We start from the raw sequence: 57,554 nt of genomic DNA, 5'->3' as shown, positions 1-57,554 counted from the left end.
CACCGACCTGCGCATGGTCGAGCGCGTGACCGGTCGGCTGACCTACGGGCGCGTCGCGCTCGCGGGAGCCCTCTCCGGCGCCTGGTTCGGTTTCTTCGTCGGGTTGCTGCTCACGTTCTTCGCCGGTTCCGCCGCCAACGGGGTGCTGTTCGTCGGCATCGCGCTGGGTGCCGGTTTCGGCCTCCTCTTCTCCGTCCTGTCGTACGCCTTCACGGGCGGCCGGCGCGACTTCACGTCGTCGTCGCAGATCGTGGCGGCGTCGTACGCGATCCTGTGCGCGCCGGAGATGGCCACCGACGCGCGGACGTTGCTGGCGCAGTCACCCGGGGGCCTCGGCGTCCGGCGACCGGGCGGGTCCGCCTGGGGCACGCCGCCTGCAGGCCCGCCCGCCGCCGGCCCACCGGCCGGTCCGGTCGGCGGCCCCGCTGCCGGTCCGGCCGCCGGGCAGTGGGGCGGTGCCGGGCCGGACCGTGGCGCCGGCGCCACCCCCGGCGCAGGCGAGACCTCGGGTGGCGAGAGCGCCGAGCCGGGCACGCAGCCCGGCCCCGCGGAGCCCGCCGAGCCGGCGCCGCCGCGCACGCCGGACCCGCGCTGGACCACGCCGACGGGCGAGCCCCGGTACGGCGCGATGCGCCCGCCGGAGGACCAGAAGCCGGACGCCTAGAGGCTCCGGCCGCGGGAGTCCGCTCCGAGAACGCCATCAGGTCATGCTTCCCGCCCGGAAGCATGACCCGATCGCGTTCTGGAGGCGGACGCGAAGGCGCCCAGGTGCCCGAACCGCACCACACCTTTACACCCCGTCCGTCCCGCGCCTGCGGGACTGCCAGGTTCCTCCGTCACCATGGAGAGCATGAGCGCCCCCGCCCCTCGTCCGCCTGCCGCACAGGGCCCCGTGTCGGTTGTCTTCGTGCACGGCATGCGCACCTCGTCGGCGATCTGGGACCGGCAGCTGGCGCACGTCCGGTCCGCGGGCCACGAGGCCGTCGCCGTCGACCTCCCGGCCCACGGCGCCCGGCACGCGCAGCGATTCAGCATGGACGGCGCCTTCGAGGCGCTGGACGACGCCGTCGCCTCCCTCGCGTCGAGCGCACCCGTAGCGGTGGTCGGCCTGAGCCTCGGCGGGTACACGTCCCTGGCCTGGGCCGCGCGGCGCACGCCCCACACCGACCGCCTCGCCGGCGTGGTCGTGGCCGGCTGCACGTCCGACCCGAAGGGCAAGCCCGTCGCGCTGTACCGCGAGCTCGCGCGGCACGCGGTGGCGAGCCGTCAGGCGGCAGGCCGCGCGGGTCGCCTCGCGGCACGGTGGGGCACGACGGCGCTCCAGTCCGCCCGGCCGCCGTTCCTCGCCCAGGCCCGCCGCGGCCCGGGGGCCGTCATGACCGTCGGCGGCGGGGCCGACCTCCGCGCGCTGGCGGTGGCACCTGGCCAGTCCGCGGAGACGTACCGGCCGGGCTGGGACGTGGTCACGGACGCGCTCACGCACCTGGCGGGACGGTCGTCGGTGGCCAACCTGCGCGCGCTGGAGGTCCCGGTGTGGATCGTCAACGGCGCACGCGACACGATGCGCCTGGAGGAGCAGCGCCACCTGGCCGCCGCCCGTGACGCCGCGCTCGTGGTGGTCCAGGGCGCCGGGCACGACGTCAACAGCGACGCACCGGACGCGTTCAACCGGGTGCTGACCCGAGCGCTCGCAGACTTCACCCGCCGCTGAGCGGACGCCGCCCGGCGTGTTGCTCGGGGCAAATTCATTGGACACGCCCGAGATGACAGACTGACACCATGAGCGACCCTCGCACCCCCCACACCGCCGACGGCCACGTACCCGCTGATCAGGACCTCGAGAGCCGCGGCTCCACCCGGTCCCAGCGGCCGGAGTCCCAGGCGTTCAAGGACTTCATCACTTCCGGCTGGGCGCCGCGTGCGGACCTCGGCATCACCCCCTTGCGCGAGGTGCCGTTCACGGCGGTCCGGCGCGCCCGGCTCTCGGAGCGGCTGCCCGGCGCCCGGCTGGTGATCCCCGCCGGCCCGCTCAAGACCCGGTCGAACGACACCGACTACCGGTTCCGGCCGCACTCGGCCTTCGCGCACCTCACGGGCCTCGGCACGGACCAGGAGCCGGACGCCGTCCTCGTGCTGCATCCGGTCGGCACGGGCGCGGGTGACCCTGGGGCCGACGGCGTCCCCAGCTCTCACCACGCCGTGCTCTACGTGCGTCCGCTCGCCCCGCGCGACACCGAGGAGTTCTACGCCGACTCGCGCTACGGCGAGTTCTGGGTCGGCGCGCGCCCCTCCCTGGACGACGTCGAGACGCTCACGGGCATCGAGGCCCGGCACATCGACGAGCTGCGGGACGCGCTCGCCAAGGACCTGGGCGACGGCGGCGTGCAGCTCCTTGTCGTCACCGGCTCCGACGAGGGTGTCGAGACGCTGGTCGAGGCGCTGCGGGCCGAGACCTCCACGGGCACCGAGGCCGAGGTGACGGACCTGACCGACACGACCGAGAGGTCGCCCTCGCCCCGCGAGGACCTTGCTTCGCTGCGGAACCTCGCGGGGGCCCCGGGGACGTCGTCGGCCCCTCTGACCGACGCGAGCCTCGTGGAGGCCGCCTCCGAGCTGCGGCTCGTCAAGGACGAGCTGGAGGTCGAGCGCATGCGCGAGGCCGTGGCCCGGACGATCGAGGGCTTCGAGGCGGTGGTGCGGGTGCTGCCGAAGGCGGTGGCGCACCGGCGGGGCGAGCGCGTGGTCGAGACCACGTTCGACGGCCACGCGCGGCTCGAGGGCAACGCGGTGGGCTACGAGACCATCGCGGCGTCGGGCGAGCACGCCACGACGCTGCACTGGATCACCAACGACGGCGAGCTCCGCGAGGGCGAGCTGCTGCTGCTCGACGCCGGCGTGGAGGTCGAGTCGCTGTACACGGCGGACGTCACGCGCACCCTCCCGGTGAACGGCGAGTTCGACGAGGTCCAGCGCCGCATCTACGAGGCTGTTCTCGACGCGGCCGACGCCGCGTTCGCCGTGGCCGTGCCGGGCACGAAGTTCCGCGACGTCCACGCCGCCGCCATGGAGGTCATCGCCGCGCGCCTGGAGGAGTGGGGCCTGCTGCCCGTGCCCGCCGCCGAGTCGCTGACCCCGGAGGGCCAGCAGCACCGCCGGTGGATGGTGCACGGTACGTCCCACCACCTGGGCCTCGACGTGCACGACTGCGCGCAGGCGCGTCGCGAGCTCTACCTCGACGGGGTGCTGGAGCCGGGCATGGTCTTCACGATCGAGCCGGGCCTGTACTTCAAGGCGGACGACCTCGCCGTGCCGGGGGAGTACCGGGGCATCGGCGTGCGGATCGAGGACGACGTGCTCGTGACCGAGGACGGCAACGAGAACCTGTCGGCGGCGCTGCCCCGGCGTCCCGACGACGTCGAGGCCTGGATGGCGTCGCTGCGCGGCTGAGGCTCGCGGCTCTCTAGACTGAGCCGGTGATCGACCTCCACACCCACTCCACGGCGTCGGACGGCACGGACGCGCCGGACCAGGTGATGGAGGCCGCGGCCGCCGCGGGCCTCTCCACGGTCGCGCTGACCGACCACGACACGACGTCGGGCTGGCCTGCCGCCACCGCGGCGGCCCTGCGGCTCGGCGTGGCGCTCGTGCGCGGCGCGGAGATCTCCGCGCTGTCGAGCGACACCGCCACGCCGGGCCGCGGCGTCAGCGTGCACCTGCTGTCGTACCTGCACGACCCGGACCACCCGGCCCTGCTCGCCGAGCTCACCCGCACGCGCGCGGACCGCGAGACCCGCGCCCAGCGCATGGTGGAGCTGCTCGCCGAGGACTTCCCGATCACCTGGGAGGACGTGCTCGCCCAGACGGAGCCGGGCACCACCATCGGCAGGCCGCACCTCGCCGACGCCCTCGTGGCGTCGGGTCGAGTGCGCGACCGCGACGAGGCCTTCGCGACCGTGCTGCGCCCCGGGACCCGCTACTACGTAGGCCACTACGCCCCGGCGGCCGTCGCTGCCGTGCGGGCTGTCCGGGCCGCGGGCGGCGTGCCCGTCTTCGCGCACCCGGGTGCCGACGCGCGGGGCCGGATCGTCCCGGACAGCACCATCGAGGAGCTCGCCCAGGCCGGGCTGGCCGGCCTCGAGGTGGACCACCGCGACCACACGCCGGAGATGCGTCGCCACCTCCGCGGCCTCGCGGAGGCCCTCGGTCTTCTCGTCACCGGGTCGAGCGACTACCACGGCACCGGCAAGACGAACCGCATCGGCGAGAACACGACGGCGCCCGACGTGCTCGAGGCCATCGAGGCCCAGGGCGCGCTGGAGGTGGTCCGGTGAGCCAGTACTTCGACGTCGTCCTGTTCACCGAGGTCTTCGTGACGCTGTTCGTCATCATGGACCCGCCCGGCACCGTGCCGGTCTTCCTCGGGCTCACGAGCGCGATGGGGGCCAAGCAGCGCAACCGCGCGGCGCGTCAGGCGATCCTTGTGGCGTTCGGCGTGATCGTCGTGTTCGCGGTGTTCGGGCAGCAGGTGCTGCACTACATGGGGATCACGCTGCCGGCGCTCCAGGCGTCCGGCGGCCTCCTGCTGCTCGTCGTCGCGATGGAGCTGCTGACCGGCAAGATGGAGGAGCCGGAGCCGTCCGGGAACAAGAGCGTCAACGTGGCGCTGGTGCCGCTCGGCACGCCGCTCCTCGCGGGACCGGGCGCGATCGTGGCGACCATGGTGTTCGTGCAGCAGCGTGTGGGCTCGGACGAGACCCTCGTGGGGCACTGGCTCGCGATTGCCGCCGCCATCGTCGCCGTGCACCTTGCCCTGTGGCTGGCCATGCGGTTCGCGAACGTCATCCACCGCGTCCTGCGCGACTCCGGCGTCACGCTCGTCACCCGCATCGCGGGCCTGCTCCTCGCCGCGATCGCCGTGCAGATGATCGCGACCGCTGTGACGGAGTTCGTCCGCGCGGCCTGAGCGGCGGCCTGAGCGGCCGCTCGTCAGAGGTCGATCGTCTCCAGGCGTACCCGGACCGGCGCGTCCGCGGTGAGCTTCTCCGCCGTGCGCACCGCCTTCTTCATCGGCAGCACGTAGGCCTTCTGCTCGTCGCTGGGGAACACGGACGTGGTCCACGACGTGGAGCCGACGGTCACCCTGACCCGGATCGAGCCGAACCCGCGCGGCGGCAGCGGCAGGCTCGCCAGGTCGTCGGACAGGTCCTCCGGGACGGTGACGAACCACCAGGAGTCGCTGCGTGCCTGCCATTGCCACAGTGGAGCGGTGAAGTCGAGCTGCACCTCAGCAGGGTACGACGAAGCCCGGGTCGCGCCGTGGCGCGACCCGGGCTCAGGTGCGGTCAGTCCTCGGTCGTGGAGGACTGAGTCTGCGGTTCCGCTCCGCGCGGGTCCTTGCTTCGCTGCGGCCCCACGCTGCGCTGCACCTCCGCCTCAGTCCTCGGTCGTGGAGGACTGAGTCTGCGGTTCCGCTCCGCGCGGGTCCTTGCTTCGCTGCGGCCCCACGCTGCGCTGCACCTCCGCCTCAGTCCTCGGTCGTGGAGGACTGAGTCTGCGGTTCCGCTCCGCGCGGGTCCTTGCTTCGCTGCGGCCCCACGCTGCGCTGCACCTCCGCCTCAGTCCTCGGCGGGGGCCTGGCCCTCGCCGGCCGGACGGCCGCTGCGCGTGCGCCGGCGGTTCCGGGAACGCTTGCGCGCACCCTCGCTGTCCGACGTCGGCTGCCCGCCCTCGGCGCCTGCCTCACCCTGGTCGTTGCTCACCGGGGCGGACCTACCGCCCGTGGAGGCGGCGCCCGAGGCGCGCTCGCTCGCGTGAGCCGGCCGGCCGCCGTCGGACCGGGGGCCGCGACCGCCTGCCGGGCGCTGCGGCGGGCCGGACTTGCTCGTCCGCTTGCCGGTCTCGCCCAGGTCCTCCAGGACCTCGGCGTCCAGGCCCGCGAGGTGCTGCGCCGAGCGCGGCAGCCGGCCCTTGGTCCCCGCGGGGATGTTCAGGTCGGAGAAGAGGTGCGGCGACGTCGAGTAGGTCTCGACCGGGGCTGCGAGGCCGAGGTCGAGGGTCTTGTCGATGAGGGACCAGCGAGGCAGGTCGTCCCAGTCGACGAACGTGACGGCCGTACCCGAGTTCCCCGCGCGGCCCGTGCGGCCGATCCGGTGGAGGTAGGTGCGCTCGTCCTCGGGGCACTGGTAGTTCACCACGTGCGTGACGTCGTCGACGTCGATGCCGCGGGCCGCCACGTCCGTGGCGACCAGCACGTCGATCTTGGCGTTGCGGAACGCGCGCAGCGCCTGCTCGCGGGCGCCCTGGCCGAGGTCGCCGTGGATGGCGCCGGCCGCGAAGCCGCGGTCGCGCAGGTCGTCGGAGACCTTCGCGGCCGTGCGCTTGGTGCGCGCGAACACGATGGTGCGCCCGCGGCCCTCCGCCTGGAGCAGGCGGGCCAGCACCTCGACCTTGTCGAGCGCGTGGGCGCGGTAGACGAACTGCGTGGTGTTCTTGACGGTCGCGCCCTGGTCGTCCGGCTCGGCGGCGCGGATGTGCGTGGGCTGCTTCATGTAGCGGCGGGCCATGCTCACCACGGCGCCCGGCATGGTGGCGCTGAAGAGCATGGTGTGCCGCTGGGCAGGGGTCTGCGCGAGGATCTTCTCGACGTCCGGCAGGAAGCCGAGGTCGAGCATCTCGTCCGCCTCGTCCAGCACGACGGTGCCGGCGCGGAGCAGGGTGAGGTGGCCCTGGTTGAGCATGTCGATCATGCGGCCCGGCGTGCCGACGACGACGTCGACCCCGGAGCGCAGCGCCTCGATCTGCGGCTCGTAGGCACGGCCGCCGTAGACCTGCACGATGCGGACGTTGCGCTTCGACGAGGCAGTGGCCAGGTCGGACGCGACCTGGACGGCGAGCTCGCGCGTGGGCACGACGACGACGGCCTGCGGCTTGCCGGCTCCGACGAGCTGGTCGTAGCCGGGCTCGCCGGGCGCGACGACACGGTGCAGCAGCGGGACGCCGAAGCCCAGCGTCTTGCCGGTACCCGTCTTTGCCTGGCCGATGATGTCGTGACCCGACATCGCGACCGGCAGCGTCATCGCCTGGATCGGGAAGGGGTGGGTGATGCCCGCCTCGGCGAGGGCCTCGACGATCTCGGGGCGGACCCCGAAGTCGGCGAAGCTGACGTCGCGGGCCTGGATGGTGGAGGACGTGACGGAGCTCTCCGCCGGGTCCGTGGTGGCCGCGGTCGCGGCCGATGTGTCTGTGGTAGTCACTGGCGCCTTCATCTCTCGTCGGCGCGGCGGGCCCTGGGTCAAGGCCTGGCACTTGCGCCGTGGGTGTGGCAGCCGATCGTGGAATCTCGTCGCGCGCCGGGCTCCTGGTGGAGCCCCTGCAGCGCGTCCTGCGGGGCGGCCGGGCGGGCCGGAGCACAGGCTCTGGGGTCTGAACGTGACGACCGGGCAACCGATGTACGCGCTCATGGTACGCACACGATGTTTCGAAACGGTTATCGTGCGCGTCACTCCTGCGGCGTGCCGTACGACACGCCGCCCTCCGCGGGAGGACCCGCCCACACAGGACGAGCCGGGGCCAACTTGGGCGGACCGGCATGGTTCGCCCAGCCGGATCCCGTCAGCGTGCCTATCCTGGCGACGTGAGCCACCTTGTGCTGGACCCAGTCCCTGACGACGTGGCGGAGATCCTCGGGCTCGCCGCCTACACGGACCTCGGGGCTTTCGCGCTGGTGGGCGGGCAGGCTTCGGTGGCGCCGGAGGTGGAGGTGCGGCAGCGTCTCGCGGGTCTCGCGGTCGGGGTGCTGCGCCGCCAGCGTGCCGCCCTCGACCTCGCCGCCCGCTACGGCTCGGAGGAGCAGGCCACGCTCAGCCGCTTCCAGGGCCTGCTCGACGACTTCGACGCACGCACCACCCACCTGAACTGGTGGGAGGCCGTGGTCAAGGCCTATGTGGGCCACGCCGTGGCGGGCGACCTGTGCCGCACGGCGGCCCTCGGCCTGACCGGGCCGGTCCGCGACGAGGTGGTCGCGGTGCTCGACGGCGCCGAGCTGGACCGCGGGCTGGCCGAGCTGCTCGCCGAGGGAACGGCGAACGACCCCGTTCTCGCCTCGCGGCTCGCCCTCTGGGGGCGCCGTGTCGTGGGGGAGGCGCTGGGCGTGGCCCAGCGGGTCCTGCGGGAGGACGAGCGCCTGCTCGCCCTCGTCGCCGCAGCCGGCGGGGTGCCCGCCGCGGACGCCCAGTCGTGGGTGTTCGCCCGGCTCACCGCCGAGCACACCCGCCGGATGGACCGGCTGGGGCTGACGGCCTGACGGTCGTGAGACCGCCGGGCCGTCAGAGGCGCTCTCAGAGCGAGCCGAACCCGACCTTGCGCTGCTCCTCCGTGCCGATCTCGACATAGCCGATCGTCGAGCTCGGCACGATCACGCGGCGGCCGCGGGAGTCGGTGAGCTCGAGCGCACTGCCGGCGAGCGCCTTCTGGACGGCGGACGCGACAGCGTCCGGGGTCAGGTCGGTCTCGATGACGAGCTCCCGCGGCAGGTTCTGCACACCGATGGTGACTTCCACGTTCTCTCCTTCGCGTGCGGCGTGCGGTACAAGACCGCTCCAGCCGATCGACTGCCCTGCGCCGGGGACCCCGGCGTGACGATCCTAGCCACCGGCTCTGCCCGGAGCTGGCGGTTTCGCCGTCAGCCGATCCGCAGGGCGTCGATCTGGCCCAACTGGCCCGAAACGGCCGTTATCGCGACGTTCAGGATGGGGCATGGCACGATGGACGGCGTGGAGCATCGCGTGACGACCCCGGACCGTGCGGCCCGGCCGTCCGGTGCCGGCGCCGCCGTCGGGGCGACCGGAGGGGCGGTGCGAGCTGCCCGGCACCGGGCCCGGCTGCGTCCTGAGGGGTCCGCGGTCGCCCTCGTCCTGTGTCTCGGGGCGGGCATGCTGGGCGGGATCGTCGCCACCGCGTCGCAGGAGCCGGAGGCGTCCCGGGAGGCCGTCGCGGGGATGGTCGACCAGCACCTCAGTGCCGAGGCCGCAGCGGTGGTCCGCGACGTCGTGGCCGCGGCAGAGCGGGGGACCGGTCGCGTGCCGCCCCCTGCTCCCCAGGTCGGCCAGGTTCTGACGAGCGACGACGACGGGTTCGAGGCCGACGCCGCGGGGGTACGGCCGGCACCGACCGTCTCACCCGCTCCGGAGGCGCCGACGGCCGTCGTCCCCAAGATCGCGGTGCCGGCTCCCGAGCCGACGCCGTCGGCGGCTCCCGTCCCGGACCCGGGTTCGGGCCTCACGGGGACCACCGTCGAGCCGGCGCTCTCCGGCGAGCTCGTCATCGCCGCCGGCGGCACGGAGCCGCCCGGCCCGGGCAAGGTGTGGACCGTGCGCGTCGAGGTCGAGAAGGGCCTGCCCGTGGACGTCGGGGTGTTCGCGGACGCCGTGCTCGCCACGCTCAACGACCCGCGCGGCTGGTCCCAGGTGGACGGTGTGACGTTCGCCCGTACCGACGGCGACGCCCCCGACGCCCGGGTGGTGCTCACGAGCCCCGCCACGACCGACACGCTCTGCGCCCCCCTCGACACCGGCGGTCACCTCTCGTGCGGCATGGGGAACGCGGCGGTGCTCAACTTCGGCCGGTGGGTGAACGGGGCCGAGGCGTTCGGCGACGACGTCGTGACCTACCGCCAGTACCTCGTGAACCACGAGGTGGGGCACGTGCTGGGCCATCACCACGCCCAGTGCCCGGCCCCGGGCGCTCTCGCGCCGGTGATGGTGCAGCAGACGCTCTCGACCGGCGGCTGCCTGCCGAACGGCTGGCCGCGGCCGTAGGGGCGCGCCCGTAGGTCTGGGTGGGACGAACCGGACCTTCCTGGCCCGACGGCGCGCGTCGGCAGGGAGTGTGGGTGGCTCGTGATCGAATCATCCGCGTGACGACCACCTCCAGCCTCCGCCTGGTGCCGCCCGGGCCCAGCCCGGAGGGCACGGGCCTCGTGTCGCTCGACGAGACGCAGGCGGCTGCCGTGGAGGCGGCGCTCACGCACCGGGCGACCCTCGTGGCGGGAGCCCCCGGAACGGGGCGCACCACGGTGGCGACCGCCGTCGCCGTGCGGGCCCTCGACGAAGGGGCTCGCCCCGACCGCGTGCTGGTCCTCGCCGCGTCCCGCCGGGCGGCCGCGCGGCTCCGGGACCAGGTCGCGTCGGCCGCGGGGCGGACGGTCAGCGCGCCGATGGTCCGTACGGCGGCCTCGGCCGCCTTCTCGGTGCTGCACTCGCGGGCCGCTGCGCTCGGCGACCCGCCGCCCACCCTCGTGTCCGGGCCTGAGCAGGACCTCGTCCTCGCCGAGCTGCTGGCGGGGCACGTCGCCGGGGAGGGTGCTCCGCTCGTCCTCCCCCCGGGTCTCCCGGAGGAGTCGCTGGGTCTGCGCGGGCTCCGGCAGGAGCTGCGTGACCTGCTCATGCGTGCGGCGGAACGCGGTCTGGGCCCCGTGGAGCTCGACGAGCTCGGCCGCCGGCACGACCGCCCCGAGTGGGTCATGGCCGCACAGCTCTACGAGGAGTACCTCGACGTCACGGCGCTGCGCCTCGGCACGCCGGACGCCGGCGCGCGCTACGACCCCGCTGTCGTGGTGGACGAGGCCGCCCACGCGCTCCAGGGCTGGGAGGCGGAGGTGCCGGGCGTCCCGCGGCCCACCTGGGACCTGGTCGTGGTGGACGACTACCAGGAGGCCACCGCGGCCACCGCGCGGCTGCTCCACGTGCTGCACGCCGACGGCGCCCGCCTGGTGCTCATCGGCGACCCCGACAGCGCGGTGCAGGGCTTCCGCGGTGCCTCGCCGGGCCTCGTGGGAAGGGCATCCGCGCCCGCGCGCCCCGGCGCCTTCGGCGCGTTCGACGCTCATCCGGTGGTGCTCGGCACGGCCTGGCGCCAGGGGCCCGGGCTTCGCGAGGTCACGCGCGCCGTGACGGCCCGCATCCCGGTCCTCGCCAGCGTCCTGCACCGCAGGGCGCAGGCCCGCCCGGCGCCGGAGGGCGGCGTCCTGCCGGACGGTGTCGTGCTGGACGGCGTGGTGCCGGACGGCGTGGTGCCGGACGGCGTCCCGCCGGACGGCGTCGTGCCGGGCGGCGTGGCGGTGCCGGTGCCCGGCGACGTGCCCCCGGTCCAGGTGGCCGTCCTGTCCGGGGCGGCGCAGGAGGCGGCGTGGATCGCGCGCGAGCTGCGTGCCGAGCACCTGCTGCGAGGCACGCCGTGGGAGCGGATGGCGGTGGTCGCCCGCAGCGGCACGCGGCTGGCGGCCCTGCGCCGGGAGCTCGCGTCCGCCTCGGTACCGGTGGCCCTCCTGGGCTCCGACCTCCCGCTGCGCGACGAGCCCGCCGTGGCGCCCCTGCTCGCGGCGGTGCGGGTGTGCGCCGGTGCCCCGCGCGGCAGCCTGGACGCGCTGCTGGCCGGTGAGCTCGGTGAGGAGGAGCAGCCCCTCGACCCTGACACGGCGGCCCTGCTGCTCACGTCCCCGGTGGGCGGGCTCGACGCCGTCGCGCTCCGGCGGCTGCGCCGGGCCCTGCGCGCGGAGGAGCTGTCCGGTGGTGGCGGGCGCACCTCGGACGCGCTGATCGTGGAGGTGCTCGGCGACCCGGCGCGCGCGGCGACGCTCCCGTCCCCGGTGCACCGGGGGCCGGTCGCCGTGGCCCGCGTGCTGGCCGCCGGCCGGGAGGCGGCGGCGGAGCCGGGCGCGACGGCGCAGACCGTTCTCTGGGCCGTGTGGGCGGCGTCCGGCCTGGCCGAGCGCTGGCGGGCGGCGGCCCTCGCGGGCGGTCCTGCCGGTCTCCGCGCCGACCGGGACCTGGACTCGGTGCTGGCGCTGTTCCGCGCGGCGGAGACGTTCGTGGACCGCATGCCCGGCGCTCCGGTGGCCGCGTTCGTGGACTACCTCGACTCCCAGGACCTGCCGGCCGACTCCCTCGCGGCGTCGGCCGCGGGCTCGGGCGCCGTCGCGGCCCTCACACCGCCTGGGGCGGCGGGGCGGGAGTGGGACGTCGTCGTCGTGGCGGGCGTCCAGGACGGCGTGTGGCCCGACCTGCGGCTCCGTGACTCGCTCCTGGGCTCGCAGGCGCTCGTCGAGCTGCTGGCCGGCCGCACCACACAGGCCCACGGCGTGGGCGCGGAAGCACGCCGGCAGGTTCTCGCGGACGAGCTCCGCGCGTTCGCCGTCGCCACGTCCCGCGCGCGCCGCCGCCTCATCGTCACGGCCGTCGAGGACACGGAGGAGTCGCCGAGCGTCTTCTGCGACCTGGTCTCCCCTCGCTCTGATGATGGTGAGGGCCCCGACCCGCGCCGGGTCCCCGTGGGGCCTCCGCTGGACCTGCGCGGCGTCGTTGCGGCGGCTCGCGCCGAGCTGGTGTCCGCGGTGGCCCGGCACGGGCGAACGGCCGCAGGCCCCGCACCGGAGGGGACCTGCGGCGACACGTCGGCCGAGACCGTTCCGGAGTCGGGCGAGGCCGCCGCCGTGCTGCTCGCCGACCTCGCCGCGGCAGGGGTCGCCGAGGCCGATCCGAGGAGCTGGTACGGCGTCGCCGGGGTGTCGAGCGGCGACCCGCTGTGGGGCCCCGACGACCTCGTGACGGTGTCGCCGTCGAAGGTCGACACCGTGACCACCTGCGCGCTGCGCTGGGCCTTCGAGTCCGCCGGCGGGACGGCACCGGACGCGACGCACCAGACGCTCGGCACCCTCGTGCACTCGATCGCCCAGAGCCTCCCGAAGGGCTCCCTCACGGAGCTGAAGCGCGAGCTCGACCGGCGCTGGCCCGAGCTGGCGCTGCCCGAGGGCTGGCCGGCCCGCCAGCTCCGCCGTCGGGCCGACCGGATGGTCGAGCGCCTTGCCGAGTACCTGGCGACGTCGGGCGAGCCGCTGCTCGTAGAGGCCGACTTCGACCTGACCGTGGGGCGGGCCCGGCTCCGGGGCCAGCTCGACCGCGTCGAGGACGCGGGCGACGGTACGGTCCGCGTGGTCGACCTGAAGACCGGCCGCACCGCCCCGAGCGAGAAGAAGACGGCCGACAACCCGCAGCTCGGGGCCTACCAGCTCGCCGTCGAGGAGGGTGCGCTCGACCTGCCGGACGGCGCAGCCAGCCGGGGCGCGAGCCTCGTCTTCGTCGGCACGGACACCAAGGGGCCCACGGTCCGGGACCAGCCGGGACTCGTCCCGGACCCCGACGGCGGCAGCTGGGCGCGCGACGTGGTCGAGGGCGCCGCCGACACGATGGCCGCCGCCCGGTTCGAGGCGCGGCCCAACGATCTGTGCAGCATGTGCGCGGTGCGCCGCTCGTGCCCGCTGCAGCCCGAGGGACGGAAGGTGGTGGAGTGATGCCGCAGGACGGCGCGTTCGAGCTGGACCTGCCGGGACTGGGCGGGCTCGGCCTGCCCGGCGACGGCACGGCGGGGGACGCCGCAGCGCGCGAGCAGCTGCTGTACACCCAGAGCCTCGCCCTGGGCGAGGAGCCGGACCCGGGCGCGCCGTCGGGCAACGACGCGGCGGGGGAGCCCGGCCGCGAGCGGCTCTCCGCACGGGCGATCGCCCGCCTGCTCGGCCGGCCCGAGCCCACCGACGAGCAGACGGAGGTCATCGAGGCGCCGCTCGAGCCGTCGCTCGTGGTCGCGGGCGCCGGGTCGGGCAAGACGGAGACCATGGCGGCCCGCGTCGTGTGGCTCATCGCCAACAAGCTGGTGTCGCCGGAGCAGGTGCTGGGCCTCACGTTCACGCGCAAGGCCGCCGGCGAGCTCGGCGTCCGGGTGCAGACCCGGCTGGCCCAGCTCAACCGGGCGCTCGGGGAGTCGGCCGGGGAGGCGCTCGCCGGCCTCGATCTCGACCGGCCCACCATCGCCACTTACAACGCGTACGCCGCGTCGCTGGTGGCCGACCACGGACTACGGCTCGGGGTCGAGCCCGGCGCGCGGCTGCTCGGCGAGGCCGAGCAGTGGCAGCTGGCCTCGCAGGTGGTGGAGTCGTGGTCCGACGACCTGGGCACCGACAAGGCCGTGAGCACCGTCGTAGGTGCCGTCGTGGCGCTCTCCGGCGCGCTCGGCGAGCACCTCGTGGACCCCGCCGAGGCGCGGGACCGGCTCACGGAGATGGCGGAGCACCTCGAGTCGCTGCCCCTGGGCAAGCGTCAGAAGGCGCGCACCAAGGACGTGGTGACGCTCATCGGCACGGTCGCGGAGCGGGCCCGGCTCGTGGACCTCGTGGTGGAGTACCGGCGCCGCAAGCGCGTGGCGGAGTCGCTCGACTTCGGCGACCAGGTCGCGTTCGCCGCCGAGCTCGCCCGTACCGTCCCAGCCGTCGGCGCCGCCGAGCGGGCGCGGTTCGCCGTGGTTCTCCTGGACGAGTACCAGGACACGTCGTACGCACAGGTCGAGCTCCTCGCCGGGCTCTACGGCGACGGGCACCCCGTCACGGCCGTGGGCGACCCGCACCAGTCCATCTACGGCTGGCGCGGTGCCAGCGCGGCCGGTCTGGGCCGCTTCCCGGAGAGGTTCCGGCGCGACGACGGCATCCCCGCCGCCGTGCACTACCTGTCCACCTCCTGGCGCAACGACGCCGCGGTGCTCGCCGCCGCGAACTCGGTGTCGGCGCCGCTCCGGGGCGACGCCGCGGGCGTCCACGTCCCGGCGCTCGACCTGCGCCCGGACGCCGGGGCAGGGTCGGTGACCGCCCACGTCGCGGCCACGCTGGAGGAGGAGTCCGAGGCCGTCGCCGAGTGGGTGGCCGAGCGCTGGCGACCCGGTACGGACCCGCGCGGACGCGTCACCGCCGCGGTGCTGTGCCGGGCGCGCTCCCAGTTCGCACCGATGGAGGTGGCCCTGCGCAAGCGCGGCCTGCCCGTCGAGGTCGTGGGGCTGGGCGGCCTGCTGTCCACGCCCGAGGTGGTCGACGTCGTGGCGCTCCTCGAGGCGGCACACGACCCGTCACGCGGGGACTCGCTGCTGCGGCTGCTGACCGGCCCGCGGGTCAACCTCGGCGCCGCGGACCTGCACGCGCTGGGCTCGTGGGCCGCCGACCTTGCCCGGCGCGAGGACCTCGGCCGCGGGCGGCGAGGCGGAGCACCGGCGCCCGGGGCCGCACCGGAGGCCGCGAGCGACACTGCTCCGGGCGTCGCTCCCGACACCGCCGCCGAGGCGGGCGACCCCGTCGTGGTCGAGGGCGACGTCGTGGACCACCGGTCCATCGTCGACGCCCTCGACGAGCTGCCGCAGCCGGGCCGTCCCGCACGGGACGGGCGCGTCCTCACCGGCGACGGGCACCGCCGGCTGACGGCGCTCGCGGGGGTGCTGCGCGACCTCCGGGGCCTCACCTACCTCTCGCTCCCGGAGCTGGTGGGCCAGGCGGAACGCGCGCTCGGCCTCGACGTGGAGGCGGCCACCGCCCTTGCGCTCGTGAGCGCAGGCGTGGGTGGCGCCGTGAGCGAGCGGGGGCGCGAGCACCTCGACGCGTTCCGCGACGTGGCGGCCTCGTTCGCACAGTCGGCGGACGTCGCGACGCTCGGAGCGTTCCTCGGGTGGCTCGGCGTCGCCGGGTCGCGCGAGCGCGGCCTGGACATGCCGGTGCGCGAGCCGGACCCCGACGCGGTGCAGATCATCACGGCGCACGCGTCCAAGGGCCTCGAGTGGGACGTCGTGGCGGTCCCGGGCCTCGTCGACGGCCAGTTCCCCACGTGGGACCGCGGCGCGCGCTCGGGCGACAGCTCGAGCGGGTGGCTGAGCGACCTCGGCGAGCTGCCGTACCACCTGCGCGGTGACGCGGAGGACCTGCCTGCCTTCCGGTACGACCTCGCGTCCGACACCAAGGACCTGGTCGCGCGGCGCGACGAGTTCAAGGCCGCGTGCGGCGAGCACCGGCTCGGGGAGGAGCGGCGGCTGGCCTACGTCGCGTTCACCCGCGCCCGCCGCGAGCTGCGGCTCACGGGCTCGTGGTGGGGCACCTCCACCCGCCCGCGGTCGCCGTCCCCGTTCCTGCTGGAGCTGGTCACCGCCGGCCTCGTGGCCGCCGACTCCTGGGCGGCCCTGCCCGCGCCGGACGCCGAGAACCCGCGCGACGCGGAGGAGATCGTGGCGGTCTGGCCGGCGGAGGGCCCGCTCGACAAGGACGGTGTGGCGCCGGAGAGCGCCGGGCCGTACCCCTCGACGGCAACGCCGGCCGCCTCGGCGGCCCGGGACGTCCTGCGCGCCACGGCGCACCTCGTGGACGCTGCGGCCGCCGCCCGGGCGAGCGTGCTGGAGGGCGAGCCCGAGGTTGAGGGTGATCTGTCGGCTCTGCTGACCGCTCCTGACGGGGTGCTCCGGGACACCGCGGGCCACGACCTGGTCGACCTGGCGCGGATGCTGCTGAACGAGCGGGAGGAGCGGCACGACCGTGAGGTCCTGTTCCCGGCGCACGTGTCGGCGTCCGGCCTGGTCCGGCTCGCCGCCGACCGGGACGCGTTCGCGCTGCAGCTGCGCCGGCCGGTCCCGTCGCAGCCCACTGTCCACGCCCGGCGGGGAACCCAGTTCCACTCCTGGGTGGAGCAGCACTTCCAGCAGGCCTCGTTGCTGGACATCGACGACCTCCCGAGCGCCGAGGACGACGACCTGGTGCCCGACACCGACCTCGAGAAGCTCAAGGAGACGTTCGAGGGGTCGCCGTGGGCGTCGCGCACGCCGATCGCCGTCGAGGCCGACGTGGAGACGCCCGTCGCGGGCGTCATGCTCCGCAGCCGGATGGACGCGGTGTTCGCCGACCCCGAGCGCGGGCCGGACGCCGTGGTGGTGGTCGACTGGAAGACCGGCCGGGAGCCGCTCGACCCGGTCGCCCGGGCCGCGCGCGAGGTGCAGCTCGCGGTGTACCGGCTCGCCTGGGCCCGCTGGAAGGGCATCCCGGTGGAGCGGGTGAGCGCGGCGTTCTACTACGTGGGGTCCGACACGACGGTCCGGCCGGAGCGGCTGCTCACGGAGGAGGAGCTGGAGGCCCTGATCCTCGGCAGGTGATCAGTCCGCGATCTCCGTGCCGTACCACTCCTCGATGAGCGACCGCGCGATCGACGCCCGCCCCGGCAGGCCGAGGTCGCCGGCCGTGACCGCCGCGCCGAGCTCGTCGCGGGTGAACCACCGGGCGTCGGCCAGCTCCTCCGGGTCGCAGCGGAGGTCGGTGGTCACGGCCCGGCCGCGGTAGCCCAGCATGAGCGAGGCGGGGAACGGCCAGGACTGGCTGCCCGCGTAGTGGACGTCGGCCACCTCGACGGCCGTCTCCTCCAGCACCTCGCGCCGCACCGCGTGCTCCGCGCTCTCGCCCGGCTCCACGAAGCCCGCGAGCACGGAGTACCGGCCGGGCGCCCACTGCGGGCCCCGGCCGAGCAGCAGCCGGTCGTCCGCGTCGACGATCGCCATGATCACCGCGGGGTCCGTCCGCGGGTAGTGGTCGATCCCCTCGGCGGTGCACCGCCGGACCCAGCCCGCCTGGGCCAGCTCCGTGGGCTCCCCGCACCGCGGGCAGTGTCCGGACACCGCGAGCCACGCGGCCAGCGCGACGGCCTCGATCGCGAGCCCCAGCTCGAGGTCCGTGGCGTGCTCCGACACCTCTCGCAGCCCGAGCCACCCGAACCCCTCCGGCCCGGCCTCCTCGACTGCTCCCACCGGGGCGTCGCTCGGGTCGTCGGTGCCCTCGGCCGGTGCGACGGCCTCGCCCGCCACGCCGTGGGCGTCGCGCGGGCGCTCGGGGACCACACGGGCCAGGTAGGCGACGCCGTCGGCCTCGCCGAGGAAGAGGTGGTCGTCGGCGGGCAGGTGGGCCACGTCGCGCGGCTCGAAGAGCCCGAGCCGCTGCCCGACGGCGCCCGTGCGGCCCCCGCGAAGCAGCAGGACGCGGGTGCTGGGCCGGGTCAGGAGGTCCTCCACGAGGCCTGGCTCGGTGCGACGGTGGGCGGCGCGGTCGTGGGCGGTACGGGCGAAAGGAAGGTCGAGCACAGGGCGACGGTACGGGACACGCCCCGGCGGTGTGTCGGATCACCCGCCTGGCTGCTCTACCGTGAGCACGTGTCACGCACGCCGCTCGCTCTCGCCGCACTCTCGACGGCCGCCGTCCCTGGGCTCGACGCCCGGTCGGTGCGCCAGGGAGAACTTCCTGGCGACTACGACGTGGCGGTCGTGACCGGTCAGGACGACCAGGAGTGGGTGATCCGGGCGCCGCGCACCACCGTGGCGGGGGCTGCCCTGGAGGCCGAGCTCGAGCTGCTCGAGCAGCTCCGGCTCTACGTGGACACGGGAGTGCTGCCGTTCGTCGTGCCGCAGGTGGCGGGCTCGGCGCTCCTCCCGGAGGGTGGGCGGGCGGTGGTGCACCGGCGGATCGTGGGTTCCACGCTCGACGTCGAGCGCCTGCAGTCAGGCCCGGGGCTCGCCGCCGACCTCGGCCGCGCGATCGCCGCGGTCCACGAGCTGCCCACGGGCGTGGTGGAGGGCTGCGGCCTGCCGAGCTATACGGCGGCTGAGTACCGGGAACGACGGCTCACCGAGGTGGACGAGGCGGCCAAGACCGGCCGCGTGCCGCCCACGCTCCTGCGCCGCTGGGAGGCGGCGCTCGAGGACGTCTCCCTGTGGAAGTTCCAGCCCGTCATGGTGCACGGCGACCTTGCGGCGGACCAGGTGCTGGTCGACCGCGGCCGCGTGGTCGCGATCTCGGGCTGGTCCGACGCACGCGTGGCCGACCCCGCCGACGACCTCGCCTGGCTCCTCGTCGCTGCCCCGCTCGACGCGGTGGACTCGATCATGGAGGCCTACCAGCTGCGCCGCACGGAGCTGAGCGACTCCCGGCTCGCCGACCGGGCGCTGCTCGTGGGCGAGCTGGCCCTCGCGCGCTGGCTGCTGCACGGCGTGCGGCACCGGCTGCCCGAGGTCATCGAGGACGCGACGGTCATGCTCAGCGACCTCGACGAGGCGACGCGCGACGACGGCTGAGGCCGGGCCCGCGGGCCCGGCCGGCGAGGCAGGGCCTGGCCGGCCAGGCGAAGCCGGCGCGCGTCAGCGACCGAGCGCCGCCCGGACCTCCGCGAGCGAGGGGTTCGTCGCCGCAGAGCCGTCCGGGAAGACGACCGTGGGCACCGTGCGGTTGCCGCCGTTGATCTGCTCCACGTAGGCCGCGGTCTCCGGCTGGTCCTCGATGTCGACCACCGTGTACCCGATGCCCTCGGAGTCCAGCTGGGTCCGGAGCCGTCGGCAGTACCCGCACCACGCGGTGGAGTACATGAGCACGGTGCCTTCGGCGGGGACCTGCGTGGTGACGGTCATCGGGTTCCTCCTTCGGCGCCTGTGGACGGCGCGCGGACAAGTGTCGGTGGCGCCTGCGAGAATCGCAGACGATGTTCACCCAGACCAACTCCGAACCCGCCGCCGCTCATCCCGACGCGATCCTCGAGGCGCTCGATCCCGAACAGCGCGAGGTGGCCCTCGCGCTGCGCGGTCCGGTGTGCGTGCTCGCGGGTGCGGGTACGGGCAAGACGCGGGCGATCACCCACCGGATCGCCTACGGCGTACGCACAGGCGTCTACAAGCCGACCAGCGTGCTCGCGGTGACGTTCACCGCGCGCGCGGCCGGCGAGATGCGCACCCGGCTGCGTGACCTGGGCGTCGGCGGGGTGCAGGCACGGACGTTCCACGCGGCCGCGCTGCGCCAGCTCGGGTACTTCTGGCCCCGGGTGGTCGGCGGCGCGCCGCCGCGGCTGCTGGAGCACAAGGCCTCGATCATCGCGGAGGCGGCCCGGCGCATCGGCGTGAGCGTGGACCGGGTCGCCGTCCGCGACCTCTCGTCGGAGGTGGAGTGGGCCAAGGTCACGCTCGTCACGTCGGACGACTACGAGCGGGCCGCGGCGGCCCGCGGCCGGGAGGCGCCGTCGGGCTACGACCACCAGACGGTCGCCCGGCTCATCGCCATGTACGAGGACGTGAAGACGGAGCGGGAGAACCTCGACTTCGAGGACGTCCTGCTCATGCTGGCCGACATGCTGTCGAGCCACAAAGCCGTCGCGGACGAGGTCCGGAGCCAGTACCGGCACTTCGTCGTGGACGAGTACCAGGACGTCTCGCCGCTCCAGCAGTTCCTGCTGGACCAGTGGCTCGGCGGGCGGGACGAGCTCTGCGTGGTGGGAGACCCGTCGCAGACCATCTACTCGTTCACGGGAGCCACCCCGGCGCACCTCCTGACCTTCCGCCGCACCTACCCGCACGCCCAGGAGATCCGGCTCGTCCGTGACTACCGGTCGACTCCCCAGGTGGTGGGGCTGGCGAACGACGTGCTGCGGCGGGCCGGCCGCGCAGGCGGCGCTCACCAGGCGCTGGAGCTCCTGGCCCAGCGGCCGCCCGGCCCGCCCGTCACGTTCAGCGTCCACGACGACGACGAGTCGGAGGCCAAGGCGATCGCCGCGCGCGCCGGCCGGCTCATCGCGGCGGGCACCCGGCCCAGCGAGATCGCGGTGCTGTACCGCACCAACGCCCAGTCGGAGGCCTTCGAGGCCGCGCTCGCAGACGCTGGTATCGGCTACCTGGTGCGAGGCGGCGCGCGGTTCTTCCAGCGCAAGGAGGTGCGGGACGCGATCGTGCTGCTGCGCGGCGCGGCACGGTCCGCCGACCCGACGGTCCCCATGCCGGAGATCGTCCGGGACGTGCTCTCGGCCGCCGGCTGGGCGGAGAAGCCGCCCGCGGCCCGGGGTGCCGCACGCGAGCGGTGGGACGCTACCCAGGCGCTCGTCGCCCTCGCCGACGACCTCGCGCAGGCCGCCCCCGAGGACGCACCGGCCACGCTCGTGACGCTGGTGGCCGAGCTCGAGGAACGTGCCGCGGCGCAGCACGCGCCCACCGTCGAGGGTGTGACGCTCGCGTCGCTCCACGCGGCCAAGGGCCTCGAGTGGGACGCCGTGTTCCTCGCGGGGATGAGCGAGGGCCTCATGCCGATCTCGCTGGCCGAGACCGACGACGCGGTGCACGAGGAGCGGCGCCTCCTGTATGTGGGGATCACCCGCGCTCGGGAGCACCTCGAGCTCTCCTACGCCCGGTCGCGCAACCCCGGCGGGCGTGCCTCGCGCAAGCGGACGCGGTTCCTCGACGGGCTCTGGCCGGAGGACGAGCGCGCTGCCCGCTCCGGCCGTGGTGCGGGCTCCGCGAAGGGCGGGGCCAGGGCGCTGCTGACCGGCGCGCACGACATGGCGCTCTTCGACGCGCTCCGCGAGTGGCGGCTGGAGGTGGCGCGAGAGACGGACAAACCGGCATACACGATCCTGACGGACGCCACTCTGGCGGCGGTGGCGGAGGTGCGCCCGGGCTCCGTGGCCGAGCTGGCGCGCATCAACGGGATCGGTCCCGCGAAGATCGACAAGTACGGCGAGACGATCCTCGGCATCGTGGGCACGGCTCCCTCCGGCGGCTGAGGCGCAGAACCGTGCCGCGGACGGGCCGAAAAAAACTCGTCGAAGAAAGTTCCGTTAATAAGTTGTCCCGGTAGATCGAGCCGTCATAGGGTCAGTGTTGTCCCTGACAGGAGGGTGAGGCCGAGAGGCCGAGCCCCGAGTTGAGCGAGGAGGTGGGTTCCCTGATGAAGATCAAGCAGATGCTGACGTCGAACGCGCACACCTGCGGCGGCTATGTGCCGCCGGCAGCCGATGCCGTTCGCGCCTTCCGTGCGCGCGTGCGTGGGGGAGCCCTGTCCATCCCCGCACCAGACTCCGTACCAGGAGTGCACCCGGTCTGACCGACCGAGTCACCATCCAGGCCGCGGAGTCCACTCGGGACCCGCGGCCTTCTCGATTCCCGGAACTCCCCGATCTCTCTGATCGGCCGGTGGATCGAGCAGTAGCCAGGGGTCCTGTTCCCCCCAAAGACGTTCATCGCCGACGTTCCTCACAGGACCACAGGAGACAACCGTGCGCCTCACTGCGCTCCTCGACACTCTTCCCCAGGGCGGATCCGGCCCCTGGGACCCTCCTCAACCCGTCGTCCCCACAGAGACGACCCCCCGTCAGGACACCGAGTTCGACCTGCTCATGAACTCCCTGCTCCCGTGCCGCACCAACGACCCCGAGCTGTGGTTCGCGGAGCACTCGGACCAGGTCGAGCGGGCCAAGGCACTGTGCCGCAGCTGTCCGCTCCAGGCCGGCTGCCTCGCCGGCGCGCTCGACCGGCAGGAGCCGTGGGGCGTCTGGGGCGGCGAGGTCTTCGTCGACGGCGCCGTCGTCGCCCGCAAGCGTGGGCGTGGCCGGCCCCGCAAGTCGGAGGCGGTCGCGGCATGACCACCGCGACCGTCCGGCCGTGACCTCGGCCCGGACCGACGGTCCGACGGCTCGACGTGATCAGGCCGTCAACGAACCGGCAGCCCCGTGCAGCCGCACCTCGCGTGCGGCGGCACGGGGCTCGTGCGTGGGAGGCCGTACGGCAGCGCCACCTCGACGGACAGGCCGAACATCGCCGGCCGGTGACCGTCGAGCTGTGCCAGCACCTGTCCGGCCGCGAGGGCCGCGGCCGTCGCGGCGAGCGTGGTCTCCTGGGGCGGTTCGGGTGTCTCGCGCAGCTGCGACGCCAGCACGGGCCACTGCGGGTCGGCGTCCGCGCGGTGCAGGTCCACGCACCCGACGCACGCACCCGCACCCGGCCTGACGAAAGGCCCGAGGACCACGTCCGCCTCGCGGACCACCACGGGGAGGTGCGGGATCCCGGACCCCATGAGCCGCCGGTACCTCGCCGGGTGCGCGGCGTGCGGCTCGACCACCACGACCACGTCGAGGGCGGGCATCCGTTGGGCGGAACCGGCGGCGCCGCCCTCGGCAGAGCGGCCGGAGCGGCCGGAGCCGCCGGACCCCCCGGGACCTCCGGCGTCCCCGTCGTCCACCGTCACGGCGACCCTCGGCGACCGGTCCGCGAGCGTCGACCGCACCGCCTTGTCCCGGCGCCGCCCGAGATCGGCGGTCCGCGGCCCGCCCAGGCCCAGGTCGGTGGTCTGGACGGGCAGCGGGTCGTGCAGCACCAGGTGCCCGACGCCGGCGGTCGCCAGGTGCAGGGCCACCGCCGCCCCGGTCCGCCCGAGCCCGGCGATGCCGACCGTGCGGGTCGCGCGCGAGGCGAGGGTGATCAGCCCCGCACCGTCCGGCCGCAGCATGCCGAGCACCGGGGAGTCCGCCGCGCCGTCGGCCACCGCGGACACCCGGCCGACGGGCGCGGGCGACGGGACGAGCACCCCCGCCCGCTCGAGCACGTCGACGATCGCGTCGCGGCGCTCCGCCGCGACCCCGCAGCGCGCAGCGGCCTGCTCCAGGGGGACGTGCCGTCGTTCGGCGAGCTCGCGCAGCCACGCGGTCTCGGCTCGGTCGAGCCCGGACAGCACGAACGCCCAGCGGCGGTCGGTCCCGCACTGCACCTCACCGTCGCCGCGGACGAGCAACGGCGTGCCCGGCCGGAGCCGGAGGGGGACGGGGCGGGCGGTACGCATGCCGTCCACTGTGCCCGACGGCGGCGCTCGCCCCGCGTCGTCGTCCACACCTCTGGAGGTACTACCGGCGCCACGCCGATTCCGCAGGGAAGAACGGGGATATATCTCCCTGCCCGCGGTGTGTTCTTGACCACCCGGGGCCGATAACCGCTACGGTCGTGCTGTGGCCCACGACGCCCTGACGTCCGTGGAGGTGCGCCGGAGCCGCCGTCGCACCGCCACGGTCAGCGCTTATCGCGACGGTGAACGAACCATCGTCGCGATTCCGGCGCGCTTCTCGCGGGCTCAGGAGCGAGAGTGGGTGGCCAAGATGCTGGCCAGGCTCGACGACAAGGAGCGCCGTCGGCGGCCCTCGGACGAGGAGCTCGTTGCCCGGGCGCGTGAGCTCTCGGTGCGGTACCTCGACGGCAGGGCGCGGCCCTCGAGCGTGCGCTGGTCGTCGAACCAGGGCCGGCGCTGGGGTTCCTGCACGCTGGTCGACGGGTCGATCCGGATCTCCACCCGGGTGCAGGGCATGCCGGCGTGGGTGCTCGACTACGTGCTGCTGCACGAGTTGGCGCACCTGCTGCACGCCGGCCACGGACCCGACTTCTGGAAGCTGCTCGACGGCTACCCGCGCACCGACCGGGCGCGCGGCTTCCTCGAAGGGGTCTCCTTCTTCCAGGACGGCGGCTCGATGGGTGACCCCGCCCAGGACGACTGAGGCGTCACTCCTCCCCGAAGATCTCCTTCAGCGCGGCGTCCACGTCCGCGTGCTCCGTGGCGAGGTCCGCACGGCGGCCGAGGTAGCCCGCGGGGTCGTCGAGGTCGGCGGTCACCGGCAGCAGGTCGGGGTGCTGCCACACGGCGTCCCGGCCCTCGGGGCCGGACTCGCGGGTGACGATCCCGAAGAGGGTGGCCGCGTCACGTGACCGGCGCGGACGCAGCTCCAGGCCGACGAGGGTCGAGAAGGTGTGCTCGGCGGGTCCGCCGGCCGCGCGGCGCCGGCGCATCATCTCGCGCAGCGGCACGGCGTGCGGCAGGTGCGGCAGGGCTGCCGTGGCCGTCACCTCGTCGACCCACCCCTCCACGAGCGCCAGCGTGGTCTCGAGCCGCAGGAGCGTGGCCTTCTGCTCGTCGGTGTTCTGCAGGCCGAACACGCCGCCCGACAGCGCCCGGCGCAGGGCGTCGGGGTCGGCGAGGTCGATGTCCTGGACCTGGCTCTCGAGGGCGGAGAGGTCGATCGTGATCCCGCGGGCGTACTGCTCGACGAGGCCGAGCAGGTGCGCGCGCAGCCACTGGACGTGCGTGAACAGGCGCGCGTGGGCGGCCTCGCGCAGCGCGAGGAACAGGCGGACCTCCTCCACCGGCGCGTCGAGCCCGTGGGCGAAGGCCGCGACGTTGGTGGGCAGCAGCACCGTCTGCGCACCGGCGAGGAGCGGCACGCCCACGTCCGTGGCGCCGAAGACCTCGCGCGACAGGGTCCCGGCGGCCTGGCCCACCTGCATGCCGAACACCGCCGAGCCGAGGCGCCGCATCATCTGTGCGGGGTCGATCCCGCCGAGGCCCGCGAGCACGCCGGCGGGCATGCCCGGCATGGCCACGCCGTCGTCCACGCCCTCCGGGAGCTGGTCGTGCAGCACGGTGGCGAGCGCGTCCGCGACCGACGTGGCGACCGGGGCGGCGAGCGCGTTCCACGCGGGGAGCGTGGCCTCCACCCACTCCGAGCGGCTCCAGGCCGCGGAGCCGCCGCCGGCGGGCGGGAGGTCGGTGACCACGTCGAGCCAGAGCTCGGCCACGGACAGGGCCTGGGTGACCTCGCGGGCCTGTCCACCCATGATCGACGGGTCGCCCTCGGCCACGGCGACCTGCCGGGCGATGTCGTGCGCCACGTCGGCGTTGACCGGGCCGGTGCCCGGCTCGGAGAGGAGGCGCTGCACCTGGGCGAGAGCCTGCTGCATCATCGCCGGGTCGGGCGCCGTGCCGCCCAGGGCGGTGGGGTCGAGCCCGCGGGCGCGCATCTCCGCGAGCACCTCCTCGGCGTCGTCGCCCAGCATGGAGCGGATCAAGTCCTCCCAGGACTGGTTGCCGGGGTCCGGCAGCTGCGGGTCGGTCATGATGCTCCTTGCCTGGTCCGTCGGTGCGGGGCCCGGTGCGCCCAGCGGTAGGGGCGCTCCGTCGGCTCTGCCGAAACATCACGTTAACCGTGCGAGCCGCCCGGAAGGTTCCCGCTTCGCTCTGGGCGCAGCGTCGGCCGACGGGGGAGAGGTCCCCGCCTCCCAGTCTCCACGACGGCTCCGCAGCGTGCACCATGCGTCCAGGACCGTGGGGGATGATGGGCCGGTGACCTCGACGCACGACCTGCAGAGCCATCCCGGGCAGGGCCCGCTCGACGACGGAGACCTCGACCCTCCGGTGAGCCGCCGCACGATGACCACGGGTGTGGCGCTGCTGGCCACGGCACTGCTGTCCGCCGCTGCGCTGGTGCTCCCGGCCCCCTACGCGATGCGCTCTCCCGGTCCCACGGAGGACACGCTCGGCGAGCAGGGCGGCAAGCGGCTCATCCAGATCGAGGGTGCCGAGACGTTCGAGGCCACCGGCGAGCTGCGCCTCACGACGGTCTCCGTCCTGGGCGGCCCGGGGTACCCCATGACGGCGGGCCAGGTCGTCCAGGGCTGGCTGGACCCGCAGCGGTCGGTGCAGCCGGTGGAGCAGATCTTCCCGGAGTCGACCACCAAGGAGGAGCAGCAGCAGGTCAGCCAGGCCGAGATGCTGTCCTCGCAGGAGGCAGCCACGGCCGCGGCCCTGACCGAGCTGGGCTACGACGTGCCGGCGACGCTGACGGTGGTCGCCGTGTCCGAGGGCACGGGCGCCGACGGGGTGGTCCGGCCCGAGGACGTCATCACCACCTTCCAGGGCGAGCCCGTCGGCACCTACGCGGACCTGATCGCCATGCTGGCCGAGACGGAGCCGGGCTCGGACGTGGTGCTCGGCGTGCAGCGCGGGGGAGCGCCGGCGGACCTGACGATCACCACGGGCGTGGCCGAGGGTGCCGACCGCGCCCTGCTGGGCGTCTACATCGACCCGGAGTACGACTTCCCGGTCGACGTCACCATCGAGATCGAGGACATCGGCGGGCCGAGCGCCGGCACGATGTTCGCCCTCGGCATCATCGACCGCCTCACCCGCGAGGACGAGGCCGACGGCGAGGTCATCGCCGGTACCGGCACGATCGACGTGGACGGCTCCGTCGGCGCGATCGGCGGCATCGAGCAGAAGATGTACGGCGCCCTGCGGGACGGCGCCGAGTGGTTCCTCGCCCCCGCCGGCAACTGCGACCAGGTGGCGGGGAACGTCCCCGACGGCCTGACGGTCGTCCGGGTCGCCACCCTGCGCGAGGCGCGCGACGCGGTACGCGCGATCGGCGCGGAGGACACGGAAGGGCTCCCGTCCTGCACCTCCTGACAGCGCGGTGACCGTGCCCGACGCCGGCCGGGCGCCTTCGCGGTCGCGTCGCCCAGGTCTGTGGGAACCTTGTGCGGTACCGGGCCGTTCCCCCGGGGAGGGCCCGTGCTGGGCCGCCGCAGTCGAAGAAGTTGTGAGGTAACGCCGCCGTGTCCTTCACCGCACCACGTCGCCGCTCGGGTGATGCACCCCTCGGACGACGCAGAAGTCCGCTGGGAGTGGCGATCGTCGTCGTCGCCGTCGCGATCGCCGGGCTGCTCCTGCTGGCTCAGCTCTGGACCGAGGTGCTGTGGTTCCGACAGCTCGGCTTCGACGACGTCCTCTGGACGCAGTGGGGCACCCGGGCGGCGCTGTTCGCCGCCGGGTTCCTGCTGATGGGCGGAGCGGTGTTCCTGTCGTTCTCGCTGGCCTACAGGTCCCGGCCGGTCTACGCGCCGTCCACGCCCGAGCAGGCCACGCTCGACCAGTACCGCGAGGCCGTCGAGCCGCTCCGCAAGGTGGTGACCATCGCCGCCCCGGTGATGGTCGGCTTCTTCGCGGGCGTCGCGGCGTCGGCCCAGTGGCGCACGGTCCTCCTGGCCTTCAACGCCGTGCCCTTCGGCACGGTGGACCCCGAGTGGGAGATGGACCTCGGGTTCTTCGTGTTCTCGCTGCCCGCGCTGCGGTTCGTCGCGAGCTTCCTCATGGCGGTCGTCATCCTGTCCGCCATCGCGGCCGTCGTGACGCACTACCTCTACGGCGGCGTGCGCGTCGGTGCCGCCTCCGGCGGCGGGCCCCGCACCACGCCCGCGGCGCGCATCCACCTCGCGGTGATCGGCGCCGTCCTCCTGCTCCTCGTGGCCGCGAACTACTGGCTCGACCGCTACACGATCCTGACGAGCTCGGGGGCCCGGTTCGACGGCGCCTCCTACTCGGACATCCACGCGGTGATCCCGTCCAAGGGCATCCTCACCGTCGTCGCCGTGTTCGTCGCGGCCCTGTTCGTGGTCGCCGCTGTCCGGGGCGACTGGCGGCTGCCCGCGATCGGTGTGGCCCTCATGGTCGTCTCCGCCATCGCGATCGGCGGGATCTACCCGGCCGTGGTCCAGCGCTTCCAGGTGAACCCGAACGCCCAGGAGCTGGAGACGCCGTACATCCAGCGGAACATCGACGCGACCCTCGACGCCTTCGACATCGACGAGGTCGAGAAGCAGGCGTACGACGCGACGACCGAGGCCACGGCGGGAGCGCTGCGCGAGGACGCCGAGACGGCGGCCTCCATCCGCCTGCTCGACCCGCAGATCGTCTCGCCGTCGTTCCGCCAGCTGCAGCAGAACAAGCAGTACTACGACTTCGCCGACACGCTGTCCGTGGACCGGTACATGGTCGAGGGCGAGTCTCGCGACACCGTGATCGCCGTGCGCGAGCTCAACCTCGAGGGCCTCGGCACGAGCCAGCGCAACTGGGTCAACGACCACACCGTGTACACGCACGGTTACGGCGTGGTGGCTGCCTACGGCAACCAGCTCGGACCGGACGGGCGGCCCGCCTTCTACGAGGGCGGCATCCCGAGCGCCGGCGCCCTGACGTCGATGACGGAGGAGGGCTACGAGCCGCGCATCTACTTCAGCCCGCGGACCACGCAGTACTCCATCGTCGGTGCCCCCGAGGGCACCACGCCGTGGGAGCTCGACTACCAGGCCGACGACCAGGAGGGTGGCGGCCAGGTCAAGACCACGTTCCCGACCCAGGCGGAGGACGCCGGGCCGAACGTCGGGTCGTTCATGCACCGCCTGCTCTACGCGCTGAAGTTCGGCGAGGAGCAGATCCTCTTCTCCGACCGCGTGACGGAGGAGTCGGAGATCCTCTACGACCGTGACCCCAAGCAGCGCGTCCAGAAGGTGGCGCCGTACCTCACCCTCGACAACCGGGTCTACCCCGCGGTCGTCGACGGGCGGGTCAAGTGGATCGTCGACGGCTACACCACCACCGACAACTACCCGTACTCCGCGTCGCAGCCCCTCGAGGAGGCCACGACCGACACGCTCACGCTCGAGCAGCAGACCGCGGCCTCGGTCGAGCTGCCGGCGGAGATCAACTACATCCGCAACTCGGTCAAGGCCACCGTGGACGCGTACAGCGGCGAGGTGACGCTCTATGCCTGGGACACCGAGGACCCGGTGCTCAAGGCCTGGTCCGGGGTCTTCCCCACCGCGCTCCAGCCCATCTCCGAGATCTCCGGCGACCTGATGAGCCACCTGCGCTACCCCGAGGACCTCTTCAAGGTCCAGCGCACGCTGCTCGCGACGTACCACGTGACCGACGCCGGCCAGTTCTTCTCCGGCCAGGACTTCTGGGACAACCCGGCGGACCCGACGGCCGCAGGCACAATCAAGCCGCTGCAGCCGCCGTTCTACATGACGCTGCAGATGCCGGGACAGGAGCAGCCCTCGTTCTCGCTGACCTCCACGTTCATCCCTGGTGGCAACACCGACCGTGAGGTGCTCACCGGCTTCCTGGCGGTCGATGCCGAGGCGGGGTCCGACGACGGTGTCCGCGCGGACAGCTACGGGCAGCTCCGGCTCCTCGAGCTGCCACGCGACACCACGGTGCCCGGCCCCGGTCAGGTGCAGAACAACTTCGACTCGAACCCGACGATCTCCAACGAGCTGAACATCCTCGACACCGAGGCGTCGAGCGTGCTGCGCGGCAACCAGCTGACGCTGCCCGTCGGCGGCGGCCTGCTCTACGTGCAGCCGGTGTACATCCAGTCGTCGGCGGGAACGCAGTTCCCGCTCCTGCGCCGCGTGCTCGTGGCGTTCGGCGACAAGGTCGGCTTCGCCGACACGCTCGACGAGGCCCTCGACCAGGTGTTCGACGGCGACTCCGGCGCTCCCACGGGCAGCGTGGACACGGAGCCGGACGTGCCGGACGCGCCCGCCGAGGGCGAGGGTGAGGGCGGTACGGAACCCACGCCCGCGCCGTCGGACACCGCTGCTCCGTCGCCTGCCGCGACGGACGCCGCGAGCCGGCTCGACGCGGCCCTGCGGTCGGCCAACCAGGCCATGCAGGACGGCCAGGCCGCGCTCGCCGAGGGCGACTTCGCTGCCTACGGCGAGGCGCAGGAGCGGCTGCAGACCGCGCTGGAAGAGGCGATCGCCGCGGAGGAGGAGCTGAACGCGGGCTCCTGACCTCCCAGCCCTGTGGGCGTGACCCCGGTGTCGACCGGGGTCACGCCCACAGGCGTTCCCGGGGCGAGCCGGCCCGGGCCACCACCACGGAGTTGATGACGTCGTCGGTGGGATGGACCACCTCCAGGACCGTGAACCCGCGCAGGGTGCTCGTCCGCACCGCGGGGTACAGGAGTGTCCGGAGACCGCGTGCGCTGCGCAGGAGCAGCAGGGCGCCCGGTCGCATCCGGGTCGCCAGACGGGCGGCGAGGGTGGCCTTCTCGGCCGTCGTGGTGCCGACGAGGGCAGCGAGGACCACGACGTCGTGGGCGCGGAGGTCGACGTCGGCCGCGTCGCCCACCTCGAGGCGCACGCCGCCTGGCCCCGAGAGGGTGGCGACCCGGCGTGCGGCCTCCGTCGCGACGGGGTCCACATCGACCCCCACGACCTCGGCCGACAGCCGGTCGGCGTAGGCGAACGCGGTGAGGGGGAGCGGGCCGCTGCCCAGGACCGCGACCGAGCGGACGGGTTCGTGGTGGTGCGGGGCAAGGGCGGCCAGCTCGAGCCGGACGAGCCGGCGGTAGTTGTCGGCGTAGGGAAAGGCGCGGAGCTCCGCCCGAGGGTCCGCGGCGGCGGTGATCCGCCTCGCCCAGGCCTGCTCCAGCGCGGACTCGCCCCGTGCGGACGAGGCACGCAGCGACGCTGCCCGACGCTGGACCCGTGGGTCGGCGAGCACTGCACGCGCCGTCGCCGCCGGTGTCCGCACGACCGTCCTCACCAGGTCGCCGAACAGCGCGTCGACCTCCGGTGCCGGTGTGAGCGAGGGGCGTGCCTCCAGCCGGTCGGCCAGGTCGGCGAGATGCTCGGCGACGGCGCCGGCGGTCGTGCGCGCGAACGCCGAGGGGTCGGTGGCAGGAATGAGATTCATTTTCACGAACGGTGATCGTGCCACGGGCGCGGTGCTGTTGTCTCCTGGGCCTGTGATTCCGCGGCTGGAGGGGTGTGACGCGCGCGACTGTCGATACGATTTGGCCTCACGTCCCAGGTGACGTAGTGTTAGGCCTACCGACGCGGGGTGGAGCAGCTCGGTAGCTCGCTGGGCTCATAACCCAGAGGTCGCAGGTTCAAATCCTGCCCCCGCTACAAAAGAAGGCCCCTGACCAGCAGAAATGCTGATCAGGGGCCTTTGTCATGCCCGGACGTGCGGCGACCGGGATTTATCGATATACAACGTGACGATCCGTTGCTAGCCTCAGGATCGCAACGCAGCCAGGCGGCGTGCTCAGGCACGGTTCGTGCGGATGAGAGGCAAGTCAATGATGATGAAGTCTCAGGCAAGGTTTAACGTTCGACCTGTCCGACGGTGGCGAAGAACGCTGGCGACAATGGCGGCCACCGCGGCAGGAGCGGGGGCGTTGATCGTCGCGCCGCCCGCGGCGGCGGACGCGGTGAGCGCGGACCCGTGGGTGGGCGAGGTGCCCAACAACCCGGTCTCGGACGTCTACCGCTTCACGGTGCCCTCGGCGGCCGTGACAGCGGCTACCGGGATCGAGAACGGCCTCGTCGCAGTGCAGGGCAACTTCGGCCCGGGCAAGGCCTGGACGGACCTCACCATGGGGACCAGCGGGTCGAACCTGACCGCGACGCTCGGCCCCCTCGAGCCAGGCCTCTACTACTACCAGTACGCGGTGCGTCCCGCGGCCGACCAGGACGTGGTCCCCTTCCGCAACCCCGACGCCCCGCAGGAGGTCACGTCGAAGCCCACCTACAGCACCCTGTTCGTCCCCGGACCGGGGGCGGAGTGGCTCGCTGACGTGGACGGCGGTGGAAAGCTCCAGACGCTCGAGTACAGCACGGGAGCGGCGAGCGGCAGCGAGGCACTCGTGTGGACACCTCCCGGGTACGACGAGGACCGCGCCGAGCCCTACCCGGTGCTCTACCTGCTGCAGGACGAGCGTCAGAGCTACCGCGAGTGGGTGGAGCTGGGCCGGCTCGGCCAGATCATGGACAACCTCACGCTCGGCGGGGACGCCGTGCCGATGGTGGTCGTCATGGCCGACGGCAGCAGGCCCGGCCCGGCCGGCGTGACCAAGGAGCTGCTTCCCGCCGTCGAGCGTGAGCTCAACGTCTCGGCCGAGGGGTCGGGCCGCGCGATCGCCGGCATCGGGCGCGGCGCCGAGCAGGCGCTGCAGGCCCTGGCAGACAAGCCGCGCGAGTTCGCGAACCTGGGCTCGTTCTCGGGCCGCTTCGACGGCGAGCTCTCCCAGGGCAGGGCCAAGCAGCTCAACGACTCCACCGACGTCGTCCGCCTGTACGCGGGCAACGTCACCGACCCCGCGTACAACGACACGGTCGCGCTGGCCGACACCCTGACCGCGGCGGGGGTGGACTTCCAGTCCGACGGGTCCGACCCCGCGACCGGCGGCACGTGGGACACGTGGCAGAAGAGCCTGCACGACTTCGCGCAGCGCGTCTTCCAAGAGGTCGAGGACGAGGGACCGAGCGAGGGCCACCTGCCGTTCGTGCAGCACGAGCTGCCCGCGGCGGGCACGACCCCGACGCCGTGGATCGACGAGAACGGCGTGGTCACCTTCGAGCTGGGCCCCGAGTTCGCGGAGGCGAACGGCATCAGGGTCTGGGGCAACTTCGGCCCGGCGGGAAGCTGGCCGCGTACCCCCATGGTCCAGCAGGCCGACGGGTCGTGGCGGCTCTCGCTGGCCGTCGAGGGCGGCTCGTACTACTACAAGTTCGAGGTTGACGGCGTGGACCACAAGGACCTCGGCAACCCCACGAGCGTGTTCTCGGAGCCGAGGTGGAGCACCTTCACCGTCGAGGGCGACACCCTGCGGGGGCGGTACACCGCAGAGGTGCCCGAGGACGCGCGGGGCGACGTCAGCGTCATGAGCTACCCGAGCACGGCAGGCGGGGGCCAGGAGCGCTCGGCGTACGTGTGGACGCCACCGGACTACGACGCGGACCGCGCCGAGGCGTACCCCGTGCTCTACCTCCAGCACGGCGGCGGTCAGACCTGGACCGACTGGCTCGAGGTGGGGTACATCGACCGCATCCTCGACAATCACTACCTGCAGGGCAACATCGTGCCGATGGTCGTCGTCATGGCCAACGGGAACGGCGTGAACTTCCCCACGGAGATCACGACGCGCATCGCGCCGGCCGCCGAGGAGCAGTTCAACGTGAGTTCCGAGGGCGACCAGCGAGCGCTCGCGGGCCTGTCGCTGGGCTCGGGCCACACGCTCAGCACGCTCTGGGCGCACTCTGGTGAGTTCGGCTACATCGGTGCCATGTCGGCGTTCGGCAGCCCGCCCGCCACGGCCGACGTCGCGGCCATCAACGAGGGCACGAAGCTGCTGCGCGTGTACACGGGTGACGTGCAGGACTTCACCTACCCCTTCACGATGCAGCTGGTCGCAGCGATGGGGAGCCGGGGGATCAACCACGAGCTCGCCCCGATCATCCCCGGGCCGCACAGCTGGGACGTCTGGCAGAAGTCGGTCATCGACTTCCTGCCCCGGCTGTTCAAGGACGCCTGACCGGCGTCAGCACGGTGCGGCCGGCGGGCTCAGCCCGCCGGCCGCACCACCTGGATGGAGGTGGCTGGACGTGATGCGCGCAGAGCCGGTGGGCGCACCGTGTGCTGTGCACGGTGAGGGCCCGTTCTGGGACGAGCCCTCCGCGAGCCTTCTGCTCGTCGACCTGCTCGCGGGCGACGTCGTGCGGCTCGACGACGCGGGTACCCCGGCCCGGTCCCACGTCGGGACGGTAGCCGCCGCTCTCCGCAGACGCGCGAGCGGCGGGTACGTCCTGGCGCTCGAGCGTGGATTCGCGTTCGCCGACGAGCAGCTGCGCGTCACGGGCGAGGTCGCCGTGTTCGACGACCCGGCGGTCCGGATGAACGACGGCGGGTGCGACCCGCAGGGCCGGTTCTACTGCGGCACCATGGCGCACGACGCGACGCCCGGCGCGGGGAGCCTGTTCCGCCTGGACACCGACGGCTCTGTCGCGACGGTCCTCAAGGGCGTGACCATCTCCAACGGCCTGCAGTGGAGCGCCGACGGGACCTTGGTCTACTACATCGACACGCCCACCGGCCGGGTCGATGTCTTCGACGTCGACCCGGCGACCGGCGCCTTCCACGAGCGCCGCCCGTTCGCCGTCGTCCCGGAGGGCAAGGGGCTGCCCGACGGGATGGCGATCGACACCGAGGGCGGGATCTGGGTTGCCTTGTGGGAAGGGGGCGCGGTGCACCGGTACGACGCCGACGGCGTCCTCACCGCCGTGGTGGAGGTGCCGGCGAGCCGCACGACCGCGTGCGCCTTCGGCGGGCCGGACCTGCGGACGCTGTACGTCACGACGTCGCAGCTCGGCGTGCCCGACGGGGCAGAGCCGCTGGCGGGCGCGGTGTTCGCGGTGGACACCGGGGTGGTCGGGGCCGTGCAGCACGCGTACGCCGGCTGACGCGCGCCCGCCCGGCAGGCCCGCGCGCCCGCCGAGCCCTCGTCAGGGCAGCCGCAGCGCGCCGTCGACGCGCCGCGGGAGGTTCCAGGGGTTGGCCTCCTGCAGAGCCGGCGGGAGAAGCCCGTCCGGGACCGACTGATAGCTGACGGGCCGCAGGAACCGGCCGATGGCGGCCGTCCCCACGGACGTCGTCGGGGTCGTGGCCGCGGGGTACGGGCCGCCGTGGTGCATCGCGTGCGTGACCGACACGCCCGTGGGCCATCCGTTCCACACCACCCGGCCGGCGCGGTCGGCGAGACGTTCCAGGAGCGGCCGCACCAGCTCCGCCTCGCTCTCGGTGCCCTGGACGGTCGCGGTGAGCTGGCCGTCGAGCGCGGCCGCTGCGTCGGCGAGCTGGGCGGGGTCGTCGTACGTGACGATCAGGGCGGCGGGGCCGAAGCACTCGACCTCGAGCCGCTCACGGGCGGGCGCGTGCTGGTCGTAGGTCGTCGTGAACAGCGCCAGGGCGGGCGCCGTCCCGACGTCGGTGGTCCCGGCCACCAGGGTGACCTCCGGCTGCTCGGCGAGGCGTGCCAGCGCCGCCGCGAAGCCCGACCGGATCCGGTCGTTCAGCATCGGAGCACCGGTGAGCGTGCCGGCACCCTGGGCGATGCGCTCGACCAGGTCCGTGCCGGCCGGCACGAAGATCACGCCCGGCTTGGTGCAGAACTGCCCGACGCCGAGCGTGACCGAGCCGAGGAAGCCGCTCACGAGGGCGTCGGCGCGCTCGCGGGCGGCGCCCGGGGTGACGAACACCGGGTTGACGCTGCCGAGCTCGCCGTAGAACGGGATGGGGTCGGGGCGGGCCGCGGCCAGGTCGAACAGGGCGCGGCCGGCGGTCTGCGAGCCCGTGAACGCGCCGGCCCGGATCCTCGGGTCGGCCACGAGCCTCCGGCCGGTCTCGACACCCGTCACGAGCCCGACGATGCCGTCGGGAGCGCCCGCCTTGTCCAGGGCGGACGCGAGGACGGCCGCCGTGCGGTCCGACAGGAGCGGGTGGCCGGGGTGAGCGGTGACCACTACCGGGCACCCGGCCGCGAGGGCGGATGCGGTGTCGCCGCCGGCCACGGAGAAGGCGAACGGGAAGTTGCCCGCCGACCAGACGGCCACGGGACCCAGCGGCCGCAGGACCCGCCGCAGGTCGGGGCGCGGTCCCATGCCCCAGCCCGGGTCGGCGTGGTCGACCCGCGCGTCGAGGTAGGAGCCCTCGCGCAGCACGTCGGCGAAGAGGCGGAGCTGGAAGGTGGTGCGTTTCAGCTCGCCGGTGAGCCTGCCCTCGGGCAGGTGCGTCTCGCTGGCCGCGACCGGGACCAGGTCGCCCGCCGCCGCGTCGAGGGCGTCGGCCGCCGCCTCCAGCCACCGGGCGCGCTCCGCGGGGGTCGCCGCAGACGCCGGCTCAGCGGCCGCGGCGGCTCGCGTCAGAAGGTCCTCGTACACGAGGCTCGGGGTGTCGAGCGTGTCCGGACTCATCGTTCCTCCAGGTCGTCAGGGCGTCGTCGTCCGACGACGGTGACGCGGTTTGTCAGGGAACCGATGCCGTCGATCTCGATCCGCACGACGTCGCCCGCGGCGAGGGTGAGCTCCGCCTCCGGGACGATGCCGGTCCCGGTGAGGAGCACGGCGCCGGCGGGCAGGTCGAGCGCGAGCACGAGCCAGCGGGTGAGCGTGTCCGGCGTCCGGACGAGCGCACCGGTGGACGACGCTCCCTCGAACACCGTCTCGCCGTCGCGCTCGATCGTCAGGCGGACCGCCCACGGTCCGTCCGGCGCGGCCCACACCGGCACGATGGCGGTGCTCAGGGCGCAGGAGCGCGTGTAGACCTTGGCCTGCGGGAGGTAGAGAGGGTTCTCGCCCTCGATGGAGCGGCTGCTCAGGTCGTTGGCGGCCAGATAGCCGAACACGTCGCCGGACCGGTTCACCACCAGGGCGAGCTCCGGCTCGGGGACGTCCCAGCCCGAGTCGGCGCGGATGCCGACGTCGTCGCCGTCGGTCACCACGCGCGCCGCCGTCGACTTGAAGAAGAGCTCGGGGCGGTCGGCGGTGTAGACGTGGTCGTAGACGGTCGGGTCGGTCGACTCCTCGGCGCGCCCGTCGCGGCTGCGCCGGTAGGTGACGCCCGCCGCCCAGACCTCCTGCTCGTCGACGGGCGGCAGAAGCCCGCCGGTCGCGTCGATCTTCTCGCCGCCCTGGGCCGCCCGCTCGACCACCTCGCGGGCGGCGTCGAGCGGCATCGACAGCAGCTCGGCGAGGGGCACGGGAAGGGCGTGCAGCCCGCCGGCGGTCCGGACGGCCCACCGCGGGCCGTCCGGCGACGCGACGCGGACGATCGACGTGCCCACGGAAACGTCAGTGCGACTCACGGGCCACCTCCGACCCGCTCGCCCCGACGAGGAAGTCGAGGTCCGCCCCCGTATCCGCCTGCAGTACGTGGTCGACGTAGAGCCGCTCCCAGCCGCGTCGCGGTTCGGCGAACCCTGCGGTGGTGGCGTCCGGAACCCGGCGGGCCCGCAGCTCGTCGTCGGGCACCAGCAGCTCGAGGCGCCGCCCGGCGACGTCCAGGAGGATCTCGTCGCCGTCCTGGACCAGGCCGAGCGGGCCGCCCGCCGCCGCCTCCGGTGCTACGTGCAGCACCACGGTGCCGTAGGCCGTGCCGCTCATGCGGCCGTCGCAGATGCGGACCATGTCGCGTACCCCCTGCTCGAGCAGCTTGGCCGGCAGCGGCAGGTTGGCGACCTCCGGCATGCCCGGGTAGCCCTTGGGGCCACAGCCCCGGAGCACGAGGACCGATGTCGCGTCGACGACGAGGTCCGGGTCGTCGATGCGTGCGTGGAAGTCCTCGACCGAGTCGAACACGACGGCCCGGCCGCGGTGCAGGAGCAGCTCGGGGCTGGCCGCCGCGGGCTTGACGAGCGCACCGTCGGGGGCGAGGTTGCCGCGGAGGACCGCGATCCCGGCGTTGCCGACCAGGGGCGCCGCACGCGGTGTGATGACGTCCGTGTCCCACACAGGGTTGCCGGCGAGGTGCTCGACGAGCGGCTTGCCCGTGACGGTCATCGCCGACGGGTCGAGCAGGTCCTTGACCTGCTCCAGGACGGCCAGGGGGCCGCCGGCCCGGAACAGGTCCTCCATGAGGTACGTGCCCGCGGGCTGGAGGTTGACCAGGAGCGGCACGTCCGCGCCGACGCGGTCGAAGTCGTCGAGCGTCAGGTCGATCCCGAGCCGCCCGGCGATCGCGAGCAGGTGCACGACGGCGTTGGTGGACCCGCCCACCGCGGCCAGCGCGACGATCGCGTTGAGGAACGAGCCGCGGCTGAGGACCTGGCCGAGCGTGCGGCCGCTCGCGACGAGCTCCACGGCGAGCCGCCCCGACGCGTGCGCGCTCTCCAGGAGGCGGCTGTCGGCGGCCGGGGTCCCGGCGACGCCGGGGATGGTCGTTCCGAGCGCCTCGGCCATCACGGCCATGGTGGAGGCGGTGCCCATGGTGTTGCAGTGCCCGCGGCTGCGGATCATCGAGGACTCGGAGCGCAAGAACGTGTCCGCGCTGAGGCGCCCGGCGCGGACCTCCTCGCTCAGCTTCCACACGTCGGTGCCGCAGCCCAGGGGCGTGCCGCGGAAGTGGCCGTTGAGCATGGGCCCGCCCGGGACGACGACGGCGGGCAGGTCCACCGAGGCCGCGGCCATCAGCAGGGCCGGGATCGTCTTGTCGCACCCGCCGAGCAGGACCAGGCCGTCCACGGGGTTGGCCCGGAACATCTCCTCCATGGCCATCGCGGCCAGGTTGCGCCAGAGCATCGCCGTAGGGCGCACCTGGGTCTCGCCGAGGGAGACGACGGGCAGGTTGAGCGGGATGCCGCCGGCCTCGTAGACGCCGTTCTTCACGGACTGCGCCACCTCGTCGAGGTGCGCGTTGCACGGGGTGAGGTCCGACGCGGTGTTGGCGATCGCGATCTGGGGCCGGCCCTCGAAGGCGGTCGACGGCACGCCGCGCCGCATCCAGGCGCGGTGCAGGTAGGCGTTGCGGTCGTCGCCGTCGTACCACTCGTTGCTGCGCAGGCTGGTCATCGGCTCAGCCCTCCCGCAGCTGGTCGAGGAGCGTGGCGCGCACGTCGCACGCGGCGAACGAGAACGAGGTCACGAAGGCCTCGAGCTGTTCGTCGTCCAGGCCGCGGAACAGCTCGGCGTACTCGTGCGCGAGCGGCTGAGCCAGCCCGAGGTTGATGATCAGCGTGCGCACCCAGTCGAACCGCCCCCACGGGTAGGGGTCGAACGAGGGGAACTCCCGGGCGACGAGGTCCTGGAACGGCTGCGTCGCCTCCCGCTCGCCGATCCCGTCCGTGCCCCACTGGTCGGCGGCGAGCCGCTTCTTCTTGGCCATGAAGTCGCCGAAGTGCTGCAGGTACGGCGAGGCGGGACTGACCGTCAGCAGGCCCTGGACCCCCACGTCCTTGTACGTCCAGGCGGTCCAGCTCGCGTCGTGGTCGCGATAGATGTCCAGCTGGTCGGCGAGGATCTGGCGGCGGACCGCGTCGACCGCCTCGTCGCCCGTGTAGATCGGCCCGAACTCGCCCACGAGGATCGGCGTGCCGGTGGACCGCGCGAACTCCGAGCGCTCGAGGAACTTCGCCAGCGCGAGGTCTTTGCTGTACTCGCTGCTGCGGCCCAGCCCTGCCGGCACGTAGTCGTGCAGCGTGTACACGGTGTTGGGCGCGGGCTCGGTGAACATGGAGAAGTCCGTCGAGTACGTGTTGCCGTCGAGGAACACGATGTGGTCCGGGTCGACCTCACGCACCGTGGCGAGCAGCCGGTCGTACACCGGCCCGACGACGCGCCCGGTCGGGTCGGCGGGCTCGTTCATGAGGTTGTAGCCCGCGACCCGGACGTTGCCGCGGTAGTGCTCGGCGATCGCCCGCCACAACACGTCGACGCGGTCCTGGAACTCCCGGTGGGTCCAGAACTTCGCCACGTGCGTGTCGTTGTCGGAGTGCCAGTGCTGGTTCTGCGAGCCGGGCAGGGCGTGCAGGTCGATGATCGAGTACACGCCGTGCCGGCCGAGCGCCTCGATGGCGCGGTCCAGGTGGCGGAAGCCGTCCTGGTCCACCTCGAACGGCGCGTCGTCGTGCTGGAGGTGGCGGTAGTTGACCGGGATCCGGACGAGGTTGAAGCCGTTCTCCCCGAGGAACCGCGCGTCGTCCTCGCTGAAGAACTCGCTGAGGAGTCGCTCGAAGAACCGGTCCGCACGCTCCGCGCCCAGCACGTCGGCCACGGTACGCCGCATCAGAGACTCGTTGGCGGCGTACCCGGTGATGAAGTTCTCCATGTTGAGCCAGCCGCCGAGGCAGATGCCGCGCAGGCGCACAGCGTCACCGAAACCGTCGACGAACTTGCTGCCCTGCGTCGTCAGAGGTCGGGGAGGTACGGATACGGCCATCCTGGGGTCTCCTTCGTCCGGGGGTGCTATGGGTGTGCGAGCCGCACGAGGGTCCAGGACACGGGCGGCAGCTCCGTGCGCGCGTGGTCGTCGGCCACCTTGGCGGTGGTGTTGGTCCGCGGGAGCACGGAGGTGGCGTCGTCCGCGGTCGCGGACCAGGTGTGGTCCGGGTTGGCGAGCGTCAGTGCCTCCACGAGGCGCAGGCCGGGGAAGCCGCGGAGGTCGACCTCGAGCACGACGCCGTCGGTCACGGACCGGTTGACCGCGAGGATCAGCAGGTCGCCGGTCTCCGGGTCGTGGGTCGCGACCGCGTCGAGCACCGGCACGTCGCCGAACTTGGCGGTGGGCTGCACCGGGGAGTCGACCGCCAGGCGCAGCACGTCCCCGGCGGCGTGCCGGGCGGTCAGGGCGAAGGGGTGAAAGATGGTCTGCCGCCAGGCGCGGCCGCCTGGCTCGGTCATGATCGGCGCGATCACGTTGACGAGCTGGGCGAGCGAGGCGGCGTGGACGCGGTCGGTGTTGCGCAGCAGGGAGATCAGCAGGTTGCCGACCACGACGGCGTCGGCCACGTTGTACTTGTCCTCGAGCAGGACCGGGGCCACGGGCCAGTCGTCGCCCGAGGGGGACTGCGACTCGGCGCGCTTCTGGTACCAGACGTTCCACTCGTCGAAGGAGATGTTGATCCGCTTGGTGTGTTTGCCGGCGGCGCGCACCGCGTCGGCGGTCGCCGCCACGGACTCGATGAAGTGGTCCATGTCGATGGCGGAGGCGAGGAAGGAGGCGAGGTCGCCGTCCTCCTCCCAGTAGTAGGCGTGGGCCGAGACGTGGTCCACGTGCTCGTACGCCTCGGTGAGGACCACCCGCTCCCACTCGCCGAAGGTCGGCATCCCGGAGCCGGAGGAGCCGCAGGCTACGAGCTCCAGGTCGGGGTCCAGCATCCGCATGGCACGCGCGGTCTCTGCGGCCAGGCGCCCGTACTCGTGGGCGGACTTGTGCCCCACCTGCCAGGGGCCGTCCAGCTCGTTGCCCAGGCACCACATCTTGACCCGGTACGGGTCCTCGGCACCGTTGGCGCGGCGCTTGTCGGACCAGGCCGTGCCGCCCGGCACGTTGCAGTACTCCAGCAGGTCCAAGGCCTCCTGGACGCCACGCGTCCCCAGGTTGACCGCCATCATCGGTTCCACCCCGGCCTTGGCCGCCCAGCGCATGAACTCGTCCACGCCGACCAGGTTGGGCTCGGTCGAGTGCCACGCCAGGTCCAGGCGCCGCGGTCGCTGGTCCACCGGGCCGATCGCGTCCTCCCACCGGTACCCGGAGACGAAGTTGCCGCCCGGGTAGCGCACGGTGGAGACGCCCAGCTCCCGGGTCAGGTCGACGACGTCGCCGCGGAACCCGTCGGCGTCCGCGCTCGGGTGCCCGGGGTCGTGGATCCCCGAGTAGACGCACCGGCCCAGGTGCTCGACGAACGACCCGAACGTACGGCGGCGGACGGGCCCGACGACGAACGCCGGATCGACAGTGATGGATGCGGACAGCATTGGTGGATCTCTCCTCGGTGCAGGGTGGGGGCTCCGCGGGCGGACGGCCGCTGGGGTCTGCCCAGCAGCCGCCCGCCGGCTCGCGGAGTGCGTCGCGGCGGCGCCGCGCGACGAGTGCTACTCGCCGAGCTCGTTCTGCAGGTCGGACTGCGCCTTGTCGAGCGCCTCCTGCACCGGCACGTCGTTCTCGTAGATCTCGTTGAGCGTCACGGTGGTGAAGGTGTTGTCGAGCGTCGGCCAGTTGGGGTTGCTGAACGACTCGAAGTGGCCGATGTCGTCCTTCACGTCGTTGAGGACGTCGAACAGGTTCGTCTGGAAGTACTTGTTGAACTTGTTCTCGGGGTTCTTCGTGATCTCCTCGTCCTCCCAGACGGACATGTTCACCGGGTCGAAGCCGAGGACTTCCCACACGGCCACGTTGGCCTCGGGCGACAGCTTGGCGAACGCGACCCACTCGGCGGCGAGCTCCTTGTTGGGCGAGGCGAGCGGGACCGCTGCGCCGGTACCGCCGCCGCCGATCGTCTTGAACTCCGCGTCCTCGGGGACGGGCGCGGGTGCGATGGCAACCTTGCCGGCGAGGTCGGGCATGTAGTCGACGTAGCGGGACGTGTACCACGCCGGGTACACGATCGCGGCGTAGTCGCCGTTGTTGATGGCGCCGTACGCCTCCTCGGTGTCCGGGCTGCCGCCAGGGATGGTCGATACCGCTCCGGCGTCCTGCATCTCCTTGATCATCGAGATGGCCTCGACCGCCTCGGGGCTGTTCACCTGCACCTTGCCCTCGTCGTCGAAGAACTGGCCGCCGAGCTGGGCGGTGACCAGCGGCTCGACAAAGTTGACGCCGGTGCTCGCGACGCCGAACGCCTTGCCGGTGGCCGAGCTGTACGTGGTGCCCGCCTCCTTGAAGTCGTCCCAGGTCTCGATGGTCGTGTAGTCGATCCCGGCGCCCTCGAGCAGCTCGGTGTTGTAGAAGGCGACGAACGCGCCGACGTGCGTCGGGAGCCCGTACACCCGCCCCTCCTTGCTGTACAGGTCGAGGCGCGCCTGGACGACGTCGTCCTTGTACGGCGCCGCGGCGTCCGTCAGGTCCATCAGCGGGGGCGTCGACCCCCTGACGAAGTTGGCGAACTTGTTGACCTCGATGTCCACCAGGTCGGGGAGGCCCTCGCCCGAGTTGAAGGCGAGCTGCAGCTTGTTGTGCATGTCGTCGTAGGGGTAGACGGTGACCTCGAGCTTGATCTCCTTGTCGGGGTTCGCCTTGTTCCACTGGGCGGCCATCTCCTCGTAGTAGGCCGCGTGGACGTCGGCGAACGTCCACATGTTCAGGGTGGTCGAGCCGTCGGCGTTGGTCGTCGGCTCGCCGCCCTGGCCGCCGCCGCACGCGGCGAGGGCGGTCACGGTCACTGCGGCGACGAGCCCGGACACCATTGTTCGTAGCTTGCTCATGAGACTTCTCCGTTCGATCTGTCGGGCGGTCAGCCCTTGACGGCTCCGGCGGTCATTCCCTGGATGAAGAAACGCTGGAAGGCGAGGAAGAGGATGAGGATCGGGATGAGCGAGAAGAAGGCGCCGATGATGAGGAGCTCGTAGTTGTTCCCGTACGGCGTCAGCAGGGTGTTGAGGCCGATCGGCAGGGTGAACTTCTCGGGGCTGCGCAGCACGAGCAGCGGCCACAGGAAGTTGTTCCACGTGATCATTCCGTTGAGGATCGCCATGGCCGCCATCGCCGGCTTGGTGATGGGGAGGACGATCCGGAAGAAGATGCCGAACTCGGTGACGCCGTCCACCCGCCCGGCCTCGAGGAGCTCCTTCGGTATTCCCAGGAAGTACTGGCGGAAGAAGAAGATCGTCACGGCCGAGGCGAGAAAGGGCAGCACGATCACGGTGTAGGTGTCTGCCAGGCCCATGTCGTTCACCTGCACGTACAGGGGCAGCATGAGCATCTCGAACGGCACGGTCATCACGAGGAGCACCATGATGAAGCCCAGCGTCTTGCCCTTGAAGTCGTACATGGCGAATCCGTAGGCGACGAAGGAGCTCACGAGGAGCGTGCCCACCACCTGGACCACCGTGAGCAGGAAGGTGTTGGCGAACCATCGGAAGTACGGGCCGGAGTCCGTGAAGAGCAGGACGTAGTTGTCCAGGCTCAGGCCGCCGAGGTCGACGTCGAACGTCATGCCGCGACGGATCACCTCGTTGCCGTCCTGGAAGGTGCCGACGAAGATCGCGACGAGCGGCACCAGCGAGATCGCGGCGATCAGGACGAGGAAGCCTGCCTGGACCCAGGCCGCGGCGCCCGGCGACAGGCCCTCGCTCCGCGAGGTGCGCCTCGACCGGTCGTCGCGGTCGGGCGGGGAAGGTCGCAGGACCGGCGCGGCGGTGGGTTGCTGAGTCGCCATCACACTTCCTCCTTCTTGAACGTCCCGCTGGCGAGGAGGTACGTGATGTTGATCGCCATGACGATCACGAGCAGCACCACGCCGACCGCGGAGGCGAACCCGAGGTTGTTCTCCTCGATCCCCTTGCGGTAGAGGTACCCGACCACCGTGAGGCCCTGGTTGTTCGGCGAGTTGTTGCCGGCGTAGAGCATGAAGCTCTCGAGGAACATCGCCAGCCCGCCGTAGACGCTGATGGTGACGACGTAGACGATGGTGGGCTTGAGGTTCGGCACGGTGATGTGGATGAACTGGCGGAACTTGCTCGCCCCGTCCATCGCGGCCGCCTCGTAGTACTCCGAGGGGATGGCCTGCATCCCGGCGATGAAATACATCATGTTGACGCCGGCCCATCGCCACAGCGCGAGCGCCAGCAGCGCGGTCAGACCCGTGAGGTCCTCGCGCAGCCACCGGACGGGACCGAACCCGAAGAAGTCGGCGACCTGGTTCATCATCGCGGAGCCGGACTCGGCGAAGATCAGCCGGAAGACGATTCCGGCGACCACGACCGACGTGAGCGCCGGCACGAACATCGAGGCCTTGAAGAAGCCCTTGAGCCGAGGGCTGCCGATCCGGGAGTTGACGATCGCGGCGAGCACCAGCGGGATCGGGACCAGCAGCACGATGGTCAGGACCATGTAGCGGATGCTGTTGTACAGCGCCTTCCAGAAGATGCTGTCCCGCCAGAGCCGCTCGTAGTTGTCGAGGCCGATGAAGGTCGCCTGGCCGTAGAGAACTTCCTGGGTGCTCATGACGAAGGACCGCCCGAGCGGGACCACCCAGAAGACGGCGAGCGTGATCAGGAACGGAAGGATGAAGATGTAGGGCGCGAGCCTCTTCGAGTACAGGATCTGCTTCAGCACGGTGTGCTCCCCTCCTCGGTGCGGGCAGACGGGCGACCCGGTCCGGGCGCCGGGCTCGGGTCGTCGCACGAGTACCCCGATGCCTGCGCCAGCCAGACGGGAGGGGCATCATGGGCGTCGTGGTAAAGATGAGCGACGTCGCGCACGAAGCGGGAGTGTCGAAGATGACCGTCTCGAACGTCATCAACGGCCGCCCGGGAGCGAGCGACGACACACGGGAGCGCGTGCTCGCCGCCGTGGAGCGCCTCGGCTACCGGGTGAACACGACGGCGCGCCACCTGCGCGCGGGCCGCACCGGGGCGATCGGCCTGCTCGTCCCGCACCTCGACGGGCCGTACTACGCACACCTCGCCGCCCGGCTCGACACGCTGGCGCGGGCGCGCGGGCACCACGTCATCATCGAGCGGACGGGCGCCAGCAGGGAGGGCGAGCTCGAGGCCATCTCGCCTGAGCGCGTCCGGCCCTACGACGGCCTCGTCTTCAGCCCGGTCCAGCTCGAGACGGCTGACCTGAGCGGGATCGGGGTGCCTCTCGTGCTGCTCGGCGAGCGGCGCCTCGCCGGGCCGTTCGACCACGTCATGATGGACAACGTGGGCGGCGCGGACCTCGCCACCACCCACCTGATCGAGCGTGGCTCGCGCCGGCTCGCCCTGGTGGGCGGTCGTCCCGACAAAGGCGTCGACAGCATGGCCACCCTGCGCACCCGCGGTTACCGCCAGGCGCACTCCAGGGCGGGCCTCCCGGTCGACGAGCAGCGTGTGGTCGACGCGGACTCGTTCACCACCAAGGACGGCTACGAGGCGGTCATGCGGCTCCACCGCGAGCAGGTCCCGTTCGACGGCGTCGTCGTCCTCACGGACGCCGCGGCGATGGGGGTGCTGCGCGCGCTGGCCGACATCGGCCGACGGGTCCCGGACGACGTCCAGGTCGTCGGGTTCGACAACGATGTGGAGGGCGAGTACCTCGTCCCCCGTCTGACCACCATCGACCCGGACAACGACTCCATGGCGGCGCGCATCATGGAGCTGCTGTTCCGCCGCGTCGAGGCGCGGGCTCCCCTTACCGGCGACGCGGTCGAGGTGGTGACCTCGGCACGCCTCGTCGTACGCGAGTCGACGCGTCCTCGCGCGCTCGCCTAGTTCTCGTTCGGTCACAGCGCCTCTTCCTTGAGTCACGCCAGTCCACCGGGCTATATCGATAAAGTACGGCTGCCCGAGGGGGGTGTCAACGGGACTAGGCTGGCGAGACAGGCCTTGAGGAGGTCGCGATGGCAGCGGTGGACGTCCGGGTCGAGCGCGTGATCCACGCTCCCCTCGCCGAGGTGGCCGCCTATGCGGCAGACCCGTCGAACGCGCCCGAGTGGTACGCGAACATCCGGTCGGTCGAGTGGCGCACCGGCCCTCCGGTTAGGGTCGGCTCGGAGATGGACTTTGTCGCCCGGTTCCTCGGTCGGCGCATCGCATACACGTACCGCGTCGAGGAGCTCGCGCCCGGGCAGAGGTTGGTGATGGCCACGGCGCAGGGCCCGTTCCCCATGCGGACCGAGTACACCTGGGAGCCCGCCGACGGCGGAACCCGGATGACGCTGCGCAACACGGGCGACCCGTCGGGCTTCGCCTCGGTCGCCGCGCCGGTCCTGGAGGCAGCGATGCGCCGGGCGACGACGAAGGATCTGGAACGGCTCGCGCGCATCATCGAAGGGCGCGCGGAGACCCCGGGGCGCACGTAGCAGGCTCCCACGCCACGAGGAAGGGGCCGGGCATCCGGAACGACAGGTTGTCGTCGCTGACCGGCGGAGCCACGACCCGGCAGCGGCGCAGCGCCGGACCCAGCTCCGCGAGCACCACCTCCGCCTCCAGGCGCGTGAGCTGGCTGCCCAGGCAGCGGTGGGCGCCCGCCCCGAACGCGAGGTGCCGCCGGGAGCCTCGCTGGCCGGGCGCCATCCGGCCGGGATGCTCCACGACGGTGGGATCGGACCCGGCGGCGCCGAGCCAGACCAGCACCGGCTCGCCGCGCCGCACGGGCACGCCCCCGAGGTCGGTGTCGGCGGCGGCGACCCGCCGCCACGACGTGATCGACGAGTGCAGGCGCAGCCCTTCCTCGACCACGGCGGCCGGGTCGTCGTCGAGCAGCGACGGCTCCGAGAGCAGGCGGTGCAGGAGCACGGTGAGGAACTGCGACGTCGTCTCCTGGCCGGCGACGAGCAGGAAGAACAGCGCGGCCGTCGCACGGTCCTCGCCCTCGGCGTCGCGCACGGCCCCGACGGCGCCGTCGGCCCTCGCCACCATGGCGCGCAGCCGCCGGTGGTGCGGTCCCACGACCCGTGCCAGGTCGAGCTGACGGGCGGGCGACGGACGGCCCCAGAAGAGCTCGAGCGCGGCCCGGGAGAAGACCTTGAGCTCCGCCGCGGGCCCGAGATCCAGCCCGAACAGCCGCCCGAGCGCGGCGGGCGGCACCTCGGACGAGACGACGGCGTCGAGGTCGACGACGCCGCCCTGACGGAGGTCCCACGTGGCCCGGGCCACCGTCCGCCGGACCACGCCCGCGAGCCAGGGGCGCAGCTCCGCCACCCGGACCGGGTGGAATGTCTCCGCGAACACGGCCCGGATGGGCTCGTGGCTCGGCCCGGCGTTGTTCGCGAGCGTCGGTGGCAGCCGGAAGCGGTGCCGGGCGAGCTCGCGCAGCGTCGTCGGCGACAGGGGGGTGATCGCGTCCAGCGCGTTCACCGGCGAGAAGGCCTCGTTGTCCGTCAGGACGTGCCGCGCGAGCCGGTGCGAGGCCACGACGACCTGCCCCTCCCGCCGGAACACGTCGGTGTCCGGGCGGTCGTGCCGCCACAGGTCGAACAGCACGTCCGTCAGGCCCCCGGCTGCCAGCGCCCGCCGAGGGAGGCGGCGAGCCAGTCGGCGGCCTGCGTCCGGAACTCGGTGGGGGAGAGGGATCCGGCACCCTCCGGGAGGATGCCGAGGAGAGGCGCCTGCGCCGCGACCGGGAGGTCGGTCAGGTTGCACCGCGACGCGAGGTCGGGGCAGGCCGGCAGGCTGCCGACCACCACGCCCGGACAGGTGATCCCCCGGGTCCGCAGGGCCTCCAGGGTGAGCGCCGTCGCGTTGAGCGTGCCCAGCCCCGCGGCCGCGACCACGATCACCGGCGCGCGGAGGTGCACGGCGATGTCGGCCAGCGTGGAGCCGTGGTCGTCGAACCGCACCAGCAGCCCGCCGCACCCCTCGACGAGCACGAGGTCGTGGGTGCGGGCCAGGGAGTCCACGGCCCGCGTGACCCAGGCCGGGCGGACCGGTGCCAGCCCGGACCGGCGGGCCGCGGTCTCGGGTGCGAGCGGCTCGGGGTAGCGGGCGAGCTCGTACATGGTGACGGAGCCGGCGAGCCGCGCGACGGTGTCGACGTCGCCGGGCTCGCCCTCGCCCACACCCGTCTGTGCGGGCTTCACGACGGCGACCGTGTGGCGCGCGGCGAGGGCGACCGCGGCCAGCGCGGCCGTGGTGACGGTCTTCCCGACGCCGGTGCCCGTGCCGGTGACCACCAGGACCTGCGCGGTCATCGCGCGCCGCCCCTCGAACCGGCGGGCACGCCCGAGGACGCGAGCACCGCGGCGCGCACACCGGCGCAGACGCGCGCGAGGTCGTCGTCGTCCGTCACGTAGGGCGGCATCGTGTAGACCAGGTCGCGGAAGGGGCGGAGCCAGACCCCTTCCGCCGCGGCGGCGTGCGTGGCCGCTGCGACGTCGACGTCGTGGTCGAGCTGCACGACGCCGATCCCGCCCAGCACCCGGACGTCCCGCACCCCGGGCAGCCCGGAGGCCTCGGCGAGCCCGTCCCGGAGACCGGACTCCAGCCGGGTCACCGTGGCGCGCCAGTCCTGGCTCAGGAGGAGGCCCACCGACGCGTCGGCGACGGCCGCGGCCAGCGGGTTCCCCATGAAGGTGGGCCCGTGCGCGAGCACCGGCACCTCGCCCCCTGAGATCCCGGCGGCGACCCGGGTGGTGCACAGGGTCGCGGCGAGCGTCAGGTAGCCGCCGGTCAGCGCCTTGCCGAGGCACATCACGTCGGGCGCGACCCCCGCGTGGTCGGCCGCGAACAGCTCCCCGGTGCGGCCGAACCCGGTGGCGACCTCGTCCAGGACGAGGAGCACGTCGTGCGCGTCGCACGCCTCCCGGAGCACCCGCAGGTACGCGGGGGAGTGGAACCGCATGCCGCCCGCCCCCTGGACCACGGGCTCCACGATCACCGCGGCCAGCTCGTGGGCGTGCTGCGCCACCAGGTCGGTGAGCACCCGGACGTACTCGGGGTCCGGCTGGGCGTCGAACCCCGGCGGCGGCGCAGGTGCGAAGACCTGGCGCGGCAGGGCGTCCGACCACAGCTGGTGCATCCCGCCCTCGGGGTCGCACACGGACATGGCGTGCCAGGTGTCGCCGTGATAGCCACCGCGCCAGGTGAGCAGCCGGTGCTTGCCCGGCCGCCCCACGGAGGACCAGTACTGGAGGCACATCTTGATCGCGACCTCGACGGCGACGGAGCCGGAGTCCGCGAAGAAGACGTGCCGCAGCCCGGCGGGCGTGATGTCGACGAGCCGCGTGGCGAGGCGTACCGCGGGCTCGTGGGTGAGCCCGCCGAACATGACGTGGCTCATCCGGTCGAGCTGGTAGTGCGCGGCGGTGTCCAGGACAGGGTGGCCGTAGCCGTGGATCGCCGACCACCACGAGGACATGCCGTCCACGAGCTCGCGGTGCCCTTCGACGGGCTCGGCGAGGCGGAGCCGGACACCGGACGCCGACTCGACGACCAGCGGCGGCACGCCGGGCATGGGGCCGTAGGGGTGCCACACGTGCTCCTGGTCCAGCGCGAGCAGCTCCGCGCGCCACGTCCGTGCCGTCGACGTCCCCTCCGCCGACGCCCCGTCACGCATTGGGCGGCAGGTCTGTGCCGGCGCCGCGGCGGCGGACCGCGACGTCGGCCCGGTGCGCCGGCAGCGTGCCGGTCCCGGCGCCCTCCACGACGAAGCCCGCGTCCGCGATCATCTCGAGGTCGGCCTGGCCTGCCTGGCCCTCGCTCGTCAGGTAGTCGCCGAGGAACAGCGAGTTCGCCAGGTGCAGCGCGAGCGGCTGGAGCGACCGCAGGTGCACCTCCCGCCCGGCCGCGAGCCGCACCTCCACGTCGGGGCAGACGAAGCGGACCATGGCGAGGATGCGCAGCGCGCGCTGCGGCGTGAGCTCCCAGGTGCCGGCGAGCGGCGTGCCGTCGAAGGGCAGGAGCAGGTTGACCGGCACGGAGTCCGGGTCGAGCCCGCGCAGCGCGAGCACCACGTCGACGAGGTCCTCGTCGGACTCGCCCATCCCCGCGATGAGGCCGGAGCATGCCGACAGCCCGGCCCCCTGGGCCCGCTGCACGGTGTCGACCCGGTCGGCGAACTCGTGGGTGGTGCAGATGTCGGCGTAGGTGGCCTCGGACGTGTTGAGGTTGTGGTTGTAGGCGTGGACCCCGGCGTCGCGGAGGCGTTCGGCCTGGCCGTCGGCCAGGAAGCCCAGGCAGGCGCACACCTCCACCTGCGGGTGGCGGTCCTTGATCGCGTCGACGGTGCGGCACACGCGGTCCACGTCGCGGTCGGTGGGGCCCCGCCCGCTGGCGACGAGGCACACGCGGCGCGCCCCGCCGGTGACGCCCGCGTCGGCCGCGGCGGTGGCCTGCTCGGGCGAGAGCCACGTGTACTTCAGCACCCCGGCCTCGGAGCCGAGGCGCTGCGAGCAGTAGAAGCAGTCCTCCGGGCAGAGGCCCGACTTGAGGTTGACCAGGTAGTTGAGCTTGACCCGGCGCCCGAACCAGCGGCGGCGGACCCGCCCGGCGGCGGCCACCACGTCCAGCAGGTCGTCGTCGGACGTGGCCAGGACCGCCAGCGCCTCGTCGCGCGTGACCCCGCCGGGTTCGGCCTGCAGTCCCTTGTCCACGAGCGTGGACAGCAGGTCGGTGAGGTCAACAGTCTCCATGGTCCGATCCTTGCGGGGGACAGGTTCATCCGGTATGGGGCAAACCCGACAAGAGTTATCGCTCCGTGATGTGCGCCTGGACATGTCACACGAGACCGGCGCGCGGCTACGGTCGGGCCGGAGAGAGAGGGGCGCCCATGGAGAGCGCACGTCCGTCGGGTGTCTTCGACTGGCTGGAGGACGAGGTGACGCGGCGCCGTCGTGCGGGTCTGCTGCGGGTGCTGCGGCCCCGGGTGGCTGAGGAGGACCTGCTCGACCTGTCCGGGAACGACTACCTCGGCCTGGCCCGCCACCCCGAGGTGGTCGACGCCGCGGCGGCGGCGGCCCGGACCTGGGGTGCGGGGGCCACGGGCTCCCGGCTCGTCTCGGGGTCCACCGAGCTGCACGCTCGCCTCGAGACGGACCTCGCGGCGTTCTGCGGCGCCGAGGCCGCCCTCGTCTTCTCCTCCGGCTACGCCGCCAATCTCGGCGTGCTCACGGCCCTCGCCCCGCGTGGCACGCTGATCGTGTCCGACGCCGGCAACCACGCCTCCCTGATCGACGGCTGCCGGCTCGCGGAGGGCACCACCGACGTCGTCGCGCACGCGAGCCCCGCCGCCGTCGAGGCCGCCCTGCGGGGACGCTCCGGCCGGGCCGTGGTGGTCACGGACGGCGTCTTCTCCGTGGACGGCGACGTCGCCCCGCTGGCGGACCTGGCCGCGGCCTGCCGTGCGCACGGCGCGGCGCTCGTGGTCGACGACGCGCACGGGCTGGGCGTGGTGGGAGAAGGCGGGCGCGGCACCGTCTGGGCGGCAGGCCTGGCAGGAGCGCCCGACGTCGTCGCGACTGTCACCCTCTCGAAGTCGCTCGGCTCGCAGGGTGGTGCGGTGCTCGGCCCGGCGCGCGTGATCGAGCACCTGGTCAACGCCGCGCGGACGTTCATGTTCGACACCGGGCTCGCTCCCGCCGCGACCGGGGCGGCCCTGGCGGCGCTCGACGTCCTGCGCCGGGAGCCGGAGCGGGCCGACCAGGTCCGTGCAGTGGCCTCGGGGCTCTCCCTGCGGCTCGCCGAGGCGGGCCTCGGCGCCACCCGGCCGGGCGCCGCCGTCGTCTCCGTGCCTGCGCCGTCCGCGGACGAGGCGGTCGCCTGGGCCGCACGGTGCCGCGAGGCGGGGCTGGCGGTGGGGTGCTTCCGGCCGCCGTCGGTCCGTCGACCGCGACTGCGCCTGACGGCCCGGGCAGGGCTCACGGCGGCGGAGGTCGCCTGGGCGGCCGGGGTGGTCATCGGCACTGCCCCGACGGCGTGACGCTCGTCATGTTCACCCCAATCTTCGAGGAAAATGTCAGTTCTGCCCGGATGTGTGGCGGAAGCACCCCGCGCATGCGGGAGGATGCGCGACATGAAGTTCGAGTACTTTGCGCGCTCTGACGACGAGAGCGCCGCCCTGACCATCGACGGCTCCCTGATCGAGGGGAGCGTGGAGTCGCACGTGGTGGATCCCGCGTCGGTCCTCGGCCAGCTGGAACGGCTGCTGGGCGCGCGCGCCGAGGACGGCGGCCTGCGGAGCGCGCAGCTGGTCTCCGAGAGCGCGGACGGCGCCCGGCTCGTGATCCGCCTCTCCGGCCCGCTGGTCTCCCTCTTCGCGATGGTGCAGCCCGGGACGCTCGGGGACATCGTCAAGTACTGGGGCCTGTCGCGCAGGTTCCGCCGGGCGGCCCCGGAGGACCTCCACGCCTTCGCGCTCGGGCTGCACGGGCTGTGCCAGAGCGGCAACGGCCGCGTCTACTGCCGGGCCACCGCCGACGAGAGCGAGCTGGCTCTCGCCTCCGCGCCCGCCTCGCCGGCCGAGGCCGGCGGCGACGGGCCGAAGCCCCTGCCGCGGCGGTGACCGCGGGGCGTCGTGACCGACACACGATGCACACCGGACCGTTCCAGCATCGCCTCCCGCAACCGCGTCCGAAAAGTCCCTTTGATCACTCTCTCTTGACGACATCGGTCGAGAGGGGACGACATGGGGACGACGAGGGACGAGCTGCCGGTCGCCATCGGCTACGTCGGTTCCGCGGACGAGGCCGAGACCGCCCGCCAGCGTGAACGCCTCGAGCGCTACGCCGCGGGCGAGGGCCTCGCGCTCGCAGCCACCCTCGCCGACCTGCGCGACGTGGCCACGCTGAGCGAGATCGCCGACCTCGTCCGGGAGCACGACGCGGTGCGGGTCCTCATGCACGCAGGCGCGCCGCTCGCGGTCTACCAGAACGCAGTAGCCCGGGTGGTCGGGGCCACCGGAGCGGCCTGCACGGTGGTGGCCGACGAGGCTCCTGACGAAAGTCGGTTACCGCACCGTCCGGCGTCGGGCACGCTCGGCGCATGACCTTCATCGCACGCCACCGGCTCGCCCCGCTCGTCGGCGCGGCGGCCGCCGCGGCCGTGGCCGCCGCCGCGCTCCTGCTGCCCGCCGCGCTCGGCACGGACCCCGTCACCGTCACCCGCGGCACGGTGGCCACAGCGCCCGACGACGGTCCCGCGGCCGTCACGCCGGACCGCGTCGACGCCGTGCTCGCGGACGCTCTGCGACGCGCGGGGCTCCCGGGCGCGGCTGTCGTGATCACGCACCACGACCGGATCCTCTACAGCGCGGGCTACGGCCACGACTCCACGGGCGCCGCGATGACGGCCCGCACGCCCCAGCTCGTCGCGTCGATGAGCAAGGCGTTCACGGCCACCGCGGTGATGCGGCTCGTGGAGGCAGGCGAGGTCGACCTCGATGCGCCGGTGGTGACCTACCTGCCCGCGTTCCGGCCGGCCGACCCCCGCGGCGACCGCATCACCGTGCGGCAGCTGCTGAACCAGACGTCCGGGCTGGCCGACGGCGGCTTCCGCGAGATGTCCCTGCCGCAGCCGCGCACCACCGCCGAGGAGCTCGACCGCCTGCGCGGGGCGCGTCTCACCGCGGACCCCGGGACGCGCTGGCAGTACCACAACCCGAACTACCACCTCCTGGCGGCGCTCGTGGAGGCGGTGGACGGCCGGTCGTTCGAGGACTACCTCGCCGAGGAGGTGCTCACGCCGCTCGGCATGGATGAGAGCCGTGCGGTCCGCAGGACGGGTCTCGGCCTGGGCGTGGCCGACGGGTACGTCACGATGTACGGCCACCCCGTCCGGCACGCGTACCCGGAGCACTACGTCGCGGGCGGCGGCGGTCTCGTCTCCACCGCCGACGACCTCGGCGCCTGGCTCGTGTCGCAGACCAACGGTGGGCGCTCCCCGGACGGCGTCGCGGTCCTGACCCCGGAGAGCCTCGCCGTGATGCACAGCTCGTCCGCCGTAGGCGAGGACTACGGGTTCGGCTGGTTCGTCAACACGCAGGAGGGGAACACCGGAGCGGTGGAGCACGGCGGCACCCACTTCACCACCAGCGGCACGCAGGCCTTCTTCCCCGCCACCGGGTACGGCTACGCGGTGGTGTTCAACAGCGCCTCCTCCCTGGGGGCCGAGCAGGTGGCGGTCATGGCGGGCGTGGCGACGCTGCTGAACGGCGAGGAGCCCGAGCCGCCCGCCCGGGTCTCGCTGTCCGTGGACACGGCGCTCGCGGTGGCCACGTTCCTGGTGGTGGGGTGTGCGGTGCGGGGTGCCCTGGGAGCGCGCGGCTGGGCGGAGCGCCGCGGCCGCACCCGGCGGGTCCTGGGCCTGACGTGGCCCGTGCTCGTCGTGGTCCTCGCCGCGACGTTGCCCGGGTGGGCCGGGGCGTTGTTCGGCGGGCGTGACGTCCCGTGGTCCAACGCCTGGCTGGGGTGGCCGGCGATGGTGGTGCTCGTGGTCACGACCGGCGCGGCGGCCGCCGTCGTCCTCGCGTGCCGGGTGGTGGCGCTGCGCTCGGGACGGCTGATCCGCTGAGGCCTTGTGGCAGGATGGCTAATAGCGTTAGGTTGTTGGCTATGACGAATAGCGAACTGCGACCTGCCGTCCCCGGCCGCCGCTCGGCCGCCGCCCTCCTTGTGGTCGCCGGGCTGGGCTTCGTGCTCTTCCCCGCCCTTCGTCCGTGGCCCGACGAGTCCGGTCCGACGGCGGGGCTCGCCGCGGCCTTCGCCTCCGACCGCTGGGTGGTGGCACACCTCTGCGGGATCTTCGCGATCGCGCTCCTCGCCCCCGCGCTCCGCAGCCTCGCGGGTCTGTACGCGGGAACCGCCGGCGAGCGTCCCGCGAGGTGGGCCGCCGCCGCGGCAGGGACGGGCGCTCTCTGGTCGGCCCTCTACTTCGGTGCGGAGGCGTTCGGCCTCCAGTCCGTCGCCGAGGCCGCCGTCGCGTCGGGCGACGTCACGGGCCAGGCTTATCTCGACACCATCACGGACCTGCGCAACCAGCCGCTCGCGATCACGCTGTTCGGCGTCGGGCTCCTGCTCGTGGCAGCGGCAGGGGTGCTTGCGGCGGTGGCGGTCTGGCGGTCCGGTGCCGCGGCCCGCTGGGCGGGCGTGCCGTTCGCGACCGGTCTGGTGCTGCTCCTGCCGCAGTTCTGGGGCGGCCCTCCGGTGCGGGTGGCGCACGGCGTGCTGCTGGGTCTCGGGTGCGTGCTCCTCGTCGCGGCGCTCGACATGCACAGGCAGTCCCTCCGGGCGAAGGCGTCCCGTACCGGGTGAGCTTCCCGGGACCGACCTGTCCTGGTGGGACTCCCTGCTGACCCGGACGTTGGTGCAGGTGGTGTTCCTCACCGCCACGATCTCGCTGACCGCGCTGACGTTCCCGCGCTTCGACGTGCACGGACGCCCGTCCGGGGCGAAGGTGTCGACAGGCGATCGAGGAGGACGGGATGGGTCTGGAGATCACGCGGGAGGAGACCTTCCAGAGCCGCGAGTGGCGCGCTGAGCGGATCGGCTGGACGCTGCTGGCCCTCTTCGTCGCAGCGGGTCTGGCGGGGCTCCTGGGCGCGGGCCCGCTGAGCGACACGACGCGGGAGAGCCCGGGCGGGCTCGTGGACGTGAGCTACGCCCGGGTCACCCACTTCGAGGCCGACGACTCACTCTCCGTCCGGCTCGCGCCCGACGCGGTGGAGCAGGACACCGTCACGATGACGGTGGCCGGATCCTGGTTGTCCGGCGTCGACCTCCAGGGAGTCTCCCCGCAGCCCGGCGAGGAACGACTCACGGACGACGGCGTGGTCTACGAGTTCGACGTCGAGGACCCGGGCGACCTGACCGTGACGATCACCTTCCGCGCCCAGGACGTCGGCCCGCTCACCGCGGACGTGTCCGTCGGTTCGGACACGGTGTCCCTGACCCAGCTCGTCCTGCCCTAGCCCGTCCTGCCCTAGCCCGTCCTGCCTTGGGAGGCCACCGATGGATGCCGTGCTGCGCGCCGTGGCGATCTACCTCGTCCTGCTGCTCCTGTTCCGGCTGGTGGGCAAGCGGGCCCTGTCCCAGGTGACCACCTTCGACTTCGTGATCCTCCTGATCGTCGGGGAGGCCACGCAGCAGGCGCTGCTCGGTGAGGACTTCTCCATCACCCATGCCGCGCTGGTGGTCGGCACGCTCCTGCTCCTCGAGCGCGGTGCCGACTACCTCACCTGGCGTTTCCCGCGTCTCCAGCGGGTCGCGGAGAGCGTCCCCCTGGTGATCGTCGAGGACGGCCGCGTGCTGCACGAGGTCCTCCGCAAGGAGCACCTCTCGGAGGAGGACATCATCGGGGCGGCCCGGGAGGCCCACGGCCTGGAACGTCTCGACCAGATCAAGTGGGCCGTGCTGGAGACCTCCGGCGGCATCAGCGTGGTGCCGAAGTCTCAGGCGCCGGAGGCCTGAGCCGACGGCGCGGGCGCTGCGCCTGCGTCCGCCTCCGCGGGCGCCGGGACCGCCCGGAACGAGTACCAGAGCAGCCAGCCGATCATCCAGAGCTCACCGATGGTCGCGACGTAGGACAGCAGGTCGCCGACCAGGGCGGCCCCTGGGGCGAGGTGGGTGACGAACGCACTGGCGACGTAGCCGACGCCTCCGGCGATCACGAGCACACCGAGGGCACGCGGCATCCCCGAGCGCAGGGCGAGGAACCCCATCGGGACGAGCCACAGGCCGAAGAAGAGCGCGCCGACACCCCAGAAGCTGCCGCCGAGCACGTAGAGCACCTGGACGGCGCCCGCGGCGTCGGCAGCGCCGGCCGGGGTCAGCGCAGTGTCGAGGGCGGCGGCCAGGCAGGCGGCGCTGCCCAGGATCGCGACGGCGTTGACCATCCCGAAGGCCGCCAGGGAGCCCGCGGCGAACGCGTCGGTGCGGCGGAAGAGCCGGTAGAACCAGAGGGCCACGAGCGCCTGGACGGCCACCAGCGCGAGCTCGAGGGCGATGCCGACCCGGGCCAGCCCTTCGTTCGCGACGAGGTGGTCGAGGGTGGCCGCGGAGCTCGAGGGGTCGAACAGGAGCGGGCGGATCACGAGGAACCCGGGGACGGCCACGATGGCCATCGCCAGGTAGAGCAGGCCGGTGGTGCGGGCGGTGCGGGGGACGAGCGCGGACGGTTCCATGACGCTTCCTCTCGGGACAAACCTTACGACGTAAGGCTGACCATACGACGTAAGGTGACGGTGTGGGAAGAGGAGGGGCTGGATGAAGACGGACGAGTCGACGTCGACGGGCGGTCGGCCGGCGCGCACACCGCTGAGCAGGGAGCGCGTCCTGACCGCGGCGGCGGCGATGGCCGACGCCGAAGGGCTGGCCGCGGTGACCATGCGACGCCTCGCGGCGGAGCTGGGC

48 protein-coding genes, 1 tRNA gene and 1 pseudogene (2 of these 50 cut by a window edge) are annotated in these 57,554 nt (G+C 73.2%); 29 read left to right on the top strand and 21 right to left on the bottom strand.

Annotated features, from left to right (window positions below):
• The 5 genes from D1350_RS15460 to D1350_RS15440 all read left to right on the top strand — a co-directional run.
• Nucleotides 1-664, top strand: the 3' portion of a protein-coding gene (locus tag D1350_RS15460) for a general stress protein (protein ID WP_240644132.1). 152 nt of this gene lie to the left of the window's left edge; only the last 664 of its 816 coding nucleotides appear in the window; its start codon lies beyond the left edge, outside the window; its stop codon occupies nt 662-664.
• A gap of 186 nt (nt 665-850) precedes the next feature.
• Nucleotides 851-1,711, top strand: coding sequence for an alpha/beta fold hydrolase (locus tag D1350_RS15455; RefSeq protein ID WP_125776906.1), 861 nt, complete (start codon nt 851-853; stop codon nt 1,709-1,711).
• Between the two features lie 68 nt (nt 1,712-1,779).
• A complete protein-coding gene (locus D1350_RS15450) occupies nt 1,780-3,447 on the top strand; it encodes an aminopeptidase P family protein (protein ID WP_125776905.1) in 1,668 nt (555 codons plus the stop codon).
• A gap of 26 nt (nt 3,448-3,473) precedes the next feature.
• On the top strand, nt 3,474-4,331 hold the full coding sequence (locus tag D1350_RS15445; protein WP_125776904.1) for a PHP domain-containing protein: 858 nt from the start codon (nt 3,474-3,476) through the stop codon (nt 4,329-4,331).
• The gene (locus D1350_RS15440) at nt 4,328-4,963 is read left to right on the top strand and encodes a MarC family protein (RefSeq protein WP_125776903.1); all 636 of its coding nucleotides are present in this window, start codon (nt 4,328-4,330) and stop codon (nt 4,961-4,963) included. The genes D1350_RS15445 and D1350_RS15440 overlap by 4 nt, the downstream gene beginning before the upstream one ends.
• 23 nt (nt 4,964-4,986) lie before the next feature.
• On the opposite strand, the gene D1350_RS15435 is transcribed toward D1350_RS15440, so the two are convergent.
• Nucleotides 4,987-5,283 (bottom strand): DUF1905 domain-containing protein, encoded by a 297-nt coding sequence (locus D1350_RS15435; protein ID WP_125776902.1) that lies wholly within the window; start codon nt 5,281-5,283, stop codon nt 4,987-4,989.
• A gap of 332 nt (nt 5,284-5,615) precedes the next feature.
• On the bottom strand, nt 5,616-7,265 hold the full coding sequence (locus tag D1350_RS15430; RefSeq protein WP_125776901.1) for a DEAD/DEAH box helicase: 1,650 nt from the start codon (nt 7,263-7,265) through the stop codon (nt 5,616-5,618).
• A gap of 368 nt (nt 7,266-7,633) precedes the next feature.
• Here D1350_RS15430 and D1350_RS15425 point away from each other — a divergent pair, with 368 nt between their 5' ends.
• Nucleotides 7,634-8,302: a ferritin-like fold-containing protein gene (locus D1350_RS15425; protein ID WP_164545182.1), complete on the top strand. Its 669-nt coding sequence runs from the start codon at nt 7,634-7,636 to the stop codon at nt 8,300-8,302.
• Nucleotides 8,303-8,336: 34 nt separating this feature from the next.
• On the opposite strand, the gene D1350_RS15420 is transcribed toward D1350_RS15425, so the two are convergent.
• Nucleotides 8,337-8,558 carry a DUF3107 domain-containing protein gene (locus D1350_RS15420; RefSeq protein ID WP_125776899.1) on the bottom strand — a complete coding sequence of 74 codons (222 nt, stop codon included), beginning with the start codon at nt 8,556-8,558 and terminating at the stop codon, nt 8,337-8,339.
• 213 nt (nt 8,559-8,771) lie between these two features.
• On the opposite strand from D1350_RS15420, the gene D1350_RS15415 reads away from it, so the two are divergent.
• From D1350_RS15415 to D1350_RS15405, 3 genes are all read left to right on the top strand, one after another.
• Nucleotides 8,772-9,815, top strand: coding sequence for a DUF3152 domain-containing protein (locus D1350_RS15415; protein WP_164545181.1), 1,044 nt, complete (start codon nt 8,772-8,774; stop codon nt 9,813-9,815).
• Between the two features lie 98 nt (nt 9,816-9,913).
• Entirely contained in the window at nt 9,914-13,345 is a 3,432-nt protein-coding gene (locus tag D1350_RS15410; RefSeq protein ID WP_240644130.1) for a UrvD/REP family ATP-dependent DNA helicase, read from the top strand.
• On the top strand, nt 13,345-16,998 hold the full coding sequence (locus tag D1350_RS15405; protein WP_240644129.1) for an ATP-dependent DNA helicase: 3,654 nt from the start codon (nt 13,345-13,347) through the stop codon (nt 16,996-16,998). The genes D1350_RS15410 and D1350_RS15405 overlap by 1 nt, the downstream gene beginning before the upstream one ends.
• Here D1350_RS15405 and nudC read toward each other — a convergent pair whose 3' ends face one another.
• The gene (nudC, locus tag D1350_RS15400; protein ID WP_125776897.1) at nt 16,999-17,973 is read right to left on the bottom strand and encodes an NAD(+) diphosphatase; all 975 of its coding nucleotides are present in this window, start codon (nt 17,971-17,973) and stop codon (nt 16,999-17,001) included. It lies immediately after the preceding gene.
• A 69-nt stretch (nt 17,974-18,042) separates the two neighbouring features.
• Here nudC and D1350_RS15395 point away from each other — a divergent pair, with 69 nt between their 5' ends.
• Nucleotides 18,043-18,960 (top strand): phosphotransferase, encoded by a 918-nt coding sequence (locus D1350_RS15395; RefSeq protein WP_125776896.1) that lies wholly within the window; start codon nt 18,043-18,045, stop codon nt 18,958-18,960.
• Nucleotides 18,961-19,023: 63 nt separating this feature from the next.
• On the opposite strand, the gene D1350_RS15390 is transcribed toward D1350_RS15395, so the two are convergent.
• Nucleotides 19,024-19,290 carry a mycoredoxin gene (locus D1350_RS15390; protein ID WP_125776895.1) on the bottom strand — a complete coding sequence of 89 codons (267 nt, stop codon included), beginning with the start codon at nt 19,288-19,290 and terminating at the stop codon, nt 19,024-19,026.
• A gap of 71 nt (nt 19,291-19,361) precedes the next feature.
• Between D1350_RS15390 and D1350_RS15385 the strand changes: the two genes are divergently transcribed.
• From D1350_RS15385 to D1350_RS15380, 3 genes are all read left to right on the top strand, one after another.
• Nucleotides 19,362-21,422 carry an ATP-dependent helicase gene (locus D1350_RS15385; protein WP_125776894.1) on the top strand — a complete coding sequence of 687 codons (2,061 nt, stop codon included), beginning with the start codon at nt 19,362-19,364 and terminating at the stop codon, nt 21,420-21,422.
• A gap of 164 nt (nt 21,423-21,586) precedes the next feature.
• Entirely contained in the window at nt 21,587-21,742 is a 156-nt protein-coding gene (locus D1350_RS23785) for a hypothetical protein (protein ID WP_164545180.1), read from the top strand.
• Nucleotides 21,743-21,914: 172 nt separating this feature from the next.
• Nucleotides 21,915-22,280 carry a WhiB family transcriptional regulator gene (locus D1350_RS15380; protein WP_276313758.1) on the top strand — a complete coding sequence of 122 codons (366 nt, stop codon included), beginning with the start codon at nt 21,915-21,917 and terminating at the stop codon, nt 22,278-22,280.
• A 68-nt stretch (nt 22,281-22,348) separates the two neighbouring features.
• Here D1350_RS15380 and D1350_RS15375 read toward each other — a convergent pair whose 3' ends face one another.
• On the bottom strand, nt 22,349-23,473 hold the full coding sequence (locus tag D1350_RS15375; RefSeq protein WP_125776893.1) for a ThiF family adenylyltransferase: 1,125 nt from the start codon (nt 23,471-23,473) through the stop codon (nt 22,349-22,351).
• 163 nt (nt 23,474-23,636) lie between these two features.
• Between D1350_RS15375 and D1350_RS15370 the strand changes: the two genes are divergently transcribed.
• Nucleotides 23,637-24,176: a SprT-like domain-containing protein gene (locus D1350_RS15370; protein WP_125776892.1), complete on the top strand. Its 540-nt coding sequence runs from the start codon at nt 23,637-23,639 to the stop codon at nt 24,174-24,176.
• 4 nt (nt 24,177-24,180) lie between these two features.
• On the opposite strand, the gene D1350_RS15365 is transcribed toward D1350_RS15370, so the two are convergent.
• Complete coding sequence (locus D1350_RS15365; RefSeq protein WP_125776891.1) at nt 24,181-25,569, bottom strand: zinc-dependent metalloprotease; 1,389 nt, start codon at nt 25,567-25,569, stop codon at nt 24,181-24,183.
• 226 nt (nt 25,570-25,795) lie between these two features.
• Between D1350_RS15365 and D1350_RS15360 the strand changes: the two genes are divergently transcribed.
• Nucleotides 25,796-26,917 carry a YlbL family protein gene (locus D1350_RS15360; RefSeq protein WP_240644127.1) on the top strand — a complete coding sequence of 374 codons (1,122 nt, stop codon included), beginning with the start codon at nt 25,796-25,798 and terminating at the stop codon, nt 26,915-26,917.
• Between the two features lie 149 nt (nt 26,918-27,066).
• Nucleotides 27,067-30,087, top strand: coding sequence for a UPF0182 family membrane protein (locus D1350_RS15355; RefSeq protein WP_125776890.1), 3,021 nt, complete (start codon nt 27,067-27,069; stop codon nt 30,085-30,087).
• A 40-nt stretch (nt 30,088-30,127) separates the two neighbouring features.
• On the opposite strand, the gene D1350_RS15350 is transcribed toward D1350_RS15355, so the two are convergent.
• A complete protein-coding gene (locus tag D1350_RS15350) occupies nt 30,128-30,994 on the bottom strand; it encodes a nicotianamine synthase family protein (RefSeq protein ID WP_125776889.1) in 867 nt (288 codons plus the stop codon).
• A gap of 141 nt (nt 30,995-31,135) precedes the next feature.
• On the opposite strand from D1350_RS15350, the gene D1350_RS15345 reads away from it, so the two are divergent.
• The 3 genes from D1350_RS15345 to D1350_RS15335 all read left to right on the top strand — a co-directional run bounded on the left by D1350_RS15345 (nt 31,136) and on the right by D1350_RS15335 (nt 34,542).
• Nucleotides 31,136-31,209 (top strand) — tRNA-Met (locus D1350_RS15345).
• Between the two features lie 242 nt (nt 31,210-31,451).
• Nucleotides 31,452-33,617: an alpha/beta hydrolase-fold protein gene (locus D1350_RS15340; RefSeq protein WP_125776888.1), complete on the top strand. Its 2,166-nt coding sequence runs from the start codon at nt 31,452-31,454 to the stop codon at nt 33,615-33,617.
• 73 nt (nt 33,618-33,690) lie between these two features.
• Nucleotides 33,691-34,542 carry an SMP-30/gluconolactonase/LRE family protein gene (locus tag D1350_RS15335; RefSeq protein WP_125776957.1) on the top strand — a complete coding sequence of 284 codons (852 nt, stop codon included), beginning with the start codon at nt 33,691-33,693 and terminating at the stop codon, nt 34,540-34,542.
• A gap of 42 nt (nt 34,543-34,584) precedes the next feature.
• Here D1350_RS15335 and D1350_RS15330 read toward each other — a convergent pair whose 3' ends face one another.
• The 8 genes from D1350_RS15330 to D1350_RS15295 form a co-directional block, all read right to left on the bottom strand.
• A complete protein-coding gene (locus D1350_RS15330; protein WP_125776887.1) occupies nt 34,585-36,051 on the bottom strand; it encodes an aldehyde dehydrogenase (NADP(+)) in 1,467 nt (488 codons plus the stop codon).
• On the bottom strand, nt 36,048-36,941 hold the full coding sequence (locus D1350_RS15325) for a fumarylacetoacetate hydrolase family protein (RefSeq protein ID WP_240644124.1): 894 nt from the start codon (nt 36,939-36,941) through the stop codon (nt 36,048-36,050). Before D1350_RS15325 ends, D1350_RS15330 begins: the two co-directional genes overlap by 4 nt.
• Nucleotides 36,928-38,643, bottom strand: a complete 1,716-nt coding sequence (locus D1350_RS15320) for an IlvD/Edd family dehydratase (RefSeq protein ID WP_125776886.1) — start codon at nt 38,641-38,643, stop codon at nt 36,928-36,930. The genes D1350_RS15325 and D1350_RS15320 overlap by 14 nt, the downstream gene beginning before the upstream one ends.
• Before the next feature lie 4 nt (nt 38,644-38,647).
• Nucleotides 38,648-40,009: a glycoside hydrolase family 5 protein gene (locus D1350_RS15315; RefSeq protein ID WP_125776885.1), complete on the bottom strand. Its 1,362-nt coding sequence runs from the start codon at nt 40,007-40,009 to the stop codon at nt 38,648-38,650.
• A 26-nt stretch (nt 40,010-40,035) separates the two neighbouring features.
• Nucleotides 40,036-41,547, bottom strand: a complete 1,512-nt coding sequence (gene arfA, locus D1350_RS15310) for an arabinosylfuranosidase ArfA (protein ID WP_125776884.1) — start codon at nt 41,545-41,547, stop codon at nt 40,036-40,038.
• A gap of 117 nt (nt 41,548-41,664) precedes the next feature.
• The gene (locus D1350_RS15305) at nt 41,665-42,993 is read right to left on the bottom strand and encodes an ABC transporter substrate-binding protein (RefSeq protein ID WP_125776883.1); all 1,329 of its coding nucleotides are present in this window, start codon (nt 42,991-42,993) and stop codon (nt 41,665-41,667) included.
• 29 nt (nt 42,994-43,022) lie between these two features.
• Entirely contained in the window at nt 43,023-43,946 is a 924-nt protein-coding gene (locus tag D1350_RS15300; protein ID WP_125776882.1) for a carbohydrate ABC transporter permease, read from the bottom strand.
• Complete coding sequence (locus D1350_RS15295) at nt 43,946-44,845, bottom strand: carbohydrate ABC transporter permease (RefSeq protein WP_125776881.1); 900 nt, start codon at nt 44,843-44,845, stop codon at nt 43,946-43,948. The genes D1350_RS15300 and D1350_RS15295 overlap by 1 nt, the downstream gene beginning before the upstream one ends.
• Nucleotides 44,846-44,973: 128 nt before the next feature.
• On the opposite strand from D1350_RS15295, the gene D1350_RS15290 reads away from it, so the two are divergent.
• Complete coding sequence (locus D1350_RS15290) at nt 44,974-45,984, top strand: LacI family DNA-binding transcriptional regulator (RefSeq protein ID WP_125776955.1); 1,011 nt, start codon at nt 44,974-44,976, stop codon at nt 45,982-45,984.
• A 128-nt stretch (nt 45,985-46,112) separates the two neighbouring features.
• Nucleotides 46,113-46,574 carry an SRPBCC family protein gene (locus D1350_RS15285; RefSeq protein ID WP_125776880.1) on the top strand — a complete coding sequence of 154 codons (462 nt, stop codon included), beginning with the start codon at nt 46,113-46,115 and terminating at the stop codon, nt 46,572-46,574.
• On the opposite strand, the gene D1350_RS15280 is transcribed toward D1350_RS15285, so the two are convergent.
• The 4 genes and pseudogenes from D1350_RS15280 to bioB all read right to left on the bottom strand — a co-directional run.
• A complete protein-coding gene (locus D1350_RS15280) occupies nt 46,537-47,697 on the bottom strand; it encodes a cytochrome P450 (protein ID WP_125776879.1) in 1,161 nt (386 codons plus the stop codon). The two genes, D1350_RS15285 and D1350_RS15280, sit on opposite strands and share 38 nt — an antisense overlap.
• 5 nt (nt 47,698-47,702) lie before the next feature.
• Nucleotides 47,703-48,404 (bottom strand): dethiobiotin synthase, encoded by a 702-nt coding sequence (bioD, locus tag D1350_RS15275; protein ID WP_125776878.1) that lies wholly within the window; start codon nt 48,402-48,404, stop codon nt 47,703-47,705.
• Nucleotides 48,401-49,768: an adenosylmethionine--8-amino-7-oxononanoate transaminase gene (locus D1350_RS15270; RefSeq protein ID WP_125776877.1), complete on the bottom strand. Its 1,368-nt coding sequence runs from the start codon at nt 49,766-49,768 to the stop codon at nt 48,401-48,403. The genes bioD and D1350_RS15270 overlap by 4 nt, the downstream gene beginning before the upstream one ends.
• 73 nt (nt 49,769-49,841) lie before the next feature.
• Nucleotides 49,842-50,843: pseudogene (gene bioB, locus D1350_RS15265) on the bottom strand (biotin synthase BioB); the annotation flags it as partial.
• A 137-nt stretch (nt 50,844-50,980) separates the two neighbouring features.
• On the opposite strand from bioB, the gene D1350_RS15260 reads away from it, so the two are divergent.
• The 7 genes from D1350_RS15260 (at nt 50,981) to D1350_RS15230 (ending at nt 56,612) form a co-directional block, all read left to right on the top strand.
• Nucleotides 50,981-52,129, top strand: a complete 1,149-nt coding sequence (locus tag D1350_RS15260; RefSeq protein WP_125776875.1) for an 8-amino-7-oxononanoate synthase — start codon at nt 50,981-50,983, stop codon at nt 52,127-52,129.
• A gap of 93 nt (nt 52,130-52,222) precedes the next feature.
• Nucleotides 52,223-52,711, top strand: a complete 489-nt coding sequence (locus tag D1350_RS15255; protein WP_125776874.1) for a hypothetical protein — start codon at nt 52,223-52,225, stop codon at nt 52,709-52,711.
• Nucleotides 52,712-52,834: 123 nt separating this feature from the next.
• Nucleotides 52,835-53,194 (top strand): hypothetical protein, encoded by a 360-nt coding sequence (locus D1350_RS15250; RefSeq protein ID WP_125776873.1) that lies wholly within the window; start codon nt 52,835-52,837, stop codon nt 53,192-53,194.
• Nucleotides 53,191-54,717: a serine hydrolase domain-containing protein gene (locus D1350_RS15245; protein ID WP_125776872.1), complete on the top strand. Its 1,527-nt coding sequence runs from the start codon at nt 53,191-53,193 to the stop codon at nt 54,715-54,717. The genes D1350_RS15250 and D1350_RS15245 overlap by 4 nt, the downstream gene beginning before the upstream one ends.
• A gap of 41 nt (nt 54,718-54,758) precedes the next feature.
• Entirely contained in the window at nt 54,759-55,457 is a 699-nt protein-coding gene (locus tag D1350_RS15240; protein ID WP_125776871.1) for a hypothetical protein, read from the top strand.
• Between the two features lie 170 nt (nt 55,458-55,627).
• Nucleotides 55,628-56,113: a hypothetical protein gene (locus D1350_RS15235; RefSeq protein WP_125776870.1), complete on the top strand. Its 486-nt coding sequence runs from the start codon at nt 55,628-55,630 to the stop codon at nt 56,111-56,113.
• 40 nt (nt 56,114-56,153) lie between these two features.
• On the top strand, nt 56,154-56,612 hold the full coding sequence (locus D1350_RS15230) for a DUF421 domain-containing protein (RefSeq protein ID WP_125776869.1): 459 nt from the start codon (nt 56,154-56,156) through the stop codon (nt 56,610-56,612).
• Here D1350_RS15230 and D1350_RS15225 read toward each other — a convergent pair.
• Nucleotides 56,594-57,325, bottom strand: coding sequence for a DUF4386 domain-containing protein (locus tag D1350_RS15225; protein WP_125776868.1), 732 nt, complete (start codon nt 57,323-57,325; stop codon nt 56,594-56,596). The genes D1350_RS15230 and D1350_RS15225 overlap by 19 nt on opposite strands.
• Nucleotides 57,326-57,407: 82 nt before the next feature.
• On the opposite strand from D1350_RS15225, the gene D1350_RS15220 reads away from it, so the two are divergent.
• Nucleotides 57,408-57,554, top strand: the start of a protein-coding gene (locus D1350_RS15220) for a TetR/AcrR family transcriptional regulator (protein ID WP_125776867.1). The gene runs 570 nt beyond the window's last position; the window shows 147 of its 717 coding nt (coding positions 1-147); it begins with the start codon at nt 57,408-57,410; its stop codon lies off the right edge, out of view.

The organism is Antribacter gilvus (assembly GCF_003946865.1).
GTDB classification, from domain to species: domain Bacteria; phylum Actinomycetota; class Actinomycetes; order Actinomycetales; family Cellulomonadaceae; genus Antribacter; species Antribacter gilvus.
The sequence above is the reverse complement of the archived record's forward strand: the minus strand, read 5'-3'. Positions and strand labels throughout refer to the sequence as shown.

Bases quoted from the DNA above. Each gene is read 5' to 3' on its own strand.
- D1350_RS15305 (WP_125776883.1), bottom strand. From the start codon at position 42,993: ATGAGCAAGCTACGAACAATGGTGTCCGGGCTCGTCGCCGCAGTGACC.
- D1350_RS15240 (WP_125776871.1), top strand. From the start codon at position 54,759: ATGACGAATAGCGAACTGCGACCTGCCGTCCCCGGCCGCCGCTCGGCC.
- arfA (WP_125776884.1), bottom strand. From the start codon at position 41,547: ATGCTGTCCGCATCCATCACTGTCGATCCGGCGTTCGTCGTCGGGCCC.
- D1350_RS15390 (WP_125776895.1), bottom strand. From the start codon at position 19,290: ATGACCGTCACCACGCAGGTCCCCGCCGAAGGCACCGTGCTCATGTAC.
- D1350_RS15245 (WP_125776872.1), top strand. From the start codon at position 53,191: ATGACCTTCATCGCACGCCACCGGCTCGCCCCGCTCGTCGGCGCGGCG.
- bioD (WP_125776878.1), bottom strand. From the start codon at position 48,404: ATGACCGCGCAGGTCCTGGTGGTCACCGGCACGGGCACCGGCGTCGGG.
- D1350_RS15285 (WP_125776880.1), top strand. From the start codon at position 46,113: ATGGCAGCGGTGGACGTCCGGGTCGAGCGCGTGATCCACGCTCCCCTC.
- D1350_RS15430 (WP_125776901.1), bottom strand. From the start codon at position 7,265: ATGAAGGCGCCAGTGACTACCACAGACACATCGGCCGCGACCGCGGCC.
- D1350_RS15455 (WP_125776906.1), top strand. From the start codon at position 851: ATGAGCGCCCCCGCCCCTCGTCCGCCTGCCGCACAGGGCCCCGTGTCG.
- D1350_RS15385 (WP_125776894.1), top strand. From the start codon at position 19,362: ATGTTCACCCAGACCAACTCCGAACCCGCCGCCGCTCATCCCGACGCG.
- D1350_RS15315 (WP_125776885.1), bottom strand. From the start codon at position 40,009: ATGGCCGTATCCGTACCTCCCCGACCTCTGACGACGCAGGGCAGCAAG.
- D1350_RS15300 (WP_125776882.1), bottom strand. From the start codon at position 43,946: ATGGCGACTCAGCAACCCACCGCCGCGCCGGTCCTGCGACCTTCCCCG.
- D1350_RS15450 (WP_125776905.1), top strand. From the start codon at position 1,780: ATGAGCGACCCTCGCACCCCCCACACCGCCGACGGCCACGTACCCGCT.
- D1350_RS15290 (WP_125776955.1), top strand. From the start codon at position 44,974: ATGAGCGACGTCGCGCACGAAGCGGGAGTGTCGAAGATGACCGTCTCG.
- D1350_RS15405 (WP_240644129.1), top strand. From the start codon at position 13,345: ATGCCGCAGGACGGCGCGTTCGAGCTGGACCTGCCGGGACTGGGCGGG.
- D1350_RS15270 (WP_125776877.1), bottom strand. From the start codon at position 49,768: ATGCGTGACGGGGCGTCGGCGGAGGGGACGTCGACGGCACGGACGTGG.
- D1350_RS15330 (WP_125776887.1), bottom strand. From the start codon at position 36,051: ATGAGTCCGGACACGCTCGACACCCCGAGCCTCGTGTACGAGGACCTT.
- D1350_RS15350 (WP_125776889.1), bottom strand. From the start codon at position 30,994: ATGAATCTCATTCCTGCCACCGACCCCTCGGCGTTCGCGCGCACGACC.
- D1350_RS23785 (WP_164545180.1), top strand. From the start codon at position 21,587: ATGAAGATCAAGCAGATGCTGACGTCGAACGCGCACACCTGCGGCGGC.
- D1350_RS15340 (WP_125776888.1), top strand. From the start codon at position 31,452: ATGGCGGCCACCGCGGCAGGAGCGGGGGCGTTGATCGTCGCGCCGCCC.
- D1350_RS15335 (WP_125776957.1), top strand. From the start codon at position 33,691: ATGCGCGCAGAGCCGGTGGGCGCACCGTGTGCTGTGCACGGTGAGGGC.
- D1350_RS15320 (WP_125776886.1), bottom strand. From the start codon at position 38,643: ATGACCAGCCTGCGCAGCAACGAGTGGTACGACGGCGACGACCGCAAC.
- D1350_RS15255 (WP_125776874.1), top strand. From the start codon at position 52,223: ATGAAGTTCGAGTACTTTGCGCGCTCTGACGACGAGAGCGCCGCCCTG.
- D1350_RS15365 (WP_125776891.1), bottom strand. From the start codon at position 25,569: ATGACCGACCCGCAGCTGCCGGACCCCGGCAACCAGTCCTGGGAGGAC.
- D1350_RS15260 (WP_125776875.1), top strand. From the start codon at position 50,981: ATGGAGAGCGCACGTCCGTCGGGTGTCTTCGACTGGCTGGAGGACGAG.
- D1350_RS15235 (WP_125776870.1), top strand. From the start codon at position 55,628: ATGGGTCTGGAGATCACGCGGGAGGAGACCTTCCAGAGCCGCGAGTGG.
- D1350_RS15375 (WP_125776893.1), bottom strand. From the start codon at position 23,473: ATGCGTACCGCCCGCCCCGTCCCCCTCCGGCTCCGGCCGGGCACGCCG.
- D1350_RS15225 (WP_125776868.1), bottom strand. From the start codon at position 57,325: ATGGAACCGTCCGCGCTCGTCCCCCGCACCGCCCGCACCACCGGCCTG.
- D1350_RS15230 (WP_125776869.1), top strand. From the start codon at position 56,154: ATGGATGCCGTGCTGCGCGCCGTGGCGATCTACCTCGTCCTGCTGCTC.
- D1350_RS15250 (WP_125776873.1), top strand. From the start codon at position 52,835: ATGGGGACGACGAGGGACGAGCTGCCGGTCGCCATCGGCTACGTCGGT.